The sequence below is a fragment of the Thioclava sp. NG1 genome (assembly GCF_003122275.1).
GTDB lineage: Bacteria > Pseudomonadota > Alphaproteobacteria > Rhodobacterales > Rhodobacteraceae > Thioclava > Thioclava nitratireducens.
The window spans coordinates 276949-333428 of record NZ_QFBB01000006.1 but is presented as its reverse complement, the minus strand read 5'-3'; the positions used below and the strand labels follow the sequence as shown (position 1 = coordinate 333428).

The 56480-nt window shown below is 64.7% G+C and carries 54 protein-coding genes (2 of these 54 only partly in view); 25 read left to right on the top strand and 29 right to left on the bottom strand.

Annotated elements, in window-relative coordinates; translation table 11 throughout:
- The 3 genes from DEM26_RS14020 to DEM26_RS14010 all read left to right on the top strand — a co-directional run.
- Positions 1–304, top strand: the final stretch of a protein-coding gene (locus DEM26_RS14020; protein ID WP_075775756.1) for a bifunctional allantoicase/(S)-ureidoglycine aminohydrolase. 530 nt of this gene lie to the left of the window's left edge; only the last 304 of its 834 coding nucleotides appear in the window; its start codon lies off the left edge, out of view; its stop codon occupies positions 302–304.
- A gap of 76 nt (positions 305–380) precedes the next feature.
- On the top strand, positions 381–869 hold the full coding sequence (locus DEM26_RS14015; RefSeq protein ID WP_075775757.1) for an ureidoglycolate lyase: 489 nt from the start codon (positions 381–383) through the stop codon (positions 867–869).
- Between the two features lie 76 nt (positions 870–945).
- Positions 946–2073 carry a zinc-dependent alcohol dehydrogenase family protein gene (locus DEM26_RS14010; protein WP_109172657.1) on the top strand — a complete coding sequence of 376 codons (1128 nt, stop codon included), beginning with the start codon at positions 946–948 and terminating at the stop codon, positions 2071–2073.
- Here DEM26_RS14010 and DEM26_RS14005 read toward each other — a convergent pair.
- Positions 2070–2957 (bottom strand): LysR substrate-binding domain-containing protein, encoded by an 888-nt coding sequence (locus DEM26_RS14005; protein ID WP_109172656.1) that lies wholly within the window; start codon positions 2955–2957, stop codon positions 2070–2072. The two genes, DEM26_RS14010 and DEM26_RS14005, sit on opposite strands and share 4 nt — an antisense overlap.
- Positions 2958–3090: 133 nt before the next feature.
- Here DEM26_RS14005 and DEM26_RS14000 point away from each other — a divergent pair, with 133 nt between their 5' ends.
- Both DEM26_RS14000 and DEM26_RS13995 read left to right on the top strand, forming a co-directional pair.
- Positions 3091–4311: an acyl-CoA dehydrogenase gene (locus DEM26_RS14000; protein WP_088725547.1), complete on the top strand. Its 1221-nt coding sequence runs from the start codon at positions 3091–3093 to the stop codon at positions 4309–4311.
- Positions 4311–5426 (top strand): CaiB/BaiF CoA transferase family protein, encoded by a 1116-nt coding sequence (locus DEM26_RS13995; RefSeq protein WP_109172655.1) that lies wholly within the window; start codon positions 4311–4313, stop codon positions 5424–5426. Before DEM26_RS14000 ends, DEM26_RS13995 begins: the two co-directional genes overlap by 1 nt.
- A gap of 134 nt (positions 5427–5560) precedes the next feature.
- Here DEM26_RS13995 and DEM26_RS13990 read toward each other — a convergent pair whose 3' ends face one another.
- The 9 genes from DEM26_RS13990 to DEM26_RS13955 all read right to left on the bottom strand — a co-directional run bounded on the left by DEM26_RS13990 (position 5561) and on the right by DEM26_RS13955 (position 17448).
- Positions 5561–6151, bottom strand: a complete 591-nt coding sequence (locus DEM26_RS13990; RefSeq protein WP_158275128.1) for a DUF1007 family protein — start codon at positions 6149–6151, stop codon at positions 5561–5563.
- Entirely contained in the window at positions 6148–6948 is an 801-nt protein-coding gene (locus tag DEM26_RS20395) for a hypothetical protein (RefSeq protein ID WP_158275127.1), read from the bottom strand. Before DEM26_RS20395 ends, DEM26_RS13990 begins: the two co-directional genes overlap by 4 nt.
- Positions 6938–7585 carry a HupE/UreJ family protein gene (locus DEM26_RS13985; protein ID WP_088725550.1) on the bottom strand — a complete coding sequence of 216 codons (648 nt, stop codon included), beginning with the start codon at positions 7583–7585 and terminating at the stop codon, positions 6938–6940. Before DEM26_RS13985 ends, DEM26_RS20395 begins: the two co-directional genes overlap by 11 nt.
- A 114-nt stretch (positions 7586–7699) precedes the next feature.
- Positions 7700–9607: a ferrous iron transporter B gene (gene feoB / locus DEM26_RS13980; protein ID WP_088720466.1), complete on the bottom strand. Its 1908-nt coding sequence runs from the start codon at positions 9605–9607 to the stop codon at positions 7700–7702.
- Complete coding sequence (locus DEM26_RS13975) at positions 9604–9891, bottom strand: FeoA family protein (RefSeq protein WP_075775765.1); 288 nt, start codon at positions 9889–9891, stop codon at positions 9604–9606. Before DEM26_RS13975 ends, feoB begins: the two co-directional genes overlap by 4 nt.
- Positions 9892–10135: 244 nt before the next feature.
- The gene (locus DEM26_RS13970; protein WP_088720465.1) at positions 10136–11488 is read right to left on the bottom strand and encodes an HlyD family type I secretion periplasmic adaptor subunit; all 1353 of its coding nucleotides are present in this window, start codon (positions 11486–11488) and stop codon (positions 10136–10138) included.
- Entirely contained in the window at positions 11485–13560 is a 2076-nt protein-coding gene (locus DEM26_RS13965) for a type I secretion system permease/ATPase (RefSeq protein WP_088720464.1), read from the bottom strand. Before DEM26_RS13965 ends, DEM26_RS13970 begins: the two co-directional genes overlap by 4 nt.
- A 36-nt stretch (positions 13561–13596) precedes the next feature.
- Positions 13597–15897 (bottom strand): hypothetical protein, encoded by a 2301-nt coding sequence (locus DEM26_RS13960; RefSeq protein WP_109172653.1) that lies wholly within the window; start codon positions 15895–15897, stop codon positions 13597–13599.
- Positions 15898–16074: 177 nt separating this feature from the next.
- Positions 16075–17448 carry a hypothetical protein gene (locus DEM26_RS13955; RefSeq protein WP_109172652.1) on the bottom strand — a complete coding sequence of 458 codons (1374 nt, stop codon included), beginning with the start codon at positions 17446–17448 and terminating at the stop codon, positions 16075–16077.
- Positions 17449–18222: 774 nt separating this feature from the next.
- Here DEM26_RS13955 and DEM26_RS20680 point away from each other — a divergent pair.
- Positions 18223–18843: a helix-turn-helix transcriptional regulator gene (locus DEM26_RS20680; protein WP_233243105.1), complete on the top strand. Its 621-nt coding sequence runs from the start codon at positions 18223–18225 to the stop codon at positions 18841–18843.
- Positions 18836–19360: a hypothetical protein gene (locus DEM26_RS13945; RefSeq protein ID WP_233243104.1), complete on the top strand. Its 525-nt coding sequence runs from the start codon at positions 18836–18838 to the stop codon at positions 19358–19360. The genes DEM26_RS20680 and DEM26_RS13945 overlap by 8 nt, the downstream gene beginning before the upstream one ends.
- 38 nt (positions 19361–19398) lie before the next feature.
- On the opposite strand, the gene DEM26_RS13940 is transcribed toward DEM26_RS13945, so the two are convergent.
- From DEM26_RS13940 to DEM26_RS13930, 3 genes are all read right to left on the bottom strand, one after another.
- Complete coding sequence (locus tag DEM26_RS13940; RefSeq protein WP_075775769.1) at positions 19399–19785, bottom strand: hypothetical protein; 387 nt, start codon at positions 19783–19785, stop codon at positions 19399–19401.
- An 8-nt stretch (positions 19786–19793) separates the two neighbouring features.
- Entirely contained in the window at positions 19794–21689 is a 1896-nt protein-coding gene (locus tag DEM26_RS13935; RefSeq protein ID WP_109172651.1) for a PAS domain S-box protein, read from the bottom strand.
- 312 nt (positions 21690–22001) lie between these two features.
- Positions 22002–23066, bottom strand: a complete 1065-nt coding sequence (locus DEM26_RS13930; RefSeq protein ID WP_075775771.1) for a YeeE/YedE family protein — start codon at positions 23064–23066, stop codon at positions 22002–22004.
- 123 nt (positions 23067–23189) lie between these two features.
- Here DEM26_RS13930 and DEM26_RS13925 point away from each other — a divergent pair, with 123 nt between their 5' ends.
- The 4 genes from DEM26_RS13925 (at position 23190) to DEM26_RS13910 (ending at position 26513) form a co-directional block, all read left to right on the top strand.
- Positions 23190–24422, top strand: coding sequence for an MFS transporter (locus DEM26_RS13925; RefSeq protein ID WP_075775772.1), 1233 nt, complete (start codon positions 23190–23192; stop codon positions 24420–24422).
- Between the two features lie 57 nt (positions 24423–24479).
- Positions 24480–25124 carry a peptide-methionine (S)-S-oxide reductase MsrA gene (gene msrA, locus DEM26_RS13920; protein WP_109172650.1) on the top strand — a complete coding sequence of 215 codons (645 nt, stop codon included), beginning with the start codon at positions 24480–24482 and terminating at the stop codon, positions 25122–25124.
- A gap of 80 nt (positions 25125–25204) precedes the next feature.
- On the top strand, positions 25205–26074 hold the full coding sequence (locus DEM26_RS13915) for a 50S ribosomal protein L11 methyltransferase (protein WP_088727846.1): 870 nt from the start codon (positions 25205–25207) through the stop codon (positions 26072–26074).
- 91 nt (positions 26075–26165) lie between these two features.
- Positions 26166–26513 (top strand): hypothetical protein, encoded by a 348-nt coding sequence (locus tag DEM26_RS13910; protein ID WP_075775775.1) that lies wholly within the window; start codon positions 26166–26168, stop codon positions 26511–26513.
- A 78-nt stretch (positions 26514–26591) separates the two neighbouring features.
- On the opposite strand, the gene DEM26_RS13905 is transcribed toward DEM26_RS13910, so the two are convergent.
- Positions 26592–26777 (bottom strand): DUF1127 domain-containing protein, encoded by a 186-nt coding sequence (locus tag DEM26_RS13905; RefSeq protein WP_075775776.1) that lies wholly within the window; start codon positions 26775–26777, stop codon positions 26592–26594.
- 215 nt (positions 26778–26992) lie between these two features.
- Between DEM26_RS13905 and ruvC the strand changes: the two genes are divergently transcribed.
- From ruvC to DEM26_RS13885, 4 genes are all read left to right on the top strand, one after another.
- Positions 26993–27526 carry a crossover junction endodeoxyribonuclease RuvC gene (ruvC, locus tag DEM26_RS13900; RefSeq protein ID WP_088720456.1) on the top strand — a complete coding sequence of 178 codons (534 nt, stop codon included), beginning with the start codon at positions 26993–26995 and terminating at the stop codon, positions 27524–27526.
- A complete protein-coding gene (gene ruvA, locus DEM26_RS13895) occupies positions 27523–28191 on the top strand; it encodes a Holliday junction branch migration protein RuvA (protein ID WP_075775778.1) in 669 nt (222 codons plus the stop codon). Before ruvC ends, ruvA begins: the two co-directional genes overlap by 4 nt.
- An 83-nt stretch (positions 28192–28274) precedes the next feature.
- On the top strand, positions 28275–29309 hold the full coding sequence (gene ruvB / locus DEM26_RS13890; RefSeq protein ID WP_088720487.1) for a Holliday junction branch migration DNA helicase RuvB: 1035 nt from the start codon (positions 28275–28277) through the stop codon (positions 29307–29309).
- Positions 29302–29709, top strand: coding sequence for a group III truncated hemoglobin (locus DEM26_RS13885; RefSeq protein ID WP_109172649.1), 408 nt, complete (start codon positions 29302–29304; stop codon positions 29707–29709). The genes ruvB and DEM26_RS13885 overlap by 8 nt, the downstream gene beginning before the upstream one ends.
- Before the next feature lie 66 nt (positions 29710–29775).
- Here DEM26_RS13885 and DEM26_RS13880 read toward each other — a convergent pair whose 3' ends face one another.
- The 6 genes from DEM26_RS13880 to DEM26_RS13855 form a co-directional block, all read right to left on the bottom strand.
- The gene (locus tag DEM26_RS13880) at positions 29776–30774 is read right to left on the bottom strand and encodes a YcjF family protein (protein ID WP_233243103.1); all 999 of its coding nucleotides are present in this window, start codon (positions 30772–30774) and stop codon (positions 29776–29778) included.
- Entirely contained in the window at positions 30771–32174 is a 1404-nt protein-coding gene (locus DEM26_RS13875; protein ID WP_109172648.1) for a YcjX family protein, read from the bottom strand. The genes DEM26_RS13880 and DEM26_RS13875 overlap by 4 nt, the downstream gene beginning before the upstream one ends.
- A gap of 112 nt (positions 32175–32286) precedes the next feature.
- Positions 32287–33765, bottom strand: a complete 1479-nt coding sequence (locus DEM26_RS13870; RefSeq protein WP_088720453.1) for an NAD-dependent succinate-semialdehyde dehydrogenase — start codon at positions 33763–33765, stop codon at positions 32287–32289.
- Positions 33766–33798: 33 nt separating this feature from the next.
- Positions 33799–34809, bottom strand: coding sequence for a P1 family peptidase (locus tag DEM26_RS13865; protein ID WP_109172647.1), 1011 nt, complete (start codon positions 34807–34809; stop codon positions 33799–33801).
- A 63-nt stretch (positions 34810–34872) separates the two neighbouring features.
- Positions 34873–35613, bottom strand: a complete 741-nt coding sequence (locus tag DEM26_RS13860; RefSeq protein WP_109172646.1) for an SDR family oxidoreductase — start codon at positions 35611–35613, stop codon at positions 34873–34875.
- Positions 35614–35783: 170 nt separating this feature from the next.
- Complete coding sequence (locus DEM26_RS13855; protein WP_109172645.1) at positions 35784–37229, bottom strand: aldehyde dehydrogenase family protein; 1446 nt, start codon at positions 37227–37229, stop codon at positions 35784–35786.
- Between the two features lie 198 nt (positions 37230–37427).
- On the opposite strand from DEM26_RS13855, the gene DEM26_RS13850 reads away from it, so the two are divergent.
- The 3 genes from DEM26_RS13850 to panC all read left to right on the top strand — a co-directional run bounded on the left by DEM26_RS13850 (position 37428) and on the right by panC (position 40215).
- Positions 37428–38360 carry a L,D-transpeptidase gene (locus DEM26_RS13850; protein ID WP_341865719.1) on the top strand — a complete coding sequence of 311 codons (933 nt, stop codon included), beginning with the start codon at positions 37428–37430 and terminating at the stop codon, positions 38358–38360.
- Between the two features lie 194 nt (positions 38361–38554).
- Positions 38555–39379 carry a 3-methyl-2-oxobutanoate hydroxymethyltransferase gene (gene panB, locus DEM26_RS13845; RefSeq protein WP_078602157.1) on the top strand — a complete coding sequence of 275 codons (825 nt, stop codon included), beginning with the start codon at positions 38555–38557 and terminating at the stop codon, positions 39377–39379.
- A complete protein-coding gene (gene panC / locus DEM26_RS13840) occupies positions 39376–40215 on the top strand; it encodes a pantoate--beta-alanine ligase (protein WP_109172644.1) in 840 nt (279 codons plus the stop codon). Before panB ends, panC begins: the two co-directional genes overlap by 4 nt.
- A 138-nt stretch (positions 40216–40353) precedes the next feature.
- Here the strand turns inward: panC and DEM26_RS13835 are convergent, their stop codons facing one another.
- Positions 40354–41634: an acetylornithine deacetylase/succinyl-diaminopimelate desuccinylase family protein gene (locus DEM26_RS13835; protein WP_109172643.1), complete on the bottom strand. Its 1281-nt coding sequence runs from the start codon at positions 41632–41634 to the stop codon at positions 40354–40356.
- Between the two features lie 116 nt (positions 41635–41750).
- Between DEM26_RS13835 and DEM26_RS13830 the strand changes: the two genes are divergently transcribed.
- The 3 genes from DEM26_RS13830 to DEM26_RS13820 all read left to right on the top strand — a co-directional run bounded on the left by DEM26_RS13830 (position 41751) and on the right by DEM26_RS13820 (position 43030).
- On the top strand, positions 41751–42059 hold the full coding sequence (locus tag DEM26_RS13830; protein ID WP_075775788.1) for a hypothetical protein: 309 nt from the start codon (positions 41751–41753) through the stop codon (positions 42057–42059).
- Between the two features lie 61 nt (positions 42060–42120).
- Entirely contained in the window at positions 42121–42399 is a 279-nt protein-coding gene (locus tag DEM26_RS13825) for a hypothetical protein (protein ID WP_088720447.1), read from the top strand.
- A gap of 7 nt (positions 42400–42406) precedes the next feature.
- Positions 42407–43030 (top strand): DUF1523 family protein, encoded by a 624-nt coding sequence (locus DEM26_RS13820; RefSeq protein ID WP_088720446.1) that lies wholly within the window; start codon positions 42407–42409, stop codon positions 43028–43030.
- Between the two features lie 101 nt (positions 43031–43131).
- On the opposite strand, the gene grxD is transcribed toward DEM26_RS13820, so the two are convergent.
- The 7 genes from grxD to DEM26_RS13790 all read right to left on the bottom strand — a co-directional run bounded on the left by grxD (position 43132) and on the right by DEM26_RS13790 (position 49181).
- The gene (gene grxD, locus DEM26_RS13815) at positions 43132–43491 is read right to left on the bottom strand and encodes a Grx4 family monothiol glutaredoxin (RefSeq protein WP_075775790.1); all 360 of its coding nucleotides are present in this window, start codon (positions 43489–43491) and stop codon (positions 43132–43134) included.
- Between the two features lie 42 nt (positions 43492–43533).
- Positions 43534–43776, bottom strand: coding sequence for a BolA/IbaG family iron-sulfur metabolism protein (locus DEM26_RS13810; protein ID WP_075775791.1), 243 nt, complete (start codon positions 43774–43776; stop codon positions 43534–43536).
- An 80-nt stretch (positions 43777–43856) separates the two neighbouring features.
- On the bottom strand, positions 43857–44849 hold the full coding sequence (locus tag DEM26_RS13805; RefSeq protein ID WP_158275126.1) for an FUSC family protein: 993 nt from the start codon (positions 44847–44849) through the stop codon (positions 43857–43859).
- 101 nt (positions 44850–44950) lie between these two features.
- On the bottom strand, positions 44951–47113 hold the full coding sequence (gene purL / locus DEM26_RS13800; RefSeq protein ID WP_109172641.1) for a phosphoribosylformylglycinamidine synthase subunit PurL: 2163 nt from the start codon (positions 47111–47113) through the stop codon (positions 44951–44953).
- A 142-nt stretch (positions 47114–47255) separates the two neighbouring features.
- Positions 47256–47852: a hypothetical protein gene (locus tag DEM26_RS13795; protein WP_109172640.1), complete on the bottom strand. Its 597-nt coding sequence runs from the start codon at positions 47850–47852 to the stop codon at positions 47256–47258.
- A 1-nt stretch (position 47853) separates the two neighbouring features.
- A complete protein-coding gene (locus DEM26_RS20210) occupies positions 47854–48168 on the bottom strand; it encodes a hypothetical protein (RefSeq protein WP_146194464.1) in 315 nt (104 codons plus the stop codon).
- Between the two features lie 110 nt (positions 48169–48278).
- Positions 48279–49181, bottom strand: coding sequence for a LysR family transcriptional regulator (locus tag DEM26_RS13790; RefSeq protein WP_075775795.1), 903 nt, complete (start codon positions 49179–49181; stop codon positions 48279–48281).
- Positions 49182–49338: 157 nt separating this feature from the next.
- Here DEM26_RS13790 and DEM26_RS13785 point away from each other — a divergent pair, with 157 nt between their 5' ends.
- From DEM26_RS13785 to murI, 3 genes are all read left to right on the top strand, one after another.
- Complete coding sequence (locus DEM26_RS13785; RefSeq protein WP_109172639.1) at positions 49339–52749, top strand: indolepyruvate ferredoxin oxidoreductase family protein; 3411 nt, start codon at positions 49339–49341, stop codon at positions 52747–52749.
- 77 nt (positions 52750–52826) lie between these two features.
- Positions 52827–53729, top strand: a complete 903-nt coding sequence (locus DEM26_RS13780; protein WP_109172638.1) for a lysophospholipid acyltransferase family protein — start codon at positions 52827–52829, stop codon at positions 53727–53729.
- A 41-nt stretch (positions 53730–53770) separates the two neighbouring features.
- On the top strand, positions 53771–54583 hold the full coding sequence (murI, locus tag DEM26_RS13775; protein ID WP_075775797.1) for a glutamate racemase: 813 nt from the start codon (positions 53771–53773) through the stop codon (positions 54581–54583).
- A gap of 21 nt (positions 54584–54604) precedes the next feature.
- Here the strand turns inward: murI and DEM26_RS13770 are convergent, their stop codons facing one another.
- A complete protein-coding gene (locus tag DEM26_RS13770) occupies positions 54605–55420 on the bottom strand; it encodes a DUF805 domain-containing protein (protein ID WP_109172637.1) in 816 nt (271 codons plus the stop codon).
- A 103-nt stretch (positions 55421–55523) separates the two neighbouring features.
- On the opposite strand from DEM26_RS13770, the gene argC reads away from it, so the two are divergent.
- On the top strand, positions 55524–56480 hold the 5' portion of the coding sequence (argC, locus tag DEM26_RS13765; protein WP_088725563.1) for an N-acetyl-gamma-glutamyl-phosphate reductase. The gene runs 72 nt beyond the window's last position; 957 of the gene's 1029 nt are visible here — the first part of the coding sequence; the start codon lies at positions 55524–55526; its stop codon lies off the right edge, out of view.

Below are 56480 nucleotides of genomic sequence, written 5' to 3'. Positions count from 1 at the left end.
CTCGCGCTTCGTTGATCCGAACGATCTGCGCCACGACATGCATGTCAATATCGTGACCTTCATGCCGGGCGGCACCATCCCCTTCGCGGAAACCCACGTCATGGAGCACGGCATCTACGTGCTGCAGGGCCGCGGAGTCTACCTGCTGAACCAGGACTGGATCGAGGTCGAGGAGGGCGACTTCATGTGGCTGCGGAGCTTCTGCCCGCAGGCCTGCTACGCCGCCGGTCGCCGTCCGTTCCGCTACCTGCTCTACAAGGACGTGAACCGCCACCCGAAGCTCGGCTCGCCCATCTCGAGCTGACCCTTTCGGCTTGGTCGAAATATCCCGGGGGTGAGGGGGCAGCGCCCCCTTTCTTCCGCCCGAACCCGGAGGCGCCATGCAGATCAAGGCCGAACCGCTGACACCCGAGGCGTTTGCCCCGTTCGGGGATGTGCTCGAGGCGTCCGGCGCGCCCGACAAGATCATCAATGCCGGGCTCTGTGGGCGCTACCATGATCGCGCACAGCTTGATTTCGGGGCGGAGTCCGGCGGGCGCGCCGGACTCTCGATCTTCAAGGCGGAGCCGCGAACGCTGCCCTATCTTTGTGACCTGCTGGAGCGGCACCCCGAAGGCTCGCAGGCCTTCCTCCCGATGAGCGCGGACCCGTTCCTCGTGATCGTGGCACCGGACGCAGGCGGGAAGCCCGGCACGCCGCGTGCTTTCCTGACCGACGGCGCGCAGGGCATCAACCTCCATCGCGGGACGTGGCACGGTGTACTGACGCCGCTCGCAGCGCCCGGTCTCTTCGCCGTGGTGGACCGGATTGGCGAAACCGCGAACCTCGAAGAACATCCGCTGGACGCTCCCTTCACCGTCACCGTGTGACGCATCGTCAAAGAGGCATGGACACTTCCGCCGATCTTTCCCAATCTGCGCCAAATCGATTTGGGGAGGAGCAAGAATGAAAACGCGGATCGCACTTTTGCGGGAGATGGGCAGGGCGCGCCCCTATACCGACAGCCAGCCGCTGGAGATCGTCGAGGCAGAGCTGGACGATCCCGGCCCGGGCGAGTTGCTGATCAAGATGTCCGCGGCGGGCCTGTGCCACTCGGACCTGTCCGTCATCAACGGCGACCGCCCGCGCGACATGCCTGTGGCGCTGGGCCACGAGGCGGCGGGCGTTGTCGAGGCCGTCGGTCCCCATGTCACGCGCTTCGCGCCCGGCGATCACGTCGTCCTCGTCTTCGCGCCGTCCTGTGGCCATTGCGTGCCCTGCGCCGAGGGGCGGCCCGCGCTTTGCGAGCCGGCCGCGGTTGCCGCGGGTAAGGGTAGCCTGATCACCGGATCGAAACGCATCTCGGTCGCGGGCGAGCATGTGAACCACCATATCGGCGTGTCGGCCTTCTCGGATTACGCAGTCGTCTCCGAGGCGTCCTGCGTGAAGATCGACAAATCGATCCCCCTCGACCAAGCCGCGCTGCTGGGCTGCGCGGTGCTGACCGGCGTCGGCGCGGTGCTGAATTCGGGCGGGCTGAAGACCGGGCAAAGCTGCGCGATCATCGGCCTTGGCGGCGTCGGCCTCGCGGGGCTTCTTGGCGCGGTCGCGGCAGGCGCGCGCACACTGGTCGCGGTCGATTTGGCCAAGGACAAACGCGACCTCGCTCTCAAGCTTGGCGCGACTCATGCCATCGACCCGACCGAGGAAGGCGCGGTGCAGAAGCTGCGCGACCTTACCGGCGGCGGCGTCGATCTCGCGGTGGAGCTGGCTGGCGCGGCTCCGGCGCTGCAATTCGCCTATGCCATCACCCGGCGTGGCGGCACGACCGTCACCGCGGGCCTGCCGAACCCGAAGGCGGAGTTCACGATCCCGGCCGTGTCGCTGACGGCGAACGAACATGCGCTGAAGGGGTCCTACATGGGCTCCTGCGTGCCGGTCCGCGACATCCCGCGTTTCGCGCAGATGATGGTGCAAGGGCAACTGCCGATCCCGGACCTGATGACCCATCGCCTAAAGCTCGAAGACATCAACGAAGGTTTCGAGCGGCTCGCCGCGGGAGAGGCGATCCGGCAGGTCATCGTCTTCGACTAAGCGCCGATCTCGGCCCGCAACCAATCGCGGAAGGCGCTGACATGCGGCGCCTCCCGCGCGCGCTCGGGCAGGATCAGCGCGTAATTCTCACCGGTGGCAAACCGGCGCGGCGTCGCCTGCACCAGCCGCCCCGAGGCCAGCGCCCCTTGCGCGATGATCGCGGGCACCAGCCCCAGCCCCATGCCCGCGCTCGCCGCATCGAGGATCATGTCGAAATGATCGAACCGCGCGCCGCGGAGGATATGCCGCGCGTCGCGCCCGCTCTCGCGGAACCAGTCGAGCCAGAGCGTCGGGCGCGTCGACTGCTGCAAGAGGGGCAGCGCCAGCGCGTCTTCCTCCAATTCCGCGCGCCCCGTCATCAGGTGCGGCGCGGCCACGACGATCAATTCCTCCGCAACGAGATTTTCGACCTCGGCCCCCGCCTGTTCATGCCTGGAGCGCATGATTGCCAAGTCGAATGGCTCCCGCGCGAAATCCACCGGCAGCAGTCGCGCGCTGAGATCGAGGCTCACCTCCGGCTGCGCGGCCTCGAACCCGGCCAATCGCGGGATCAGCCACGACCGCGCAAAGCTCGGCAGCACGGCCATGCGCAGCACCGCGCGCGCGCCGCCGAAGGCCATCGCCCCCATCGCGGCCCGGTCGATCTGACCAAGGATTTCTTCTGCCTGCGCAAGGAAAACATGACCTGCCGGCGACAGAGACAGCCGCTTGCGCACCCGGTCGAACAGGGCCACGCCCAGCCGTTCCTCCAATGTCCCGAGCGAGCGCGACACCGCCGATTGCGTCAGGTTCAACTCCGCTGCCGCCCGCGTCGTCGTGCCGAAGCGCGCGCAGGCTGCGAAGGCCTGCAGCTCGTTGATCGTAGGAGTGTAGCTTTTGCGCATGGTCGCGAGAGTGCTCCGCTGTGTCTTGCCGGATCATGCGCAAAACTCATCATCTTCGCAAATTTAATCGTTTGCGCCACGCGGCTCGATGCCTAGAGTTCGACGCAACGCAAGACAGATCTCGAGGACCGCCATGACCGACCGCCCTACGCTCAAAGCCAAGGATGCCCCCGATCTGGGCAAGTTCACCTGGGACGACGCGCTGCGTCTGGAAACCCAGCTGAGCGAAGAGGAGCGGATGCTGCGCGATGCGGCCCGCGCCTATGCGCAGGACAAGCTGCAACCGCGCGTGATCGAGGCCTTCGAGAACGAGACCACCGACCCCGCGATCTTCCGCGAGATGGGTGAGATGGGCCTCTTGGGCGCGACCATCCCCGAGGAATATGGCGGGATCGGCGCGGGCTACGTGTCCTACGGCCTGATCGCGCGCGAGATCGAGCGCGTCGATAGCGGCTACCGCTCGATGATGTCGGTGCAATCGAGCCTCGTGATGTATCCGATCTACGCCTATGGCTCGGAGGAGCAGCGCCAGAAATACCTGCCGAAGCTGGCCTCGGGCGAGTGGATCGGCTGTTTCGGCCTGACCGAACCCGATGCGGGCTCGGACCCGGCGGGCATGAAGACCCGCGCCGAGAAGACCGACGGTGGCTACCGCCTCACCGGCTCGAAAATGTGGATCACCAACTCGCCGATCGCGGATGTCTTCGTCGTCTGGGCGAAGTCCGAAGCCCATGGCGGCAAGATCCGCGGCTTCGTGCTGGAGAAGGGCATGAAGGGGCTGAGCGCGCCGAAGGTCGGGCAGAAACTGTCGCTTCGCGCGTCGATCACCGGCGAGATCGTCATGGACGGCGTCGAGGTCGGGGAAGACGCGCTGCTGCCGCATGTCGAGGGGCTGAAAGGTCCGTTCGGCTGCCTCAACCGTGCGCGCTACGGTATCGCCTGGGGCGTGATGGGCTCGGCCGAGTTCTGCTGGCACGCCGCGCGCCAATACGGCCTCGATCGCAAACAGTTCAACAAGCCTCTCGCGCAGACGCAGCTGTTCCAGAAGAAGCTCGCAGACATGCAGACCGAAATCACGCTGGGCCTGCACGCCGCGCTGCAAGTGGGCCGCCTGATGGACGCAGCCGATGCCGCCCCCGAGATGATCTCGCTCATCAAACGCAACAATTGCGGCAAGGCGCTGGATATCGCGCGGATGGCCCGCGACATGCATGGCGGCAACGGCATTTCGGGCGAGTTTCAGGTGATCCGCCACATGGTCAACCTCGAGACGGTGAACACCTACGAGGGCACCCATGACGTGCACGCGCTGATCCTGGGTCGTGCGCAGACGGGCCTGCAGGCCTTCTTCTGATGGCCCCGCTGGAAGGTGTGAAAGTCGTCGAACTGGCGCGGATTCTGGCCGGTCCCTGGGCCGGTCAGGTGCTGGCCGATCTCGGCGCGGAGGTGATTAAGGTCGAAGCGCCCGAGGGCGACGATACCCGCCGCTGGGGCCCGCCCTTCATCGCGCGCGAAGGCGACGGGCCGGAGGGTCGCTCGGCCGCCTATTTCCACGCCACCAATCGCGGGAAGATTTCGGTCGTCGCCGATTTCCGTACCGAAGAAGGCCAGAAGATCGTGCGCGATCTGGTCAAGGACGCGGATGTGGTGATCGAGAACTTCAAGCTCGGTGGGCTGAAGAAATACGGCCTCGATTACGAGAGCCTTTCCACGATCAATCCGCGTCTCGTCTATTGCTCGATCACCGGTTTCGGGCAGGACGGTCCTTACGCGAGCCGCGCGGGCTATGACTTCCTGATCCAGGGCATGGCTGGCTGGATGGACCTGACCGGCGACCCGCAAGGCCAGCCGCAAAAGGTGGGCGTGGCCTTCGCGGACATCTTCACCGGGCTTTACGCGGTGATCGGCATACAGGCGGCGCTGGCCGCACGGGCGCGCACCGGGCGAGGGCAGTTGGTCGATATGGCGCTTCTGGATTGCGCGGTGGGAGTGCTCGCCAATCAGGGGATGAACTTTCTCGCCACAGGCAATGCGCCGCATCGCTTAGGCAACGCGCATCCAAACATCGCGCCCTACGAGGTCGTCAGTGCCAAGGATGGCGATCTGATCCTCGCAGTCGGCAATGACGGGCAGTTCCGGCGGCTTTGCGAGGTTCTGGCCCTCGACCTCGCAGCCAATCCTGACTTCGCCACGAACGAGGCGCGCGTCGCCAATCGTGAGGCCATGCGCGCGGCCCTCTTCCCTGCGCTTGCGGAATGGCCGCGCGCCGATCTGCTCGCCGCGCTCGAAAAGGCGACGGTCCCCGCGGGCCCGATCAACTCCGTCGATCAGGTCTTCGCTGATCCGCAGGTTGAGGCGCGCGGAATGCGGGTCGAGGCCGAGGGTATCCCCGGCATCCGCACGCCGATCCGTTTTTCGGACACGCCCTTGGCGGAACCAAAACCCGCCCCGAAATTAAAGGGCGACTAGCCTTTTCCTCTTGGTGGAAATATCCCGGGGGGGGGTGAGGCGGGATCCGCGGCCTTCCAGTGGAAGAACACCCCGCCGAACGCCCGAAGCGCAAGCGAAGGGCCGTCAGCGCGGGGGCAGCGCCCCCTCCAAGTTCACCCCTTACAAGCCAGCGTCAGCGCAATCGGGATATTGTCCGGCCCGCCATGCACATCCGGCTGATTGACCGAGACGTTCGGCACGCAGGTCGCGCCGTCGGCCAAGCCGCGGATCACCACCGGGTCCGATTTCACCGGCACCAGTCCAGTCAGGTTCTCGGGGTCGTACATCTCGATGCGCAGGTCGTTCGGGTCTTCGGGCTGGGCCAAGGCGAGCGCGAAGGCCATCGTGACGGCCCCATCCTTCACCGTCGCCTGAAAGCCGTAGATCTGGGGATCGGGCAGTTGCTCGGTCCCTTTCCAGAACCGGGTGTAGAAGAACGAGCCCTCCGAATTCTGCTTTGCCGCGTCTTGCAGCGGCGCCAGCTCGTCTCCGGTGAAGGCCCCGTCGCCATTTTTGTCGAAACTCTGGATCAGCCAGTCGGACACGGTCGGATCGAAGGTCCAACTCTCGCCAATATGGGTGACTTTGCCGCTCTCCATGCCGACAAGCAGACGGATCAGGATTTCGTCTTCCGGGTGGGCCTTCGCGAGCCCCGGCAGCAGCCCGATCAGACCGGCGAGGGTGAGAACAGTGCGGCGGATCATGGTTGGAAATCCGGTTTCTTGCTGCCGGGCGGGGCGGCGGGCGGCGGCGCGCCGAAGCTGGGGAAAGCATCGGCCTGGGGCACTGCGGTTTCTGCCGCGGGCGCGTTCTCCGAGGCGGCGGTCGAAGGATCTGCATTCTTCGGCTTCAGCTTGCCGCCCATCAGTGCGACGCCTCCGTAAAGCAGTCCGATCGCGATCAGCCAGCTGCCGACGATCCGGCCTGCTATCTCGAACCATTGCGCCTTCCAGCTGCGCAGCACCAGATAGACCGCGCCGATCAGCCAGATGCCCAGGCCGATCCCGGCGAGGAAGACCCAAGGCGCACCGCCATAGCTCGGGTCGGACAATTTCACCGAGAGCGCATACATCACCCCCAGAACAAGTCCCGCTGGCACGATCAGCACGGGCCGCGACCAGCGCCCAAGCGCCAGCGTGGCACCGATGGCGATGGCCGAGATCGGCATGGTCAGGAAGTGATGCGTGATCGCGCCGGGGAGTTGTTGCAACGTGGCCATCAGCTCGATGCGGAAGGTGAAGCCGAGCGCGATCCCGACGGCCCAGAGCAGCGCCGCGAACAGTGCAGCGCGCCGCCCGACCAAAGCCAGCGCGATCCCGAAGCCGAATAGCGGGAACAGCCGCTCGATCGCGAGCGCGTCGCGTATCAGCCACGCCCCGGTCTCGCCGCGGTCCGCAGGCGGGATCAGCGCCAGCACGATCAGAGCGGTCAGCCCGGCCAGCACCCAGAGGTGACGCAGCCAGCCGAGGCCGGTACGGTTATGCGATACGTCAATGGCCAAAGAGGCTCAGCCCACCTTGCAGGAACCCGAGCTGAGATTGCAGGTAACCCAGTGCCAGCGCAAGGAAGCCGAGTCCGACCACCGCGATGATCGCGCCCAGCCCGCGCGAGAACTGTCCACCCCGGATCGGGTCGAGGACGAGACCCACGCCGACCCCGATCACGTGGATCATCCCGGTCGCCAGCACGAAGCCGATCGCGAAATCTGCCGGGTCGGCGGCCATCGGCAGCTCTGCCCCATGTGCGTAACCGTGGTAAAGCGCGAAGACCGAGATGATCGCGAGCGCTATCCATTCGTAGGGCTTCCATGCGGTGGCGATGGCGAGGCCGAGAACTACGATAGACAGCGCGATCCCGATCTCGATGCCGGGCAGCGGCAGGCCGAGAATGCCGATCACGCCACCTACGACCATGATCAGCGGGAAGGTCACCGGCAATTGCCAGACCTGACGTCCACCCATCTGCGCGCCCCAGAGGCCCACCGCGAACATCGCGAGGAAATGGTCATAGCCCGAGAGCGGATGCTCGAACCCTGCGGTGAAACCGCCCGAGCCGGTCGCGGTGATGTGGGCGGCGGCCACCTGCGGCAGCATCAGGGCGACGAGGCCCAAGAGGGCGGCAAGGCGGCGATGGATCATGCGGAGGCTCTCTGTCCCGTGACTGTCGAGCGGCATCTTCCGGATCGTCGCGCGAAACTCAAGGCGGCAAAGCGTTCACCGCGTCTCACCATCGATTGAAGGTTGCGCGAGGGCTCAGCCCGCGCCGAGGAGGGCCGAGATCTGGTAGGTTGCGAAAGCCGCGAGATAGGCCAGTGCGAACATGTAGACCACCGCGACCCACATCCACTTCGCCGAACCGGCCTCGCGCCGGATAACCGCCAGCGTGGAGATGCATTGCGGTGCGAAGATATACCATGCGAGCAACGCCAGCGCGGTGCCGAGGCTCCACTGATCGGTAAGCGTGTGGATCAGGCCGTTCTCGCCGCCCACCGCGTAGACCGTGGCTAACCCTGCGACCGCGACTTCGCGGGCGGCCATGCCCGGCACCAGCGCCACGGCGATCTGCCAGTTGAAGCCCAAAGGCGCGAGGATCGGCGCGACGAAGTGGCCGATCATCGCGGCGAAGGAATAGTTGATCGCCGGTTGCGTCGCGCCCTCGGGGGCCATCGGGAAGGTCGACAGGAACCAGATCACCACCATCGCCCAGAAGATCACCGTGCCGGCCCGGCGCAGGAAGACCCGTGCGCGTTGGTAGAGCCCCAGCGCAATATTGCGCAGGATCGGCATCTTGTAGTCGGGCAGGTCGAGCATAAGTGGCGCCGAGCGCTCTTCACGTGCGAAGAGATGTCGCGCGACGAAGGCCACCGTGAGAACCGAGAACACGCCAGCCGCATAAAGACCGAACATGACCAGCCCCTGCAGGCTCAGCCCGCCGAGCACTTTCGTGTTGGGGATGAAGGCGGCGATGATCAGCGTGTAGACGGGAATGCGCGCCGAGCAGGTCATCAGCGGCGCGACGAGGATCGTCGTCAGCCGGTCGCGTTTATTGTCGATCACCCGCGCGGCCATGATGCCGGGGATCGCGCAGGCGAAGCTCGACAGAAGCGGGATGAAAGCGCGCCCGTTCAGCCCGGCGCGGCCCATGATCCGGTCCATCAGGAAGGCCGCCCGCGCCATGTAGCCGAAATCTTCCAGCAGCAGGATGAAGAGGAAGGTGAACAGGATCTGCGGAAGAAAGATGATGACCGAGCCGATGCCCGCGATCAAACCGTCCGAGATGAAGCTTTGCACCAGCCCTTCGGGCATCACTTGCGTCACCAGCGCGCCCAGCGAACTGAACGCCCAGTCGATCGCATCCATGAAGGGCGCGGCCCAGGAAAAGACGGCCTGAAACATCACGAAGAGGATCGCCAGCAGGATGATCGGCCCCGCGATCGGGTTCAGCACCACGCGGTCGATCTTGGCGGAAATCGTGTCCGGCTCGGGCGGGCGGATGACATGGGTCTTCACCAGCCGTTCCGCCTCGCGCATCGAGACCCGCATGTCATGCGTACTCGGAACCGCCCAGCTAGAGGGTTGCGGGTCGTCGAGGCCGGCTTCCAGCATCGGATCCACCTTGGACCACAACTCGTCGAGCCCGCCGCGGCGGACGGCAGTGGCTGGGATCACCGGGATGCCCAGTTCCTCGCTCAGCGCGACATGGTCGATCTGCAAGCCGCGATGGCGCGCGATGTCGATCATGTTGAGGATCATCACGATCGGCAGGCCGATCTTCTTCAGTTCCGAGACCAGACGCAGCGCGCCACGCAGGTTGGTCGCATCGCCCACCGCGAGGATCATGTCGGGGACGCGCTCTCCCGGGCGCTGGCCCAGCAGCACGTCGCGGGTCACTTCCTCGTCCGGAGAACGGGCGCGCAAGCTATGGGTGCCGGGCAGGTCGATCAGCGCGAACTTGCGCCCCGCAGGCGTGGTCGCCACGCCGACTTTGCGCTCCACGGTCACGCCGGAATAATTGCCAACCTTCTGCGTCGCACCGGTCATCGCGTTGAACAGCGCCGTCTTGCCGCAATTCGGCGCACCGACCAGCGCGGCCTCGATCGGCTGGGCGTCGGGATCGGTCTGCGGGGCTTTGGGCTGGTTTATGGCAGGAGCCGACGTCATTCCGCGAGGATGGCCATCGCCTCGGCACGCCGCAGAGCGACGGTGGTGTCGTTCACGCGCACCGCGATAGGATCGCGACCGAACGGACCTTCGTGAAGGATGTGGACCGACGCGCCCTCGATGAAGCCAAGCTCCAGCAGGCGCAGTTCCAGCTCGTCCGCGTCATAGCCGTCCTTCCCGGCCAGCGGGCAGACAGAGACCAGAGTGCCCCGGAACCCGCGACGGCACTGGCCAAGCGGCAGTGCGCATTTGCAGGTTTCGTTCTCGATAGGGCTGGCCTTCATGAGGGCACCTCCGTGATGGGTCGCGAGTCGGTCTTCGCTTCCTATCGTCAGGAGATAGTCTGGAAATTGATCTCTGACAAATGAAGTCTGGTATTTTCCCGCCTTCGTGATCGATTATTTTACTCAGGAATTTAGAAGGAGTCTAAACTGTGGCGTAAGCCCATGAATTCGTTAGGCTGAAGGAGAAAGGCGCCGCGCCCTCGAGAGCGACGCCTTCACGCCGGTTTTCCGTCGGATCGGCCTCTCAATGCTCGCGGAAAGCACGGTTCATCGAATCCACCACTGGTTTCGCGATGTATTGGGCGAAGGTTCGCGACGCGGTTTGGATCATCACTTCCACCGGCATCCCGGGCATCGGCGCGAAGCCCGGTACCCGGCGCAGCTCCGAGGCGGGCAGGCGGATGCGGGCGATATAGACCTCGCGGGGATGTTCGCCCGAGCGCTCCACGATCGCGTCGGCGGAGATGTAATAGACCTCCCCAATCAGGATCGGCGTCGTGCGCTGGTTGAGCGCCGACAGCCGCACCGACGCTTCCTGTCCGACCTTGATCGCGTCGATATCGGTGCGCGCGATCATCGTCTCGATGATGAGCGGGGCTTCCGAGGGCAGGATCTCGGCGATGACCTTGCCCGCCTCGATCACGCCGCCCGCGCCGGAATAGTTCAGCCGCACCACGGTGCCGGAAACCGGGCTTTCGATCACCACGCGCTTCAGGACGGAGGTCGCCTTGCGCTCTTGCTCGCGTACGGAATCGAGTTCCGCCTGCACGGTCTCCAACTCGTCGAGCGCGGCCTGCTTGTGGGTCTCGATCGTCTGCTTGGTCTGCGCCTGGTATTTCGCGCGCATCTCCTCGCTCTCGCCGATCTCCGCCTTGAGGCGGCCGATCTGCCCTTCCGCATCGGCCAGAGCGCGAAGCAGCGCGTTCAGCTCGGTTCGCCGGATCAGCCCGCTCTCGAAGAGTTTCGCCTTGCTCTCATGGTCCTCGGCCAGCAGGTCGCGCTGGGCCTCCGCGGCAATCAACTGCGCGCGGTAGCCTTCCGAACGGCTCTCCATCGCGGCGATGTTGCGCGCCAGCAGGTCCAACTCGCTTTGCACTTTCGCCTTCGTCACGTCAAAGGCGAGGCGTTGGGAATCCATCATCGCGGCGATTTCCACGTCGCGCCGGGCGTCCTGCAGCCATTTCGGGAAGACCAGTTCGCGCCAGCCGTCATATTCGGCCTGTATCCGGGCCTCCATCGATTCCAGTCGCGCGCGGCGCAGGAATAGCGCGCGTTCATTGGCGAGCGCCGAGGTCTCGTCGAGGCGCAGGAGCGGTTGCCCCGCGGTGACGAAATCGCCCTCGGAGACATTGATCTCCTTGATGATCCCGCCTTCGAGGTGCTGGATCATCTTGTTGCGGCCCGTGGCCACGAAAGAGCCCGGCGCCATGACGGCGGCGGCGAGCGGGGCGCTGAAGGCCCAGACGCCGAAGCCGCCAAAGGCCATCGCGAAGATCGTCAGCCCGACGATGACCAGCGTCTTGATGCTGCGCGGGACCTCGGTCGACCAGTCGGGGGTCTCGTGGGAGTTGAGCGGGTTGGTCAGAAGGAGTGTCATGCCGGGGCTCCTTGCATCGGGGCGGTCGCGGCGACGTTCTGCGCCGCTGCGCGTTGTTGCTGCACCTGCTGGGCCTTGGCCTGCTTGCGCCGCTCCAGCTCTGCGAGCATCTGGTCGCGCCAGCCGAACATCGCGATATTGCCGTCGTTGAGCAGCATGATCTTGTCGACCGCGCTGAGCAGCGAGGGTTTCTGCGTGACCACGACCACCGTGATCCCGTTGGCCTTGGCATGACCGAGCGCGCGCACGAGGGCCGCGTCGCCTTGCGTGTCTAGGTTCGAGTTCGGCTCGTCCAGCACCACGAACTTCGGATCGCCGAAGAAGGCGCGCGCCAGACCGATCCGCTGTTTCTGTCCGCCCGATAGCGGCGAGCCGTCGGAGCTGACGACCGTCTCGTAACCCTGCGGCAGCGAGGCGATCATCTCGTGCACATCGGCGAGCGCGGCGGCGCGATGGATCGCGGCGTCGCTCGCATCCTCCCGCATCCGGGCGATGTTCTGCTTGATGGTGCCCGGGAAGAGCTGCACGTCCTGCGGCAGGTAGCCGATGCTTTCGCCGAATTGCCGCGGGTCCCAGTTGCGGATGTCCATCAGGTCGAGCCGCACAGCTCCCGAGGTCGGCAGCACCGATCCCACCAGCATCTTGCCGAGCGTCGTCTTGCCGGCGCCCGAATTGCCGATGATCGCCAGTTGGTCGCCGGGCGCGAGCGAGAAGGTCAGCGCGTTCAGCACGACATGCTTGGTGCCTTGCGGAACATAGAGGAGACGCTCGATATCGAGCCGTCCTTCCACCTTGGGCAGGCGCAGCTTGTCGTTGCGGGTCTTGGCGGAGGCCAGAAGCTGGCCGACCCGATCATAGGCGCCGCGTGCCAGCAGGAAGGAGTTCCATCCCTCGATCGCGCCTTCGATCGGCGCGAGCGCACGGCCCGCGACGATCGAGGCGGCGATCACCATGCCGCCGGTGATCTGCCCATCGAGCGCGAGATAGGCGCCCCAGCCCAGCATCCCGATCTGGGTGAACAGGCGGAACATCCGCGACGCGGAGGCGGTGAAGACGTTGCGATCCTGCGCCTCGGTCTGCGCGCGCAGGGAGGCGGCGGTATCGCGACCCCAGATCGACACGGCTTCGGGGATCATCGCCATCGCGTTGATGATCTGGCTGTTGCGCGACATCGACTCAAGGTGCAGGTTCGCCCGGGTCTGCGCGATATTGGCACGGCTGAAGCCGTCCGAAGTGATCTTCTGGTTGATCCAGGCAAACAGCATAAGGATCAATGCGGTCACGACCACGATCGTGCCGAGATGCGGGTGGATCAGGAAGACCGCAAGCACGAAGATCGGCGCGAAGGGCACGTCCAGGAAGGACAGCAGCGTGCCGGAGACAAGGAAGCTCCGCAGCGCGTTGAGATCGCCCAGAACCTGATATTCGCGCCCGTTGGAATGCAGCGAAGCCTGCGCTGCAGCCGACAGGACCGGTGCGCCGAGCCGCGCGGCCACATCCACCGCCGAGCGCATCAGTACCAGCCGGCGTACCGCGTCGAGCAGCGTCTGCACCACGATCGCCCCGGCAATCACGATGGTCAGCATCACCAGCGTGTCGGTCGAGCGCGAGGTGAAGACCCGATCGGAAATCTGGAACAGATAGATCGGTACCGCGAGGATCAGGATATTCGTGGCGCAGGTCATCAGCACGACGAAGGCCATGTTCACGCGCAGCCGCTTTTTCATGTCATGCAGCGTGCGGGTGAAATCCACCGGGCCGAGGCGCTTGTGAAAGGCTGGGGTGGAGGGTGGCGCCGGTGGGGAGCCGGAGGCATTTTGCGCGGGGACACGACCCGCCTCCTTTCGGGCGTCAGCACCACCCTCCGTCCGGGCGGCGACTGTCTCGACAGTCCCCTCCGCGCCGGTTTCGTCGGCGCGCGCTTTCGCCCCGGGACCGTCGCCCGTTGCGGTTTGCGCCTGCCGTTTGTCTGTCGGATCGGCCTGCGGCGGATCCACGTTCCGAGCCATCGCGTCATGACCATCTTGGCGGGTCGCCTGCCCCCCGGCGGCGTCGTCAGTCCTGTCTTTCATCGAAGTTCCCCTAGTGAATGAAGTTCCGCCCCTCCGTCAGGCCAGAACCGTGTGCAATGCATCGAGCGACCCGCTTCCCCCGTGGGAGCCCGGGTGCACCTGGAATTCGTCATCGTCGTAAGTGGGCGCGTTCTCGATCATCCCGTCCGCGAGGAACGCCACCGCCTCCGAGGCAAGCGCCCCTTCGCTGGGGCTCGTCGGGCCGAGGGGACCGCCGCTGCCATCGTCCATCATCCCCGCCTGCCAGATCACCGCGTCGGAATAGACGCCATCGGCGGCCATGATCGTGCTGTCGACGCCCGCGACAGTCAGCGACGAGACGTTGGCGAGCGTGTTGCCGCCCGCATCGACGTCGAATTCGCCCGGACCGTCGACCGATATCAGGTCGGCATCTTCGAGAATGTTGATCTGGGTGAGGTTGTCGCGAACGATCAGGTCTCCCTCGATATAGAGTACCCGCAGTGCCATCTGGCCGCCCAAAAGCTCGTCGCCCAGCAGCCCTTCGACCGCGTCGTAGGCCGCGCCCGGCGGCATCGAATAGCCTTCGCCCGGGGTCGGATCGAGACCGCTGTAAATCTCCGCCAGCTGGTCGAGGACGTTCTGATATTGCGGGTCCATCTCCAACTGCGTGTCGATGCCCACTTTGGTCAGATGCGCCTCATTCCACAGCAGGTTATCCTCGCTCGAGACATGGCCCACGCCGCCGTGTCCGATGCCGCCCGCGCCGCTCATCACCAGATCGTCGTCGAGCAATACGTTGATCTGCTCGAGCTGAGCGATCTCGTACATGTTGCCGCCGATCATGATCAGGTCGAACTGCGCGCCCGCTTCCAGCAGAAGCTGCAGGTTGACGGTCGAGTTGTCGCCCATCACGATCTCGGCGGAATAGGAGCCGAATTCGAAGCTCACCAGATCCCCATCGGAGACCGCGTTCACCTGCGTCATGTGGTTGTCGACAATCAGGTCACCGCGAATTTCCGTCATCGCGATCAGGGTGCCGCCGGGCGGCATCACCAGGTTAAGGAAGTTCGCGGGATTGGCCTCTTGCGTGTAGACCGCCACGTTGTGGCCTAGCGAGGCGAGCGGGTCGGCGCTGTCACCATTACCCAAGCCTTGCCCGCCCGCGCTGTTGCCTGTGCCGTGGTGGCCGAGACCGGGCTTCATATCCGCGTCGCGCAGCACGTTCACCTGCGAGATCACCGAGAGCGAAGTCACCGATCCGCCGACCGCGATCACCGGCGCATCGAGCCAGTCATGCACCACCTGCGACTGGTTCAGCAGAAGGTTGTTGCCGGTGCTGAGGCTCTGCGCGATTTCCAGTGCCATGTCCGCGGGATCGACGGGCATATCGGGGCCTTGGACCGTTCCGGCCGCCCCTTCGCCATCTCCGCCGATACCGTCGGTCTCCACCTCGATCACACCCGCGTCGAGCGGTGTATCCTCCGACTCGTCGTCCGAGGGGTCGCGTGCTTCCAGCCGAAGTTTCAATGTTTCGGGCAATTCGTCCATGAGCTGCCCGTCGAACACGACCGCGCCCGAAAACGCGGGTGGCAGGAGGGAGGCCGCCGCCTCTTCACCGTCGAGGCTTTCGCTTTGCAGCTCGGTCATGGCCTCCGGGTCGGTTGCGCCCTCCTCGAGACCGTCGTCCTCTTCCGGGTCGGTCGGCGCGGCGAAGATCGTCTCGCTGCGGAACATCGCGGCCGTCACGCCATCGGGCACGGAATCGGGATCGAGCGCGTCGATCTGCGCCATCAGCGCCTCCGCCTGGGCTTCGACGGTCGTGCCGACGGGTGCGGCACTCACCGTCAGCGCATCTGCATATTCGGCCAATGCCATCAGCTTCGACGAGGTGGCCGCCGGGCCGTACTCGTCCATCAGCTCTGCCGGCATCATGAAGGGCTTGTCGTAGAGCACGTCATGATCGCTCAGCGTGTTGATCTGCGAAGTGATGTGGAGCACCGAGGAAGGTGGGGCCATTCCGAGAAACATCTGAAGCGGTACCGGAACAGGCGGAAAATCATAGGGCGGGATTGCGAGCTGGCCGGACGGCAACCCGGGCGGTGCGATATCGCGCAGCTGGTAATCGTCGACGAAGGGAAGCCACGGCGCCTCTGGCGGAGGCACGAGCGGGAGCTTCAGCTGCAGCGACGGATCGAAATCCTCGAGCAGGTAATCCGAATTGACGCTGACATTGACGGAGAGCAGGTCCCCCGGCGTGGGCGCGGAAGCCTGCAGCGCGCGAAAGGCGTCGTATTCCTGTCGGGCGACATTGGTCTCGGTCGTCTGATTGAAGGCACCGATGAAATGGGCGATGATTTCGGTCTGCCGGTCAAGCATCTTCCTTCCCCCCTTCATGACGCTGAAAACCCGCGCTTGGATGCGGGGCGTCAGACTGTCGGTTCATCGCATCCGGCGGGGTGAACTCCGCCGCGGGCAAGGTCCGGGCGTGATGCGATGCGAAACGGCCCGAACGGAATGCGGCGCGCCTCTCGTGGAGGCACGCCGCGTGTTTGCTTACGATGCGTCGTCGTCGCCGATATAGGAGGACGACAGGTTGCCGCCGACCACGGTGGTATCCACGGCATTGCCGAGGATGTTGGCGCCCATCACGATCGACTGGTTGAACGCGGTGGTGTCGATGGCCGCGCTCGCATCGGCATAGGACTGGCCGGTGACGATACCATCGTCGCCATTGCCCGACCCCCAATTGCCGAGGCTGCCGCCATTGCCGCCGCCGCCTGCGGTGACGTCGCCGCCACCGTTACCGCCGCCGGCATAGCCGCCGGTCGCCCAGGAGCCGCCGCCCGAGGCTTGCGAACCGGTCGAAGACCATCCGTAACCGTCGCCGCCGGCGCCGCCGTTTCCGCCGTCACCGGTGCCGGAGCCAGTACCAGTACCGGTCGCCCGTGCATCAGCCATTGCCTGGCCGGAATCGGTCGCGCTTGCATTGCCACCGTCGCCGCCCATCTGCGGATGGTGATGCTTCATCATCGGCATGCCGGCGCCGCCGTCGCCGGCGTTTGCGATTGCGCCGCCTTCGTCCGCTCCAGCACCCGCCATGCCGCCGCCCATGCCGAGGCCCATACCGAAGCCGTCGCCACCGTCGCCGCCATCGTCGCCTTCACCCTCGGTTTCCGAGGCTGCGAGCGAAACGCCGCCGCCCGAGAGGGCGATACCGCCACCCGCGAGCGCCATGCCGCCCGACGAACCGACATCCTCGGCGCCGTTGCCGCCTTCGGAGGATGCGTCGATCCCGTCATCGGAATGCGCCGAATTGTCCTTGATCACGGCGTCGACCTGGAAATTCGCGTCGTTGGAGACTTTGGGATCATTGAGCGTGTCGTTGTCGGTGAGCGTGTTGGCCTGCGTGTTGACCATCATCACGTCATTGCCCATGCCGTTGAGCATGTCGCTGAGGTTGATGTCGTCGCCCGGATCGTAGTCGTAGGTATAGGTCATATCGCCATCGGCAAAGACCATGTCGCCCACGCTCGAGTCGTCGATATCCGCGAAGTCGTTGTCTTCGCCGAAGATGCCCTCATCCGGGAAATCGATCGTGATGTCGTTGCTGTTGACCGCTTTCGAGTTTGACGTCGTGTCGGTATCGACACGGTTGTGGTTCGTGTCGTCGAGGCGGTTGGTGTTGGTCGCGTCGCCGCCTTCACCATAGGCACGCGCCGCCGAGGAAGCATCCGCATCGGCATTCGCACGCGAGTCTGCATCGGCATTCGCACGCGAATCCGAGTCCGAAACCGCTTTCTGATGCTGCTGTTGCTGCTGCGGATCGGGCGCCGAGTGATTATCCGACGAGTCCGAGTCGTGATCGTCGTCGTTCTCCATGTGGTTCTTCCAGTCGCCTTGGACCCAATTGTGCCGATTGTTCGCCATTTCATTTCTCCCAGTTGATCGGTCCGGGATCCGTCACTCTGTCTAAAACGGATATGGTTCGGACCATTGCTATGCAGGGCTTTTGCCCCGATGAATGTCCGCTTCCCCAACCGCTCGGCACCCCGGTCCCGATCCCCGAATCGAGCGATTCGCAGGTGGGTCACCCTTTCCGGGCGGAATGTGGAAACAGACGAGTCACAGCCCCCAGCTGCGACACCAACATCCTGCGCCCCGTGATCCGGTGGACCTAGCTAGCAAATGGGTCTAGCCCGCCGGTGCACCGTTTTAACCAACTGAAAATCAGCCGTTTTCCGATGCGCTCCGCGCTGTGGCCTGCGGAATCCCGGACCATCGGAGAAATTTTCACGAAGTTGTCGCGAATGCCCAAAGCTGGACAAGGTGTAGTGGCGACTCGATCACGACCTACCATTTGTGACGCGTCCCAAGCGGCGTTGAGCGAAAAACCGTGATTCCGGACGCGATTCGCTTAGACTTACGTTGCGTAAGAGATTCCTTACCGTTGGGTAAACACTTCGGGTAACGCTGATCTCACTGGTCCGTGATATGGTGGATGCGGGCGATATGACGTGGGGTTAGTCGCCCGAACATTTGAGTTCAGGGTAGGACGAGGGGGCCACCATGAATGCGTTGCATAAGAGTGAACCTGCGGGGGCGCGCGTGATGCCGTCCTGCCGCAAACAAGACGCAGCGATCTGCTTTCTTGGCGCATCGCATGTTTTTTCCGATACCGTTTTGCGAACCGTAGATGCCGAAGTGACGCCGGCGACGTGCCTGCGTCTGAACGATTTCGAGACGCTGCTCGAGGAATTGCAGTCCGACGGACGGATCGATCATCGCGGCACGCTGTGTTCGCTGATCGTGGACGAGGATCACGCCGATGGTCTGGTCGCGCTCGCGGAACGTCGCGAGCCGTTCCTGTCGCGCGTGAAACTGATCATCGCGATCGAGGACGAGGCGTACGCGCAGGATCTGATGGCGCGCCACGGCTCTGCGATCCTGACGCATCACATCAGTCTGCTGCCGATGAACGTGAATCTGACGACTTGGCTTCTGATCCTGCGGATGATCGTCTCGGGGGGGCACTACATCCCGCCCGCGCTTCTGCACTGCCGTCCGTCAGAGCTGCCGATGCCGATGCTGAACGGCGCCACCGCGACGGAGTCTGCCAATGCAATCTGCCTGTCGGGGCTGACGCCGCGCGAAACCGAGGTTCTGGAGATGCTCGCCTCGGGCCAGCCGAACAAGATCATCGCGGGCAAGCTGAACCTGTCCGAACATACGGTTAAGCTGCACATCCACCGCATCATCGGGAAGCTCGGCGTCACCAACCGCACCGAGGCGGCGATCTGGTATCACCGTATCCGAGGTGCCTAAGGATCCGCCCGCGCCCGCGGAGGTGCGCCCGCCGGATTTCGATCGGTTCCTGATGCTGATCGGACGCATCAATTATGCCTGGACCAATACCGAGAGCCTGTTGATCCATCTGATCGCCGGGCTCGCCGGGACCGACAAGAGCGTCGCGACGATCATCCATCTGACATTGAACACCACGCGTGCGCGGCTCGATCTCGTGGATCGGCTGGCCAAGCGCGACGACTGTCCCTGCGCGCCGCGGGCCTGCGAACGGGTGCTGGCGGTGTCGGCACGGATGAAGAAAGTGTCGGGGCTGCGCAATCACTTCAACCATTGCCTCTACGCTTTCGACGAGGGCGGAGGTCCGGTGCGCGCGATCCAGATGCGTATCGCGGATCGCAAGACCAGTCTGCGGATTGGAGAGGAAAGCGTTCTGGACAGCGCGACGCTTACCGAACTGGAAGCCGCTCTTGCCGAAATGCAAGCAATCAATGCCGAGATCTGGGCGATCGCCAAGGAATACAAAATGCCGCTTTGAGGCGGGCAGGGGAGGTCGGAACTGCGCGACAGCCAACCTCAGTTGCGCAGCTGGCGTCCCAACGCCTCGGCCAGTTCCCACGGGTTCGTCGGCTTCGAGAAGACCGGGATTTCCGGCATGATCGATTGGAAGGCAAGCGGCAGCTGCTCGGCCGTGTTCACCACCAAGGGCACTTCGCGCTTCCACAGCTCGACGATCAGGGCTTCCGCCGATCCGTCCAGCAGGTTCATGTCGAGGATCGCGCCATCTACGGAGACCGAGTCATCCGTAAGCGCCGCACGCGCACGTGCCAGGGTCGCGAACGGTCCCGCAACCTGACCGCCTGCTTCCTCGACCGAGAAGGCGATGTCATAGGCGATGAATAATTCATCTTCGACGACGAGGACATTGCTGCCCTCGAGGCAAGAAATACTGCTCTGTAGCATGGGCTATACTACCCTTTTATCAGGTCCATTGGCACGGTCATGCGAGCTTGGAACCCGTCGGGAACCCATTCGGTTCCATAGGTTCCCCGCAATTGGCCCTGAATCGTCAGGTCTATCAAGCGCGACCCGAAGCCGCTGTTGCTTGGTGGCATCAGTTTCCCGGGGTGGCCGCTTTCCCGCCAATCAAGCTCGAGCTGGCCGGAGATCTCGCGCCACGTCAGCTCCAGACGCCCCGCATCGTGCGAAAGTGCGCCGTATTTCACAGCGTTAGTGGCCAGTTCGTGGATTACCAGCGCGAGGTTGGTGGACCCCGCATGGTTCAGCGCGAGGGCGGGACCGCCGAGGGTCAGCCGTGGATCGTCGAGATTGGTGTAGGGCGAAAGCACGCCCAGCAACAATTCGCGCAGTTCGACCATGCCGCGGAAATCGCGCTCGGGTGTGGCGGTCGGATTGATCAGCTCATGGGCGCGGGCGAGCGCGCCGATCCGTTCGCGCAGGCCCCGCGCCATCTCGTCCGGCGTCGTCGCGTGGCGGGCGGTCATGCCGACCAGCCCCGACATCATCGCGAAGGCGTTCTTGACCCGGTGATTGAGCTCGCGCGTCAGCGTGTCGCGTGCCTGCGCGAGCTGGCGCTCCTCTGTCACGTCGCGCAGATAGGCGAGGATCGCGCCGCTCTCGGGATAGATGCGAGCTTCCAGAATGCGCCCGTCGCGCCCGATCTGATCGGCGACGGTCGGCGTGCCTGTGCGCCGGGCTTCTGCCAGCGCCTCCGCCAGTTTGCTCTCGCGCAGATGCGGCACGGTTTCCCAGAGCGATCGCCCGATCGCCTGCGACTCGGTAGCGGCCCCGACAGCGGCACGGATGCGTGCGCGCATGACAGAATTGGCGAAGCGGATATTGTCGTCGCGGTCGATCTCGATGATCGCGTCGGAGGTGATTTCGTGGAAATTCGCGAGACGCCGGTCAATGTCGGCCGCACGTTCGCGCGCCTCGTTCAGTTCGGAAATGTCGAGCGCGGTTGCCACGGCCACCGGCGGATCGCTCTCGATCGGTTGCGCCGAGATCAGCAGGTTGCTTTCGCTTCCGTCGCGGCGCACGCAGCGCAGCTCCATATGGTTGATCTTTTCGCCGTGGCGTGCGGCGCGCACGATCGGAAATTCGCTGAGGCTGAGCTTGCGGCCTTCCGGCGTATAAGCGTCGAAGGCGAGCTGCTTGCCCACCTCGCCGTTCTTCACGCCGAACATCTCGATCGCGGTCGCGTTCAGATCGAGGAGCCGCCCGGTGCCCAGCTCGGCCACGCCCACGCCGACCGGCATCTGATCGAGAATGGCGCGGTAGCGGTTTTCTTCGCGGTGGGCGACGTTGATCTGGTGGCGTAGCCGGATTTCCGCCTCGACGCCCGCGGCGATGTCGGACAGAGCTTCGTACTCTTCCTCGGTCCATTGCCGCGCCTCGCGGTCGATCAGGCAGAACGCGCCGAGCGGTTGCCCCTCGATCGTGCGCAACGGCACACCGAGATAGGCGATCACGCCCAGATCGCGCACCGCGCCATTCTCGCCCAGCACCGCATCCTCGCGCGCGTCGGACACACGCAGCGGCGCATCGGTTTCCACGACATAGCGGCAAAAGGAATGGGTGAGCGGCGTCTCCGATGGAGAATGGTCGTCGAAGCGATCCAGCCCGCTTTGCGCCACGAAGACCTGACGGTTCTCGTCGACCATCGAAACCAGCGAGATAGGCACGCCGGTCACCCGCGTCGCGAGACGCGTCGCACGCGCGAAGATGTCTGCGGGAGCGCTCTCCAGCAGTCCGGTCTCGCGTAATGCCCGAAGGCGCGCCGGATCGGTGAGTCGGGACCGGGGCGCGGGGTCGGATGAGGGTGAGGGCGGTGCAGTGGTTTTCATGCGCAGGCTTTCATATTCCACCTATGCTCAGATAAATCCGTTGCGCCCAGTGTCATAAGACATGACAGCGATCACGATTTTCCCCGAAAGCGATTTTTTGCAAGGTATTTCGTACGGCAGCTGTGGTGCTTGCTAAATGCAGCGCCGAGAACTGGCGTTTCGCGAGTTCCACGGCGGTTCTTCCCTGAAATATCTAACGCTTTTTTACGGGTGCCGTAAGGTGAGGATTCGCGCAGCTTCGCGCTTCGGCAGGAAGGCGCGTAGGCGCCCCGAGACTCTCGGGACGCGCTATTCGCAAGCGCAAGAGCGCGCTTAGCAGGCTGTGGCAGGTGTCATGCTGCGCTGGTCCAGAAGGAAGTCGGTCACCATCGCACCGATCCACATGCAGAACAGCGCCAGCCACGCGGTGCCCGCGAGAACCGAGGTGCCCGTCACCCCGTTGCCGATGGCGCAACCGCCGGCGAGCATCGCGCCAAAGCCCATGAAGACAGCCCCGATCATCGAGCGCCGCATCACCGGCACCGAGTCGAAGCCCTGCCATGCGAATTGGCGCGAGAGGAGCGAGCTCAGGAACGCCCCGAGCACCACGCCCGGCACGAGGCCGACGTCGAATTCCAGCACCGAATGGCGGTCGAGGAAGAACATCAGCGTATTGGCCGAGGGGCCCGAGAAGGTGACGGAATTGACCGGCACCGGATCGAATGCGACCTGGCTCAGCATGAAGGTCAGCACCCAGCCCACCGCGACCGCGAAGCCGACGCCGGAGGCGAAGATCCACGTCTTCACACCAATCTCGTTGCGCTTGGCCAGATACATGCCTGCGATGGCGAAAACGATGCCGACGGCGAGCCCGGTCCAGTCCGGCAGATGCAGCGCGTCGAGGATATTCACGTTCTGCGCCCCGGTAATCCAGAGGCCGGCGAGTCTATCGCGCAGCGGTGCGAGGATGCCCTTGAGGCTCATCGTGGCGGTTACGGCGAAGATCAGCCCCGAGACGACCGAGCGCAGGTTGCCCGTCGCCGCGAGCACGAGAAGCCGCCCCGAACATCCGCGCGACAGCACCATGCCGACGCCGAAAATGAGGCCGCCGATGATCGCGCCCGACCATGAGCCCGGCACCGACATCATCCGGCTGTCGGCCTGCCGGAACAGGTCGAGCAACTGCGCGCTCTGCACCCAGACCAGCGCGGTCGAGAAGGTCAGAAACCAGACCGCGACCTTGCCGCCCAGCTTGCCCCGCGCGAATTCCACGGTCGCAGCCCGCAGGCAGAAGTTCGATTTCTGCGCGGCCACGCCGAAGATGAGCCCGGTGATGACCCCGAAAAGCGCCGCCGTGGGGCCTTCGCCGATCCGCTCGATGAGTGCGATGATGTCCATAGTCAGATCTCCCGTTCGCGCACGGGTTTTGCCAGAAACCGCAGAAACGCACATTGATCTGAGTCAGGTCGCACCTTTTGCAGACTTGCCGTGGACGCTGCCGTCGCGTCTAAGGAAAGCATGATGAAGTTCCGTTCCGTCCCGCTCGACGAAGCCCACGAGCTGCCCCGCTGGCGCAGACCCGAAGCGCTGCTTTACGTCATGGCCGCTGCCATGCCGATCTCCTTCGCCACCTGGTCGGCGCTCCTGAACAACTTCGTCATCGACGTGGTGAATTTCGACGGCGTCGATATCGGCTGGCTGCAAAGCTTCCGCGAAGTGCCGGGGTTCCTCGCGATCGGGGTGATCGTCGTGCTCTGGGTAATGCGCGAGCAGACGCTGGCCATCCTGTCGCTGCTGCTTCTGGGCGGGGCGACGGCGGTGACCGCCCTTTTCCCGAGCTTCGCCGGGCTCATCATCGTGACGCTGCTCTCGTCGATCGGGTTTCACTATTTCCAGACGGTGAACCAGTCGCTGCAATTGCAGTGGATCGACAAGGCAAAGGCGCCACAGACGCTGGGGCGGATCGTGGCCATCGGCTCAGGCGCGTCGCTCGCCGCCTATGCGGTGCTGGTGCTGACATGGAAGACCTTCAATCTCAGCTACGAGTTCGTCTACGCCACCGCCGGGATCGCGACGATGGTGATGATGGCGGCCGCCGCGCTGATTTATCCGCAGTTCCACACCCGCGAGCCGCAATCGAAGAAATTCGTGCTGCGTCGCCGCTACTGGCTCTATTACGCGATCACGTTCATGGCGGGTGCGCGTCGGCAGATCTTCGTGGTCTTCGCCGCCTTCATGATGGTCGAGCGCTTCGGGCTGCGGGTGGACGAGATCACCGCGCTCTTCCTGATCAATTTCGCGGTCAACATGGCCGCCGCGCCGGCGATGGGCCGCTTCGTGCATCGCTTCGGCGAGCGCCGCGCGCTGATCTTCGAATATGTCGGGCTGACACTGCTGTTTCTTTCTTATGGCGGGATCTACTGGTTCGGCTGGGGCATCTGGCTCGCCTGCGCGCTCTATGTCGTCGATCATCTGCTGTTCGCGTTGGCCTTCGCGCAGAAGACCTATTTTCAGAAGATCTGCGACCCCGAGGATATCGCGCCCACCGCCGCCGTCGCCTTCACGATCAACCATATCGCCGCCGTCTTCCTGCCGGTGACGCTGGGCTATCTCTGGATGGTCTCGCCCGGCGCGGTTTTCGGGCTGGCGGCCTCGATGGCGGTGATCTCGCTGGGACTCGCGCTGCTGGTGCCGCGTCACCCCTCGAAAGGCTACGAGACCGTGCTGCAGGGGCTTGGCCCGGTTCCGGCGTGAACTGGAAATTTCGTCGATCCGCGCCTATCTGAGAGGGGCGCGAAAGGGAGACTCACAATGCTGTTCGGAAAACCCGCCACCATTCCCACCAAGGCCGAGGCCCTGCCGGGCCGCGACGAGGCGATGCCTCTGGCAGAGCCGCATTTCCTCTGGGGGCGCGACCTGCGCTCCCCCGTGCCCGAAGGCATGGAAGAGGCGATGTTCGGCATGGGCTGCTTCTGGGGCGTCGAACGTATCTTCTGGAACACCGACGGCGTCTGGCTGACCATGGTCGGTTACGCGGGCGGGCCGACGCCCAACCCGACCTATCGCGAGGTCTGCACCGGCATGACCGGCCATAACGAGGTGGTCCGCGTGATCTACGATCCGGCCAAGGTCAGTTACGACGATCTGCTCCGCATCTTCTGGGAAAACCACGATCCGACCCAGGGCATGCGTCAGGGCAATGATCGCGGCACCCAGTATCGCTCGGGCATTTACACCTATACCGCCGCGCAGAAAGAGGCGGCCGAAGCCTCGCGCGACGCATATGCAGAGCGCCTGAGTGCGGCGGGCTACGGAACTATCACCACCGAGATCATGGACGCGCCGCCCTTCTACTATGCCGAAGATTATCACCAGCAATATCTGGAGAAGAACCCCGGCGGCTATTGCGGCATCGGGGGGACCGGCGTGACCTGCCCGATCGGGCTGAACGCGTGATCCGATGGGCGCGCGGGCCGCTTGACGGTTCGCGCCCGCGGCCCTAAGCCCGGGCGCAACCATCCCGAGGAGCGCGCCCCATGACCACCTTCACCGCCTTTACCACGCTGGCCGATCGCGAGGCCGCCGAGGCGCTGTCCGAACGTCTCGAAGAGCTCGATCCCGGCCCCTATGGCACGGGCGTGTTCGAAATCGAGGACGGGTCGGGCCGCTATGAGGTCTCGGGCTATTTCCTCGAGGCACCTGACGACGTGGCGCTCGACCTGCTGGCGATCTCGCACGGGGCGCAGCCTTTCGTCGTTTCGGAAATCCCTGAGACCGATTGGGTCGCCCATGTGCGCCGCGAACTGGCCCCGGTCCGCGCGGGCCGTTTCTTCCTCTACGGCAGCCATGACGAGGACAAGATCCCGGCCGATGCGATTGCGCTGCGGATCGACGCGGCGATGGCCTTCGGGACGGGCCATCACGGGACCACCTCGGGCTGCCTGACGGCGCTCGACGATCTGGCGAACGAGGGTCACACCTTCCACAACGTCGCCGATATAGGCTGCGGCACCGCCGTTCTGGCGATGGCAGCGGCGAAGCTCTGGCCCGAACCGGTTCTGGCCTCCGATATCGATCCAGTCGCGGTGGAAACGGCAGCGGCGAATGTCGCGGTGAACGATCTTGAGGGCCGCGTGATCTGCATCGAAGCTGCGGGCTTCGGCGACGCGCGTCTGAAAGAGGCCGCCCCCTTCGATCTGATCTTTGCCAATATCCTGAAAGGCCCGCTCGTCGCGCTTGCCCCCGAAATGGGCCGCAACTGCGCCGAATCGGGCTTTGTGATCCTCAGCGGGATTCTCAACGAACAGGCCGATGAAGTCGTCGCCGCCTATCAGGCGCAGGGCTTTGTTTCCCATTCGCGTAAGGAATTCGGCGAATGGACGACATTGGTCATGCAGCGCGCCTAATCCGCCACAAATCCGCTCTGATTGTCATAAGGATTGCTTTACCCTGTCTTGAGAAATTGCCTTCGGGGCATCGCAGTCAACGGGGTTTGCCATGCGCGATCCACAAATAGAGTCCTTTGAAAAGCGGCTGCATCGGATCGACCAGATTCATCAGGCTGGCGGCGCATTCGAGGCGTCCGGTGCCTTGGGCCGCAGCTATTTCGACTCCATGCGTCCCAAGGTGCGGCGCCATTTTCCGTTGCGCGGTGTGGCGCTGATCTTCGCCGGTATTCTGCTGGTGAAGGGCGCCATGCTCGCCCAGGTTGGGCAGGCTAGCTACGAGGCGCGTGTCGCAAGCCTCGCGGGTGGTTCGCAATTCGAACGGGTGGGGGCCTGGATCATGCATGCCGATCCGATTACCCGCAAAATCGCCGGCTGGCTCGCACCGTTCATCGGCTAGGTACCCAAGCCTGTATCCCAAAAAGAAAGGGCTGCGCCGTTGCCGGGGCAGCCCTTTTCGCATGACCTTTCGGTCGACTTAGCGCAGACGCGCCACGTCGAGCCGGGTCAGGCCGATATCGTCCAGCGCGCGGTCGCTGAGCTTCATCAGAGCCTTGCGGGTGACGCGTGCGTCGTTCCAGTCGTGCAGGGCGGCGATCAGCGAGGTGATGACGCTCGGTCGGGCGCTGCGGCTCATGCGGGTGTTGATATCCATCGAAGCCATGGGGAGGATCCTTCGTTCACAAACTGCTCAAGTTTCGGGCATTCCATCTTCTGAGGCGCAGATAAGACTGGCAGAGCGCGAAAACAATCTCAGTTTTGGCAGCCCCGCCATGCAGGAATCGCATGTGATAGAAGGCCTGTTTCTGCATCGCCTCTGGCCGATGTTCCCTTTTCGTGCTAGTTCTTGCGAAACAACACGAGAACGAGGCAGGGCAGATGCGGGTGATCGGGATCGATCCGGGGTTGCGCAATCTCGGATGGGGCGTGATCGAGATGGACGGATCGCGGCTCAGGCACGTCGCGAACGGTATTCTCCACTCCGAAGGTAAGGATTTGGCAAAGCGCCTGCTGGTGCTGCACGAAGGGCTGAGCGCGGTCATCGCGACTCACGCGCCCGAGGCCGCGGCGGTGGAGCAGACCTTCGTCAACAAGGACGCCGTTGCGACGCTGAAACTGGGGCAGGCGCGCGGCATCGCGCTTCTGGCGCCGGCGCAGGCGGGGCTCGAGGTCGGCGAATACGCCCCGAACGCGATCAAGAAAACCGTCGTCGGCGTCGGTCATGCCGACAAGACGCAGGTGCAGCACATGGTGCGCCACCAACTGCCCGGCGTGCAGTTCGAAGGCCCGGATGCCGCCGATGCGCTCGCCATCGCGATCTGCCACGCCTTCCACCTGCAATCGGCGGCCCGGATGAACGCGGCGCAGCTCTCCCGCGAGGCCCTCGGCACGACGCAACGGAGGCGCGCATGATCGGTCGCATCGCAGGCGTCATCATCCACCGCGCGCTCGACCACGTCATGATCGACGTGCGCGGGGTGGGCTATGTCGTCCATGTCAGCCAGCGCACTGCACAATCTCTGCCGCCCGTAGGCCAGGCCTGCGCGCTCTATACCGACCTTCTGGTGCGCGAAGACCTTTTGCAACTCTTCGGCTTCCCGACGCTGCTGGAGAAGGAATGGCACCGGCTGCTGACCTCGGTACAGGGGATCGGTGCGAAAGCCTCGCTCGCGATCCTCGGCACGCTCGGCGCGGAAGGGCTGGGCCGGGCGATCGCGCTGGGCGACTGGTCAGCGGTGAAATCGGCCCCCGGCGTGGGTCCGAAACTCGCGCAACGTGTGGTGCTGGAACTGAAAGAGAAAGCACCTTCCGTCATGGCAATGGGCGCGGAATTGACCGTCGACGCCTCTCCCGAGGTGATCGAGGATGCGCCCGCGAAAAAGCCCGCGAAGAAAGCCGCGCCCGCCGCCACGCCGAAGGTGAACTTCACCGCCGAGGCGATCTCTGCGCTCACCAATTTGGGCTACGCGCCTTCCGATGCTGCTGGTGCCGTGGCGCAGGCCAATGACGATCCGGAGGTCACCGATACCGCCAAGCTGATCCGCGCGGCGCTTCGGCTCCTGGCCCCGAAGGATTGATCTTCTTCTTGATCTAAATATCCCGGGGTGCGGGGCAGGGCCCCGCTTGCTCCCCTCCGCCAAAGGCGCGACAGTAGATGACGATGAGCGAACCCGATCCCACGTTGCGGCCCGACCGCTTGCCCGAAGACGCCGACCGCGCTCTGCGGCCTCAGGCGCTGGAAGAATTCACCGGTCAGGCCGAGGCCCGCGCCAATCTGCGGGTCTTCATCGAGAGCGCGAAGATGCGCAGCCAGGCGATGGATCACACGCTGTTCCACGGCCCGCCCGGTCTGGGCAAGACGACGCTCGCGCAGATCATGGCGCGCGAGCTGGGCGTGAATTTCAAGATGACCTCGGGGCCGGTTCTGGCCAAGGCGGGTGATCTTGCTGCGATCCTGACCAATCTCGAAGCGCGCGACGTGCTGTTCATCGACGAGATTCACAGGATGAATCCGGCGGTCGAGGAAGTGCTCTATCCCGCGATGGAGGATTTCGAGCTTGACCTCGTGATCGGGGAAGGCCCCGCCGCGCGCACTGTGCGTATCGAATTGCAGCCCTTCACGCTGGTCGGCGCGACGACGCGGCTTGGTTTGCTGACGACGCCGCTGCGCGACCGTTTCGGCATCCCGACCCGACTGCAATTCTACACCGAGGACGAGCTGGACCTGATCGTGACGCGCGGGTCACGGCTTCTGGGTATCCCGTCGGATCCGGAAGGCACCCGCGAGATTGCCAAGCGCGCCCGGGGTACCCCGCGCATCGCCGGCCGCCTGCTGCGCCGAGTCGTCGATTTCGCGCTGGTCGAAGGCGACGGGCGGCTGACCCGCGAAATCGCGGACCGGGCGTTGACGCGGCTGGGCGTCGACAATCTCGGTCTCGACGGCGCGGACCGGCGCTACATGATGCTGATGGCAGATCATTACGGCGGCGGCCCGGTGGGGGTGGAGACGCTCTCGGCCGCGCTCTCGGAAAGTCGCGACGCGATCGAGGAAGTCATCGAACCTTACCTGCTGCAACAGGGCCTGATCAGCCGCACCCCGCGCGGGCGGATGCTGGGCGCGCGGGCGTGGCGGCATCTGGGGCTGGAAGCTCCGAAACCGGCAACCCCGCAGACGGACCTGTTCGGCGATGGCTAATCCCCTGGCACGTTTCGAGATCACCGAGGCCGAGATCGACCGCGTCGTCGGGCGCTTCTACGAGCGCGTCCGGGAACATGCGATGCTGGGCCCGGTCTTTGCGGTGCATGTCACCGACTGGCCGACACATGAGGACAAGGTCGCACGGTTCTGGAAGAACGCGATCCTTCGCAAACCGGTCTATGACGGCTCGCCCATGCAGGTCCACCGGGCGGCGGGCAACGTGCGCCCGGGCATGTTTTCGACCTGGCTTGCAGAATTCGACAAGGTGCTGCGCGAGGAGCTCTCGCCTGAACAGGCGAAAGGTTGGTCAGCGCTCGCCCATCGCATTGGCATGAGCCTGCGTCAGGGCGTGGTCGAACGCGAGACGCTTCCAGGCGGTATTCCGAAACTGAAATGACGGTGGGGGCTCTGCCCCCGCTGGCACCGCCAGCCCCCCGGGATATTTAAGCCAAGAAGAAGAGGATCAGTCCTCTTTTTTCCCGAACACGCCCGTCAGCGACCGCCCGATCAGGTTGGTTACGCGAGGCTTTTGAAGTTTGCGGAAGGGCATCGGGCGGCAGACTTCGAGCGCGGCGATGCCGACTCGGGCGGTGAGCGCGCCGTTGATCACGCCTTCGCCGAAGCGGCGCGAAAGTTTCGAGACCAGATGACCGCCAGTGACGGTCTCGATCAGGTCGTCACCCGCCGCTACCGCGCCGGTCGCGACGAGATGGGTCATCACCGTCCGCGCCAGCCGCACCGAGCCGAGCGTGCCCGAGCGCCCGCCATAGATTTCCGCGATGCGCCGGATCATCCGCAGGTTTGCGGTAAGCGCGGTGAACACATCGGCCAGCGCAAGCGGCACGACGGCGGTCACCGTGGCGACGGTGCGCGACGCGGCCTCGATCTCCAGCCGGGCCGCGGCGTCGAGCGGTCCCATCAGCTCGGTCTCTGCCAGCCCCATCAGCGTGTCGGTGTCGAGCACTTCGCCCGTTTGCTCGGCCAGTCGTTTGCGCGCCCAATCCATTTCGGGCCGCGCGGCATAGAGGCCGGAGACATGGGCCGTCACCTTGCGGGCGCGGCTTAGGTCGTCGGCGCTCAACGCTTCCGAGACTTCCTTGTGGACCTTGTCGAGCCGCGCCAGCCGCGAGAAGGCGGCGATTTCGCGCGCCGTGATCAGCAGCGCGCCAAGCGCGAAGGCCGCTACCAGCGCGGTGCCAATCCAGCCGAGGATCGGATGGGTGGCGAACAGCCCGTCGATGAAGCGCCAGAGCGCGACGGAAATCAGGAAACCGACCAGCGCCACTGTCGCGCGCCAGAAGAACCGCACGATGGGCGAGGCGCGGCGTGCCCCCAGTCGGGTCGCGATCTGCATGGCGCGGCCTTCCAGCCGTTCCTCGGTCGCGCTCGGCATATCCTCGATCGGCGCGGCCTCGGCGGGCGAGGGCGCGTCCTCGATCTCGATCATCACCGGTTTTTTCATAGCTTGTCCCCGATCAGGAAATCGGCCGCGCGGTCGAGCCGGATATGCGGCGGGCCTTCGCCGGGCCTCAGGATCACCGGGGCCGGGGCGAAGTTCATGATCGAATAGTCTTCGTCAAGCCATGCGCTGGCCCCTTGGGCGGCGGGCGAGAGAAGCTGCGCCGGGTCGGCGGGCAATTCGCCGGGATAGAGCGCGACCGATTTACCGCTCTCCAAGCGGCCGCGCACGGCCTGCAACTCCGCCCCGTCATGCGAGAGGGTTTCTTCCGTAGTGCTGCGCAGGGCCGCGATCGACAGGGCCAGCGTCTTAGCGCCCGCGAAATCGGCACGGTCCTTGGCTTCGCGCAGCAGCGCGCCGGTGATCGCGGTCAGGCGGGCGTGTTGGGTGTGATGCAGGTGATCGGCCTTGGTGGCGGCGAAGAGGATTTTCTCCACCCGTTTGCCGCCGATCAGCGAGGTCAGCCAGCTCGCGCGGCCCGGGCGGAAGGCCGCCAGGATATCCGCCATCGCCTGCCGCAGATCGTCGAGCGCGGCGGGCCCTGAATGGATCGCGCCCAGTACGTCGACCAGCACCACTTGGCGGTCGATCTTGGCGAAATGGTCGCGGAAGAAGGGGCGGACCACTTCGCGCTTATAGGCGTCGTAGCGCCGCTCCATCTCTCGCCGGAGCGAGCCGCGTGGGGCGTCGCCCGCGGGCAGCGGCGCGAAGGTCAGCGCGGGCGATCCGGCCATCTCTCCGGGCAGCAGGAAGCGCCCCGGCGTGCAATCGGAGAACCCCGCATCGCGCGCCGCGACCAGATACCGGGTGAAGCCCGCCGCCAGCGCCTTGGCCTGCGGCTCGGTGAACTCCGCCGTGCCATCCGTCGCTTCGGACTGCGCCAGATACTCTGCGCCTTGCGGACGGTTCGGCAGACGCGCCAGCGCCTCGGCCGACCACTCGGCATAGCTCTTTTCCATCAACCCGAGATCGAGCAGCCATTCGCCAGGATAATCCACGATGTCGAGATGCACGACGCGCGGCCCGCGCACCGCGCCCAGCATCCCGCGCGGCTGGATGCGGAAGGACAGGCGCAGCTCCGAGACCGCGCGCGTGCCGTCCGGCCAATGCGGTGACGGGCCGGTCAGCGCGGCAAGGTGGCTCTCGTAGTCGAAGCGCGGCACGGTGTCGTCCGGCTGCGGCTGCAGATAGGCAGCGGTGATGTCGGAGGCGGACCCCAGCGCAGGCATCCGCCCCCGGTCCAGCAGGTTCGCGACCAGCGAAGTGATGAACACGGTCTTGCCCGCGCGCGACAGACCCGTCACGCCGAGCCGGATCACCGGTTCGAACAGCGCTTCCGAGACCGATTGGCCCATGCCTTCGATCCCGCGCGTGATGCCGTCCGCAATGTCGGAAATGCCCAAAGCCTGCCCCTCGTCCTCGTTCACGAACAAGATAAGCAGCGGTGAGTATTAATGAAAGAGAGGGCGGACACGCGGCCCGCCCTCCGAAGATTTCCTCTGCCGCTCGCCGGTCTCAGACCGCGAGGCAGATATATTTCATCTCGAGATAGTCCTCGACGCCGTGATGCGACCCCTCGCGGCCCAGACCGGATTGCTTCACGCCGCCGAAGGGCGCGACTTCGGTCGAGATCAGGCCGGTGTTCACGCCGACGATCCCGTATTCCAGACCCTCCTGCACGCGGGTGATGCGGCCCACGTCGCGGGCGTAGAAATAGCTCGCGAGGCCGAAGATCGTGTCATTGGCCTTGGCGATCGCCTCCTGCTCGGTCTCGAACTTGAAGAGCGGGGCGACCGGGCCGAAGGTTTCCTCATGCGATACCTTGGCCTCCTGCGTGACCCCGGTCAGCACGGTCGGCTGGAAGAAGGTACCGCCCATCTCGTGCCGCGCGCCGCCGGTGACGATCGAGCCGCCGTGGTCGAGCACGTCCTGAATGTGCTCCTGCACCTTCTTGACCGCGTCCTCGTTGATCAGCGGACCGGCCTCTACGCCTTCCTTCAGACCATCGCCCACCTTGAGCTTCTCGACCGCCTTGGCCAGCTTCTCGGCGAAAGCGTCATAGACCCCGGACTGGACGTAGATGCGGTTGGCGCAGACGCAGGTCTGACCGTTGTTGCGGAATTTCGACGCCATCGCGCCTTCGACCGCCGCATCGAGATCTGCGTCGTCGAACACGATGAAGGGCGCGTTGCCGCCCAGCTCCATCGAGCATTTCATCACCTGATCCGCCGCTTGACGCAGCAGGATACGGCCCACCTCGGTCGAGCCGGTGAAGGTCAGCTTGCGCACGGTGTGGTTCTCGCAGAATTCCTTGCCGATATCGGAGGCTTTCGCGGAGGTGATGACCGAGAGGATCCCTTTGGGCAGGCCCGCCCGTTCACCCAGTACCGCCATCGCCAGCGCCGAGAGCGGCGTCTCCGAGGCCGGGCGGCAGACGAAGCCGCAGCCCACGGCAAGCGCCGGGCCCGCCTTGCGCGCGATCATCGCGTTGGGAAAGTTCCACGGCGTGATCGAGGCGGCGACCCCGATCGGCTGCTTGATCACGGTGATCCGCTTGTCGCGCTGATGGCCCGGAATCGTCTCGCCGTAGACGCGCTTGGCCTCTTCGCCGAACCACTCGATGAAGCCTGCGCCATAGGCGATCTCGCCCTTCGCCTCGGCCAGCGGCTTGCCCATCTCGGCGGTCAGGATCGCGCCGAGATCGTCCTGGTTCTCCATCATCAGGTCGTACCATTTGCGCATGATCTGCGCGCGTTCCTTGCCGGTGCGCGCCGCCCAGTCCTTCATCGCCTCGTCGGCGGCAGCGATGGCGCGCGCGGTTTCGGCGCGGCCCAGATCGGGCACGGTGCAGATCACGTCGCCGCGCGCCGGGTTGGTCACCTCGAAGGTGGTGCCGTCATCGGCATCGACCCATTCGCCCGCGACGAGGGCCTTGGTCACCAGAAGCGAGGGATCCTTGAGGATGGATTTGAGGTCGGTCTTGTCGTCGAGCATGATGTCCTCCGAAGGGCTGGATGGGTCGTCCGGTCAATGCGCCGGGGTGTGGGATGTTCCGTAACGGCTGCGCCAGCAGGGCTGCAGATCGCCGGGGTGTTCTTTGGCCTCATAGATGGCGCGGGCGATGGCCCGGGCAAGCACGCAAGACGCCGCATGGCCAAGCTGGAACGGGTCGCGGACCGGGTCGTGCAGGGGCTTCTCGCCGGTCGCGGCGGCGAAGATCAGATCGCCGTCCATCGGCGTGTGCGAGGGCACGATGGCCCGCGCCATGCCGTCATGGGCCGCGGTGGCCATGCGCTGCGCCTGCGCTTGGCTGAGGGCTCCATCGGTCGCGACGATGGCGATGGTGGTGGCCTCGCCCTGGCGTTTCGTCGGTTCGGGCTCGGTGGCGGGATCGTGCCGGGGCGCTGGACCGAGCCCGCCGAATTCGCCCGCGATTTCCCAAGGCGCGGCCCAGAAATGCGGCCCCTCGCCGACGGTCGCCGAGCCGAGCGCATTGACTGCTACGAGTGCCCCCACCGTGAAGCCGCTCTCCAGCACGGCCGAGGCAGAGCCAAGTCCGCCCTTCACCGTGCCGGTCATCGCCCCGAAGCCCGCCCCGGCGCTGCCGATCTCGAACCGCTCAGAAGCCGCCTGGAGCGCCGCGCGCCCGAGCCCGGGATAGGGCGTGTCGACCCAACTCTTGTCGCCACCATTGAGCAGATCGAACAGGATCGCGCCGGGCACGATCGGAACGCGCTGATCGCCCACCGCGAAACCGCGGCCTTGCGCGCGCAGCCCCGCTATCACCCCATCGCAGGCACCAAGCCCGAAGGCCGAACCGCCCGAGAGCACAAGCGCATCGACCTCCTGCACCAGCTTGTCCGGCGCAAGAAGATCGGTCTCCCGCGTCCCGGGGGCGCCGCCCATCACCTGCACCGCCGCCGTGAAGGGGCGCTCGCCGACCAGAACGCTCACACCCGAGCGCAGGCCCGCATCTTCGGCATTGCCCACGCGCAGCCCGGCGATATCGGTGATCAGATTGTTCGGCCCTGCCTTCATCTTCCTCTTGGTCCAAATATCCTGGGGTTTTGGGGGCAACGCCCCCAAGTCAAACCGCTGTTCTCAGATACAGCGCCCGCCATCCACTTCCAGCGCAACGCCGGTGATCATGCTCGCCTCGTCCGAGCACAGGAACAGCGCTGCATTCGCCATATCTTCGGGGGTCGAAAACCGCCCGAGCGGGATGGTGGAGAGAAACTTCGCACGGATCTCCGGTGTGTCCTCACCCATGAAGCTCTTCAGGAGCGGGGTCTCTCCGGCGACCGGGTTGATCGCGTTGACCCGCACGCCGGACGGCGCCAGCTCGACCGCCATCGCGCGGGTGACTGTGATCATCCAGCCCTTCGAGGCGTTGTACCAACTCAGATTGGGCCGCGGACTGACGCCGGCGGTGGAGGCCACGTTCAGGATCGCGCCCGCGCCGCGCGCCTTCATCTCCGGCACGATATGGCGCGCCGTCAGGTAGACCGATTTCGCGTTCACCCTCAGGATGCGATCGAATTCCTCCTCGCTCACGTCCTCCATCGGCTTCGGCAGATGAGTGGTCCCGGCGTTGTTCACCAGAATGTCGATCTGACCGAAGGCCTCGCGTGCGGCCTCCGCCATGGCAGCAACATCCGCATCGCGGCTGACATCCACGGTGCAGGCCACGCCGCCGGTTTCGTCCGCAATGGCCTGTGCGGCCTCCGCGTTGAGATCCGCGACCAGTACACGCGCGCCCTCGGCGGCGAAGCGGCGCGCGATCCCCGCCCCGAAGCCCGAGCCCGCGCCGGTGACGATCGCGCTTTTGCCTTCCAGTCTCATCTCTCCTCCTCCTCGGGGCCTACTGTTGTCGCAGGACACATCGGGTGCAAGGGGGCTCTGCCCCGGTTCCGGCCCTTCGCTTGCGCTTCGGGCGTTCGTCGGGGCGTCCTTCCACCGGAAAGCCGCTGATCCCGCCTCACCCCCGGGGTATTTCCGCCAAGCCGAAACCCTCAGCCATGCCAGGCGGCGACGGTTTTCAGGACGGAGAAGCCATAGAGCGCCTCGAACCCTTTCTCGCGCCCGTGCCCGGATTTACCGATGCCGCCGAAGGGAAGCTCCACCCCGCCGCCCGCGCCGTAATTGTTCAGGAAGACCTGCCCCGCGCGGAGCCGCCGAGCGAGCCGCATCGTCCGCCCGCCATTCTCCGACCAGACCGAGGCGACGAGCCCGTATTCTGTGCCGTTCGCGATGGCGACGGCCTCTTCCTCGTCCTCGAAGGGGATGACGATCTGCGCCGGGCCGAAGATTTCCTCCTGCGCAAGCCGATGTGCGCCGTGGCCGCCACCGATCAGGGTCGGCGCGACGTAATGGCCGCCTGCGGGGACGTCCTCGGCGATCCGGCCTCGGGCCGCGATGGTGAGGTCGGACGCGAGCGCCAGATAACCCTCGACGATCTCTTTCTGCCGCCCTGAGATCAGCGGGCCGAGGTCGTGATCGCCAAGCGCGGGGCCCGCGACGAGGCTTCGATAGCGTGCGGCCATCATTTCCAGAACCTCGTCGTAGCGGCTGCGCTGTACGAGGATGCGCGACGAGGGCGAGCAGGTCTGGCCCGCGTTCTGGATGCCCGCATTCACGAGGAAGGGCAGCGCGCGGTCGAGATCGGCATCGGCGAAGACGAGCTGCGGGGATTTGCCACCGAGCTCCAGCGTGACGGGCACGACATTGGTGGCCGCCGCAGCTTGGATGCGCTGGCCCACCGCGACCGATCCGGTGAAGGAGATGTGGTCGATCCCCGGATGGGCCGAGAGCGCGGCGCCGGCTTCTTCGCCCAGACCGGGCACGATATTGAGCGCCCCGGCTGGCATTCCGGCTTCTTGCGCGATCCGTCCGAAGGCCAGCGCGGTGAGCGAGGCTTCCTCGGCGGGTTTCACGACCGCCGCGTTGCCCATCGCCAGCGCGGCCCCGACCGAGCGGCCGATGATCTGCATCGGGTAGTTCCACGGCACGATATGCGCAGTCACGCCGTGCGGCTCGCGCAGCGTGTAGGCGGTGTAGCCGTTGAGATAGGGGATCGTCTCGCCCATCACCTTGTCGGCGGCGCCGCCGTAGAATTCGAGATAGCGCGCGAGCGCCGCCACATCGGCCCGTGCCTGCGTCAGTGGTTTGCCGACATCGAGCGCCTCGATCACCGCGAGATCCTCGGCATGGGCCAGCACGAGCCCCGACATCTTCAGCAGGAGCCGCCCGCGTTCCGCCGCGCTCAACTGCCCCCATTCGCCCGCAAGCGTGGCCTGCGCGGCCTCGACCGCCGCGTCGATCTCCTCCGAGCCGCCGCGGGCGATCTGCGCGATTTCGCGCCCATCGGACGGGCATTCCACTTGCAGGCGCGCATTGGTCTTGTGCCAGACGCCTCCGATCAGTATCTCCTCGGGATCGAACCAAAGCGGCAAACTCATGCGCGGCACCTCCTCTTGTCACGCGATTTCGCAGCACGCTCCGCTTGCACGCGCGGAAAATCAAGGGGGCAGGAATCTGCCGGAGTCGCCCTGATCACATTCATGTGAGTGTGAGTGGAGGGAACTTTCCCCTATCTAGCCCCTTGAATGACGGAACCGGGCAGAAGGCCCACCGGAAAAGAGACAGGAATATTGCAAGTGACCGCGAGTTATTCGACGCTCAAACGCGCGATCCGACCGGCCATGCTCTTCGGGCTGGCTGGCATCTTGGCTGCCTGCGCGAGTGCGCCGGAACAGCGCTACGCGCAACCGACCCAGTCGACGAAGGCCGTGCCCTCGGAATATCAGGCGCGCGAAGATGACGGGAAAACCATCCCGGCGATCAACCCGAAGTATTTGGTTGAGCGCAACCGCCGTCAGATCGTGCCCTATCACGGGCCCGAGGCCGTCGGGACGATCGTCGTCGATCCTTATGCGCGCTTCCTCTACTACATCACCGAGCCGGGCAAGGCAGAGCGCTACGGCATCGCCGTGGGCCGCGATGGCAAGACTTTCTCGGGCAGCGCCACGATCGAGCGCAAGCAGGAATATCCGAGCTGGACGCCGACCCAGAACATGATCCAGGAAGATCCCGACCTCTACGGGCCGCTGAAGGATGGTCTGCCGGGCGGTTTGGACAACCCGCTGGGGGCGCGCGCGCTTTATCTTTACCAGGGCAACCGCGATACCTATTACCGGATTCACGGCACGATGGACCCGTCCTCGATCGGTCGTGCGACGTCGGCCGGCTGTATCCGCCTCTTCAACCAGGACATCATCGACCTGTTCTCGAAAGTGCCGAAGGGCACGCCGGTGAAGGTTCGCAGCCGCGCCGAAAGCCTCGAGATGGAAGGGCCCGTGGTGCAGCTGCATTCGGGCTACGTGGTCTCCGCCTATAATCAGGTGGCGATCAACGAAGACGAGGCCGCGTGGAAAGCGGGCCGGATTCCCGATCAGAAGAAAGTCGAAGAGGAACAGCATCAGGCTTCGGTCGCGATGGCCCAAGAGGTCGGCGGCTCGGGCGAGAATGCCAACTCCACTGTCGATTGCGGCTATTCCGGCACCGGCACCTGTGTCGATAGCAACAACTGATCGAACCGATCTTGGACAAGAAATTTGCGGCGCGTGGGGCAACCTCGCGCCGTTTTTCATGGGGGCTCGGTCTTTTCGCGAGCGGGGCAAAATCATGCGCGACGCGCCCGATGTCGCAGCGTTTGCGCGTTCACGTCTTTCCTTGCGGGCCGGGTGACGCTAGGACTCGCGCGCAAGCAGATCAGGAGGATGCCATGAGCGTCACCGGAACCACGCGGCAGAAGATGCCCGCAGATATTCTCGCGATGAAGGGCGGCGCGCCGATCGTTTGCCTGACCGCCTACACCACGCCGATTGCGAAGCTGGTCGACAGCCATTGCGATCTCGTGCTGGTCGGCGACTCGGTGGGCATGGTGCTCCACGGACTGCCTTCGACGCTGGGCGTCACCATGGAAATGATGATCCTCCACGGCAAGGCCGTGGCGCGCGGTCTGTCTAACGCGCTGATGGTGATCGACATGCCCTTCGGCTCCTACGAGGAAAGCCCGGCGCAGGCGTTCCGCAACGCGTCGCGGCTGATGGCCGAGACCGGCGCGGGGGCGGTGAAGCTCGAAGGCGGCGCGCATATGGCCGAGACCATCGCTTTCCTGACCGCGCGCGGTATCCCGGTGCAGGCCCATATCGGGCTGACCCCGCAATCGGTGAACACGCTGGGTGGCTACAAGGTGCAGGGCCGCGGCGACAGCCGGGCGCGTCTGGTCAAGGATGCGAAAGCCGTGGCCGAAGCGGGGGCATTCTCGGTGGTGCTGGAAAAAGTGCCGCAGGGGCTGGCCGATGAGATCACCGCGATGGTCGCTATCCCCACCGTCGGCATCGGCGCGGGTGCCGGCTGCGACGGGCAGGTGCTGGTGGTCGATGACATGCTGGGCCTCTTCACCGATTTCAAACCGAAATTCGTCAAGCGTTTCGGCCAGCTCGGTCAGGAAGCCGAAGCCGCCGTCGCCGATTACGCAGCCGAAGTACGTGATCGCAGCTTCCCGGCAGCCGAGCACAGCTTCGCCGATGAGGTGAAAAAATGACGCAGGTGATCCGCAAGGCCGCTGAACTGCGCGACAAGGTGGCGGCGTGGAAACGCTCGGGGATGCTGGTCGGCGTGGTGCCGACGATGGGCGCGCTGCATGACGGCCACCTCAGCCTCGCCCGCGCCGCGCGCAAGCAATCGGACCGCGTGATCGTGACGGTCTTCGTGAACCCGATGCAGTTCAACAATGCCTCGGATCTCGACAAATACCCGCGCGACGAGGCACAGGATCTGGCGCTTCTGGAAACGGAAGGGGTCGACGTGCTCTTCGCGCCCGGTGTGGACGAGGTCTATCCCGACGGGTTCTCTACCACCGTGTCCGTGTCGGGTATCTCCGAGCCGCTCGAGGGCGCCTTCCGGCCGGGCCATTTCGATGGCGTGGCGACGGTCTGCTCGAAGCTCTTCGGCATGACGCAGGCGGGGCGCGCATTCTTCGGCGAGAAGGATTGGCAGCAATTGCAGGTGGTCCAGCAGCTTACCCGCGATCTCAACATGCCGATCCGCATCATCGGCTGCCCGACCATCCGCGAAGAGGACGGTCTGGCAATGTCCTCGCGCAATGTGCGGCTGACCGCTCGGGAGCGAGCACTGGCGCCGCGTCTGCATAAGGTGATGCAGGAGGCGGCCGCGAAGATCCGCGACGGCGTGCCGGTCGAAGGCGCGCTCAACGATGCGAAAGCCGAGTTGAAGGAAGCGGGCTTTGGGGAACTCGATTACCTCGAGCTGCGCACGGTCGACGGGCTGAAGCCCGCGGCGGATCTGTCGCAACCGACGCGGATGCTGGCCGCGATCTGGCTCGGCGATGTGCGTCTGATCGACAATATCGCGGTCTGATATCTCGAGGGGGCGCCGCCCCCGCGACGACGTCGCCCCCCCGGGATACTTGGACAAGCCCGAAGGCCGGGTGATCCTGCTTCGCCTTGGTTGAAATATCCCGGGGTGAGGCGCGGCACGCGCCGAGGGGCAGCGCCCCTACGAACCCAGCAGTTCCGCCAGAACCAGCGCCATGACCTTCGCGCTGTCGGTCATATCCTCGATGCCGACCCATTCGTCGGGCTGATGGGCGAGTTCCAGAAGGCCCGGCCCGTAGGCGATGCAATTCTGCAGCCGGCCGATGCGGTCGATATGTTTCTGGTCATAGGTACCGGGCGAGACGACATACGCCGCCTCGCGGCCCAGCACAGCCTCGATCGCGGCGGCGGTGGAGCGCACGATAGGCGCGCCTTTGTCGGTCATCGTGGGCTGCACTTCGAACAGGTCGCGGATTTCGTATCGGAAGCTCGGGCGCTGCGCCCTCACGCGTTCCATCAGGTCCGCAATCTCGGCCTTTACCTCGGCAAGGTCTTCCTCGATCAGAAAGCGGCGGTCGATTACGATGCGGCAGCGATCGGCGACACAAGGCGCGGGAAGGCCGGTGTAATCGGCCTCCTCTTCCGGCGCGCCGCCATGGATCGAATTGACGTTCAGCGTCGAGGCCCGCGCGCCTTCGGGGATCACGGGCATCTCGGTCTGCTTGCCCAGAAGGAGCGGATAGAGCGTCTCCTCCATCTCGCTCAGAACGGCGCTCATATGGCGGATCGCGCTGTCACCGAGGAAGGGCATCGAGCCATGCGCGATGCGGCCGTGGGTTTCGATTTCGGCCCACCAGACGCCGCGATGGCCGAGGCAGATCTGGTCCTTGTGCAGCGGCTCGGGGATGATGACATGCTGCACGCGGGCGGGATCGAAGCGGCCCTGCTCGGCCAGATAGGCCACGCCGCCATAGCCGCCCGATTCCTCGTCGGCAGTGACGGAAATCTCGATGCTGCCCCTGAAATCGGGGCAGGTGTCGAGGAAGGCCTCTGCAGCGATCACCGAGGCCGCCAGCCCGCCCTTCATGTCGCAGGCGCCGCGCCCGTAGATGCGGTCGCCGTCGATCTCGGCGCCGAACGGATCGCGGGTCCAGCCATGGCCGATCTCGACCACGTCGTGATGTGAATTGAAATGCACGCAGTCGCCGGGGCGCGCGCCCTCGAAGCGGGCGACGAGGTTCCAGCGCGGATAGGGCTCGCTGTCGCCGGGCGCGCCACGGGCGCGGATCATCTCGGTCGCAAACCCGCGTTCGGAGAGACGCTCGGCAAGATATTCGCAGATTTCGCGGTAATTGCGCCCCGGCGGGTTCAGCGTCGGGATACGGATCAAGGCCTGCGTCAGCGCGATCAACGCGTCGCGGCGGGCATCGATGGCGGTCTTGAGGCGAGTGGCAAGGTCCATACCCAAGGCTAGCGCCGCTCGGCGCGGCGGGCCAAGCGAAAACAGCTGGACTGAAAACACGTGGCTTTCGCGGACGGCGCGCGCTATTGCGGGACAAAATCCTACGGAGGGACCGGATGAACCTGTTCTTGGCCTTCGCGCTTGTGCTCTGCATCGCGGTCGGAGGGTGGCTGTCGAAATACGACTGGGCGAAGCTTCTGGCGTTGGTGCCTGTGGCGATGATCGTGCCTGCCTTCTACATGACCGGCACCGCCTGCGGCGCGGGCTTCGTGCTGCATTTCTTCTCTGACACGGCGAGCTGCTCGAACGGCTACGTACCGCGGCAGATGTTCGCCGCGACCTACGTGATGGCGCTGATCCCGGTCGCGGCCTCCGCCATCGTGATCAAGCTGATCCGGATCGGCATGGCGCGCCGCAAAGGCTGATCTGGTCAAGCCCGCCGCTGCGGCCTAGGCTTGCGACAGCGAGGGGCAAGGAGGGCGCGCGATGCTGGCCTTCATCCGACTGGCGATATTCGGCCTGATCCTACTGACGGTCCTGTTCTGGCTGGTGCGTCTCTATGCCCGGTCGGTCCGGCGCGAGGCGCTGGAAGAGGATTGGAACGAGGCCGCAGCCGAGGGTCGGGCCGAGACCACACGCGAGGCTTACGTCGAGGCCGGGATGCGAGACTACGAGAAAAGTCTGCTGCGCAAGCTGATCTGGCTGGTCTATGTCCTGCCGATCGTCGTGGTCGGGCTGATTGTCTATCTGATGAATTACAGGTGAGGGTGCGATGCGTTACGTGAAATGGGGCTTCTGGCTGGTCGTGATCGGCTTCGCCGCCGTGTTCCTGCATTACAACCTGCCACGCCATGACATCGTGCGGATCGTCGGCACCGAGGTGCGCCGGATTGACTTCGGCGAGAACTCGATCTTCTGGGCCGCGCCCGATGTAGGCACTGCGAACGCCACGAGCCGCGATGTGCGCTTCATCAACACGGTGCGCCCGAACGGCAAGACGCTGGTCTTTCGCAACGAGGATACCGGTTGGGGGTGGCCGCCCTATTTCAAGCTCGACAGTTCGGATTTGCAGGCACAGGCCGAGTCGCTGATCTCGACCTCGGCCGATCCGATCTGGGTGTCGGTCACGCGCTATGGCTGGCGCTCGCGCTGGCTGACGATCTTTCCGAATGCGGTCGGGCTGAAGGTCGTGCCCGCTCCCGATACGCGCATTATCCCTTGGGCGAATATCATCATCCTGACGCTGCTCGTCATCATCGTCCTGACGATCCGCGCGATGTGGCGGCAGTTCCGTCAGCGCTCGATCGATCCGCTTTTCGAGGAGGCGGGCGAAGCCTGGGACGATGCCGAGGAAGGTGCGAAGGGTTGGTTCGACCGCTTCATCGGACGCAAGTGAGACGGAGTTTCAGGGCCGCCGGGCGGCACCCAACTCAGACCGATGCTGAAACGCGAAAGCCCCGCCACTGGCGGGGCTTTCGATAGGTATTTGATCCGCGCTCAGGCGTTGGCGGCGCGGATCTGCTCGGCAGCTTCCTTGTTGAAGCTTACGCCCTTGGTCTCGAAGAGCTGATCCAGCTCACCCGAGAGGGTCATCTCGGTGATGATGTCGCAGCCGCCGACGAACTCGCCTTTGACGTAGAGCTGCGGGATGGTCGGCCAGTCCGAATAGTCCTTGATGCCCTGACGGATGTCCTGATCCGCCAGCACGTTGACGTCCTTGTAGGTCACGCCCATGAAGTTGAGCACGCCCGCGACGCGGCTCGAAAACCCGCATTGCGGCATGTCCTTGGTGCCCTTCATGAAGAGAACGACGTCATTCTCGGAGATTTGCTGGGCGATCTGGTCTTGCGCGTTCATCGCTTAATCCTTTCTCCGTCCCGGCTCGGGACGCGTGTGAAATCACTCGGGCGCCTTGGTGGTCAGTGCGAGCGCGTGCAGCACCCCGTTCGGCCCGTCCATCGCCCCTTTGAGCGCGGCATAGACCGCGCGCTGTTGCTGGACTCGGTTCTTGCCGCGGAAGCTCTCGTCAATGACCTCCGCTGCCCAATGATTTCCGTCCCCGGCGAGATCGGTGATCGTGATCTTGGCATCGGGGAATTCGGCCCGGATCAGGGCTTCGATGTCATGGGCTTCCATTGCCATAAATAGGGCTCCTCGTCCTTTGCCGCAAACTTAAGTGGCGCGGCGGCTGGCTGCAAGGGGATGCGCGGGGAGGTGCGAGCTTATGCGGTGGCCGCTGGCGGGTGCAGCCGCGACAGGTAGAACATGAGCGTCGCGATGACGACGCTGCCGGTGAACATCGCGGCGGCTCCGGCGGCGGTCACTTGCAGGGAATGACCCGGCGCGCCGACTTCTCCGGCCAGTAGGAAACACATGTTGATGTCGATCCCCATCAGCGTGGTCCGGGGATGGGCGCGCAGTAGCGCACCGCCCGCGATGAAGGCGAAGGCGAGTATCAGGAACTCGGTCTGATCGCCGCCCGACAGGTGGGTCAGCCCGCGATAGGCTATGGCGGCGAGGACGCCAAGCGCGACGCCGGGCACCAGGAAGCGCACGGCGGGGCGCGGATTCGGCATGGAGCCCAGCACCGAGGAGAAGACGATCACCGACAATGCAGCTGCCGTCGCGGCGGGGTGGGTGAAATGGGCGTCGATCAGCGTGGCCGCGCCCGTGAGCGCCGCCACCGCCGCCATGCGCAGCCAAAGCTGCTGGATAAAATGCGGGTTCGGGCGCGGCGGCATCGGCGCGCGACGGGCGGGCGTGAAGAGCCAGTTCACCGCCGTCACCGAGATGACGCCCAGAAGCGTGCAGGCGACCCGGTCGAGTGCGAGCGGGATTGCCTCCGCCCCCATGCCGAGCGCGGGCATCACCACAACGCCGACCGTGATCGCCATCAGCGTGAAGCCATAGGCCCAATGCGTCCCGATCCGGTAGGCGATCCCCACGCCCACGGCCGCCGTCAGCGCCACGGTCAGCGCAATTCCCGGCACTGGCAGCCAGCGAAGCGCGGCGATCCCGATTGCTGCCCCGACCAAGGTGCCCACAACCCGCAGCACCGCGCGCAGCGCCATGTCTTCGCGATGGGGCTGGATTACCACCCAGACCGGCATCGCCGCCCAGTAGACATTGGTCAGCCCGAGCAACCGCGCAACGGTCAGGGCGAGCGTCGCGGCGAGGAACAGCCGGGCGGCATAGGCAAGGGTGGAGCTGGTCAAAGCGGGAACCTGAAATCGGTGTGTCGCGGCGATACTAGTTTGTGCGCAGGCGGCAAGAAACCGCCCGGCGTGCATGTCCGCTCTGCGTCAGATCACAGAACTCAGGCGTCGATCGCCGCTTTGAACGCGCTGCGATAGAGGGTCGACAGCTCCTCCAGCGGGGCGCTCTCCGAGTCGAAGCTAACCGTGTCCCCGCCGAAACGACCCACGGTGTAAAGCGGCACCTCGGCGCGGCGGGCGGCGACCATCAGCGCCTCGGCCTGATCGAAGGAGCAGGCCACGAGGTAACGCCCCTGATCCTCGCCGAAGAGCGTCGCGATGTCGCCAGCCTCAAGCGTGACACCCAGACCGGCTTCCTCCGCCATCTCGAAAGCCGCGAGCGCGAGGCCTCCGTCCGAGAGATCGCTTGCGCCTTTGACCAGCGCGCGGTTCTCGCGGAGGAACTCGCCATTGCGTTTCTCGACGTCGAGGTCGACTGCCGGCGCGTCACCCGACTCGATCCCGAAGGCTTCGAAGGCGAGCGCGGATTGATCGAGATGGCCCTTGGTTTCGCCGATCACCATCGCCACGTCGCCCGCCGTCGGTAGGCCCGCGATCAACTCGTCGAGCGAGCTCAGCAGACCGACCGCGCCGATGGTCGGGGTTGGCAGGATGCCGGTGCCGTCGGTCTCGTTGTAAAGCGAGACGTTGCCCGACACGATCGGCATGTCGAGTGCGCGCACGGCGGCGTCGATGCCTTTGATCGCACCCACGAACTGGCCCATGATCTCGGGCTTCTCCGGGTTGCCGAAGTTCAGGTTGTCGGTCGAGGCGAGGGGTTTCGCGCCCACGGCCGTCAGGTTGCGGTAGGCTTCGGCCACCGCCTGCTTGCCGCCCTCGAACGGGTTCGCCTTTACGTAGCGCGGGGTAACGTCGGCGGTGAAGGCCAGCGCCTTGTCGGTGCCGTGCACGCGCACGACGCCTGCGCCGAGACCCGGGCGGCGCACCGTGTCGCCCATCACCTGCGTGTCGTATTGCTCGTAGACCCAGGACTTGTGCGCGTAGTTCGGCGAGCCGATCAGTTTCTTGAGCGCATCGATAGCACCGATCTCGGGCAGCGCTTCGCCCGCGGTCGCGACGGGCGTCTCGACCCAGGGACGATCGTATTCGGGCGATTCCGAGGACAGTTTCGACAGCGGCACGTCGGCTTTCACCTCGTTGCCATGCACGATCAGGAACCGGTCTTCCGCGATGGTCTCGCCGACGATGGCGAAATCGAGATCCCACTTCTCGAAGATCTCGCGGGCGATGTCTTCCTTCTCGGGGTTGAGGACCATGAGCATCCGCTCCTGGCTCTCCGACAGCATCATCTCGTAGGCGGTCATCGCGGCTTCGCGCTGCGGCACCGCGTCGAGGTTGAGCTGTACACCGAGGCCGCCCTTGTCGCCCATCTCGACCGCAGAACAGGTCAGGCCCGCGGCCCCCATGTCCTGAATCGAGATCACCGCGCCGGTCTGCATCAGCTCGAGGCAGGCCTCCAGCAGGCATTTCTCGGTGAAGGGGTCGCCGACCTGAACGGTGGGGCGCTTTTCCTCGATCGTGTCGTCGAACTCGGCCGAGGCCATCGTCGCGCCGCCGACGCCGTCGCGACCCGTCTTCGCGCCGAGGTAGACGACCGGCATGCCGATGCCGGACGCGGCGGAGTAGAAGATCTTGTCAGCATCGGCCAAGCCCGCCGCGAAGGCGTTCACGAGGCAGTTGCCGTTATAGGAGGGATGGAAACGCACTTCGCCGCCCACATTCGGAACGCCGAAGCAGTTACCGTAGCTGCCCACGCCCTCGACCACGCCTTTGACGACATGGGAGGTTTTCGGGTGGTCGGGCATACCGAAGCTCAGGCTGTCCATTGCGGCCACCGGACGCGCGCCCATGGTGAACACATCGCGCAGGATGCCGCCGACGCCTGTCGCGGCGCCCTGGTGCGGTTCGATGTAGGAGGGGTGGTTGTGGCTCTCCATTTTGAAGACCACGGCCTGCCCGTCGCCAATATCGACGACACCCGCATTCTCGCCCGGACCACAGATGACCTGATCGCCCTTGGTGTGCAGCGTGCGCAGCCATTTCTTCGACGACTTGTAGGAGCAATGCTCGTTCCACATCGCCGAGAAGATCCCGAGTTCGGTGAAAGTCGGCTCGCGTCCGATGATCTCGAGGATCCGGTCGTACTCGTCGGGTTTCAGGCCATGGGCTGCGATGAGATCAGGCGTGATCTGCGGCTCGTTCATGAGGATCCTCCGGCATCGGCTTCGCCGCCCCTATTAGGCCAATATGTGCAGGGGGAAAAGAGAGGCCGGACGTTGCGGAAAGAAAAAACGCGAGGCCCGAAGGCCCCGCGTCGTGAAAGCGTCTTGTCGTGGTACGTCCGGCTTACGAGCGCATGTCCACTTGCGTCTCGAGGTTGGTCAGCAGTTCCGAGACGGTCCAGCCGAGCTTGACCTCGCCGTTCGCAGCGGCGTCCTTCGGCACGTTGACCTTGAAGAGCGACACGGTGGTGTCGAGCTTCGGCGAGGTGCGGACATAGATGGTGTCGTAGCCGTCATGCGACTCGACCTTCTCGATCATGCCGATCACGTTACCATCGGCGCTCATCGCCTTGTCCTCCGCGTTGGCCGCGGTCTTCAGGCCGGTGATGCCGGCTTGAGCGGTCAGCTGGCGCTGCGCGGGAATCATGTCCGACCCCATCGAGGTGTTCGCGAACTCGGCGGTGCCGGTCTTCACGTCGGTGATGCCGTATTGATCAGTCGATGCGTAGGTGTTCGACGAGGTGACGGCGGGCGGGGTGCCCATCGACGAAGTCTCTCCCGGAACGGTGCCGGTGCGATAATCGGCGATACCGTAATACTGGCCGTCGTTGTTGTTGGTGGACGGGATCTTCGTCAGGTCGAGGGCCGAAGCCGAGCCTGCGATGGTCATCGCACCCAGAAGAGCGGTCGAAGCGGCAAAGATGTTTTTCGTCGTGGTCATATCAGTATCCTTTCAACTGGTTACCAAATCCTGCGCCGTTGTCGGCGTCGGGGAGGAAACGGGGTGGAATCGTCGAAAGTTCACTGAAATAATTGTGAGTGACATCGCGGATTTTTAAATGAACCGAAGGGGATAGCTGTGCGTAGCGCGGGGCTTGCGCGGTCGCGTCAGCGTGAAATTTCGTGAGACCGAGGCTGATGTCGGGGGCTCTCGCGCCGTGCGTGAAAACCGCATCCGGGCGTCGGACAAAAAAAAGGCCGAGCAAAGCTCGGCCAAAGTCCAACAGGGAGGTAGAAGGTGCTGCGCCTTTCGGCACGGCCAACCCTTCTGAGCCTCATTTATGGGCAGTTTGTTAACGCATCAAGGGAAAACATGCTGCGAATGCATCATGGCCGGTATGCGTTGCGGTAAAGTCGCGCTGCAACCCTAGGCTGAATCGCCTGCCTGGAAGCGCCGATAGTTGGTGATCTCTTCCTGAATGAAGTCGCGGAACGCAGTCACGCGGCGCGAGGAGCGCAGCTCTTCCGGGTAGGCGAGGAAGATCGGAATCTCGACCGATTCCAGATCAGGCAGCACGCGCTGCAGATCGTTGAAATCTGCGGTCAGGTAGTCGGGGAGGATGCCGATGCCGATATGGTTCAGCACGGCCTGCAATACGCCGAAGTAGTTGTTCACCGTCAGCGTCGAGCTTTGATCGAAGGCCAGCACCTGCCGCGCAAGCTGGGCACCGGCCTGTACCTGCGGTGTGCGGGGGGTCTGGCAGATCAGGCGATGCTTGCGAAGATCTTCGATCTTCTCGGGGGCACCCCATTTCGCGAGATACTCGGAGGTCGCGTAAAGCCGCATGCGGATGTTCAGCAGGCGCTTGCGGATCAGGTCGGCCTGCGCGGGCTCTTTCATGCGAACGGCGACGTCGGCCTCGCGCATCGGCAGGTCGAGCACCCGCTCCTCCAGCATGAGGTCGATCTTCAGATCGGGATATTTCTCGTAAAGCTTCGTCAGGCGCGGCGCGAGCCAGAGCGTGCCGAAGCCCGTCGTGGTCGTCACGCGCAGCTCGCCGAAGACTTCTTCTTCGCTGTCACGGATGCGTGCGGAGGCGCTGTCGAGCTTTTTCGCCATCGAGGAGGTGGCCTCGAACAGCAACTCCCCCTGCTCGGTGAGAATCAGTCCGCGGGCGTGACGGTGAAACAGAGTCGTTCCAAGCGCCTCTTCGAGCGCCCGGATCTGTCTGCTCACGGCAGATTGAGACAGGTGCAGCGCATCGCCGGCATGAGTCAAAGACCCCGCATCGGCCACTGCGTGGAAGATTCTGAGCTTGTCCCAATCCATCAAGGTCACTTTCGCTGTATCATCTGCTGTTCCGCGCAAGTTTCTTTACATTAATCTCGAGGATTTACGAAACCGCTAAGTAACAATTTTCCGCTTTCTAGGTCAGATATTATGACCTACCATGTCTTCATGCCCAGTTAGCAAGGGGAGGTGCTTAATGGGAAGGCAAGAAATATCCCTAGCGGATCGGTTCGACCTAACGAAATCTCCGGTTTTGCTGAACGGGACGCAGGCTTTGGTGCGTCTGGTTCTGGCTCAGGCCGCACGCGACAAGGCGGCGGGGCTGCATACGGCCGGCTATGTGACAGGCTATCGCGGCTCGCCGCTGGGCGCTGTCGATTTGCAGATGGCGCGCGCCAAGACCGTGCTCGAAGAGAGCGACGTTCGCTTCCAGCCGGGCCTGAACGAAGACCTCGCGGCCACCGCGCTGTGGGGCTCGCAGCAGGCGGAATTGCGTGGCGAAGGCAAGTATGACGGCGTTTTCGGCCTCTGGTACGGCAAAGGTCCGGGCGTAGATCGCTCGGGCGACGTGATGCGTCACGCCAATATGGCGGGCACGTCGAAACACGGCGGCGTCCTCATGGCGATGGGCGACGACCATACCGGTGAGTCCTCGACCGTGCTGCATCAGTCCGACTGGGCGATGGTCGATGCCTACATGCCGGTGCTGTCGCCCGCGGGCGTGCAGGAGATCCTCGATTTCGGGCTCTATGGCTATGCATTGAGCCGTTTTGCCGGGGTCTGGGTCGGTCTGAAAACGATGAAGGATACGGTCGAGGCGACTGCAGTCGTCGATGGCGATCCCTTCCGTCAACACTTCGTGATCCCCGAGTTCAAGATGCCCGAAGGCGGGCTGAACATTCGCTTGGGCGACACTCCGGTGGCTCAGGAAGCGCGGATGATCGACTTCAAGCGCTACGCGGCAGAGGCTTTCGCGCGCGCGAACCGCATCGACAACCGCGTCTGGGGCAAGCCCGGCGCGAAGATCGGTCTGGTCGCTGCGGGCAAGAATTGGCTCGACCTGACCCATGCGCTCTCGCTGCTGGGGATCGACGAGGCAGAGGCCGAACGGCTCGGCATTACCACCTACAAGATCGGCCAGACCTTCCCGCTCGATATGGAGAGCTTCCACGAATGGGCCGAGGGGCTGGAGCTGATCATCGTCGTCGAGGAAAAGCGCAAGCTGATCGAGGTGCAGGTCAAGGAAGCGATCTTCGACGACCGTCGTGGCCGTCGCGTCTATGGCTGGCACAAGGGCGACACATGGAAGAACGGCCGCCAGGTGGAGCTGTTCCCGACGCGCTACGCGCTCGATCCGGTGATGATCGCGCGCAAGCTGGGCGATATCTTCATCGAGGAAGGCCGCGGGACCGACGCGATCAAGGCGGGTATCGCCAAGATCGAAGCCGCCCAACGCGCCGACAACGCCCCTGAGATCGCGACCCGTACGCCATGGTATTGCTCGGGCTGCCCGCATAACAGTTCGACCAAGGTGCCCGAGGGCGAGCGCGCCTATGCCGGGATCGGCTGTCACTACATGGTGCAGTGGATGGGCAGGAACACGGAAGGTTTCACCCATATGGGCGGCGAGGGCGTGAACTGGGTCGGCGAGGCCCCGTTCTCGACGCGTGAGCATATGTTCCAGAACCTTGGCGACGGCACCTACAACCACTCGGGCGCGCAGGCGATCCGGGCGGCTTTGGCAGCCGGCACCAACATCACCTACAAGATCCTGTTCAACGATGCGGTCGCGATGACCGGGGGGCAGGAGAACGAGGGCGACCTGACCTCGCAGCAGATCGCGGCGGAAATCGTGGCGATGGGCGTGAAGCCGGTCGTGGTGGTCTATGACGAGAAGGAAGAGCTGGACCTGTCCACCTTCCCCGCTGGCGTCGAGAAGGTCGAACGGGCCGAGCTGATGAACGTGCAGAAGCGGCTGGCGAAGACGAAAGGCGTCTCGGCGCTGATCTATGTCCAGACCTGCGCCGCCGAGAAACGCCGCCGCCGCAAGCGCGGCAAGTTCCCGGATCCGGACAAGCGCGTCTTCATCAACACCGACGTCTGCGAAGGCTGCGGCGATTGCGGGGTGCAGTCGAACTGCGTCTCCATCGTGCCGGAAGAGACCGAACTGGGCACCAAACGCGCGATCGACCAGTCGTCCTGCAACAAGGACTTCCGCTGCCTCGACGGGTTCTGCCCGAGCTTCGTGACGCTGCACGGTGCGAAGGTGAAGAAGGCGGAAGCGCAGGCGCTCGACCTGCCGGACCTGCCGGAGCCCACGCTGCCCGCGATCGACGGCACCCATAACGTGGTGATCACCGGCGTCGGCGGCACGGGCGTCGTGACCATCGGCGCGGTGCTGGCGATGGCCGCCCATATCGACGGCAAGGGCGCAGGCATGATGGAGATGGCCGGTCTCGCCCAGAAGGGCGGGGCAGTGCATATCCACCTGCGCATCGCGAACAAGCCCGAGGATATCTCGGCGATCCGCGTCGCGGTGGGCGAGGCCGATTGCGTGATCGGGGGCGATCTGGTGGTCTCCGCCGGTGCCAAGACGCTGGGGCTCATGACGACGGGCCGCACCGGCGCCGTGATCAACAGCCACGAGATCGTCACCGGCGAGTTCACCCGCAACCGCGACTTCCGCCTGCCGGGCGAACAGCTTCGGCTGAGCCTCGAGGCGCGGCTGAAGGACCGGGTGGCCTTTGCCGACACGTCGGAACTCGCGCAGCATATGCTGGGCGACTCGATCTATTCGAACATGGTCGTGCTGGGTGCTGCGTGGCAGCAAGGCTACGTGCCGCTGACCCTCGAGGCGATCTTCCGGGCGATCGAGTTGAACGGCGCAAAGCCCGAGGAGAACAAGCGCGCCTTCAATCTGGGGCGCTGGGCGATGGCCTATCCGGAGGAGGCTGCGAAGGCGATGGCGGCGGAGGTCGTGCAGGCCCCGGTCGATCCGGTCGAGTTCCGGGCCAACCATCTCGTCGACTACCAGAACAAGCGGCTCGCCAAGCGTTTCCGCAAGCTGGTGGACGAGGCGCCGTCGGAGCTGCGTGAAGCCGTCGCGAAGGGCTATCACAAGCTCCTGGCCTACAAGGACGAATACGAGGTCGCGCGTCTGCATCTGTCCACGGCAGAAAAGGCGCGGGCCGAGTTCGAGGGCGATTTCGAGATGCATTTCCATCTCGCCCCGCCGATCCTGTCCAAGGAAGGCCCGGACGGACGTCCGAAGAAGCGTGAATTCGGCCCCGGCATGGAGCGTGGCTTCCGTCTTCTGGCGAAGCTGAAAGGGCTGCGCGGTACGCCGTTCGATCCTTTCGGCTATGCCGAGGAGCGCAAGATGGAGCGGGCGCTGATCAAGCAATACGAGGCCGACATGGCCGAAGTGCTACCCAAGGTCACGCCAGACACGATGGAGATCGCGCGCGAACTGGCCGAATTGCCGCTGACGATCCGCGGCTTCGGCCCGGTCAAGGCGCAGGCCGAGCAAATGGCGGCGAAGCGGCGCGAGGAACTGCTCGCCGCTTTCCGCGCAGGTGGCGCTCCGCAGAAAATGGCCGCCGAGTGAGGGCTGTCATCTGAGTGTCGTACCTTCGTGACATGGCGCTGGCAGAGTGAAGCCAGCCCATGTTGCGGAGGTACGAGATGACCGCCACCCCGATGGCCCCCCGGATGCCTGTCCGCCACGCCACACAGGAAATCTCATATGCTTGGTCCGCGCGCTCGAAAGGCGCGCGGGTGCTGATCCGCGCGATGGAGAACGCGACCGGGCGGATCGGGTTGATCCGGCGAGCACGCGGCTACGAGCATGACATCGCGCAAGGTGCGGATTTCTGGCAGGTGATGGCCGAGCGCTACGGGCTGCAGATCGAGGTGACCCGCGGCGCGCTCGCCAATATCCCGCAGACCGGGCCGTTGGTGCTGATCGCGAACCACCCTTACGGCATTCTCGACGGGCTGATCATGGGCCTGCTGCTGTCGCGCATTCGCGGCGATTTCCGTATCCTCGCCCATAACGTCTTCAAGCGTGCCGAAGAGATCGACCGGGTCATCCTGCCGGTGGATTTCTCCGAAACCAAAGAGGCCGCGAGGGCCAACCTGCGCACCCGCGCCGAGGCGCTGCGCTACCTCGGCGAAGGTGGTGCGATCGGTGTGTTTCCGGGCGGCACGGTCTCGACCGCCGCTAAGCCCTTCGGGGCGCCGATGGATCCGGGCTGGCGCAATTTCACCGCCAAGATGATCGCGAAATCCGATGCTACCGTGGTGCCGGTCTTCTTCGAGGGCCATAACAGTCGCCTGTTCCAGCTGGCGAGCCATCTGCATTACAGCCTGCGCATGGGGCTGATGATCCGCGAGTTCAAACGTCATGCCAATCGTCCGGTGCGGCTCTGCGTGGGTGAGCCGATCCCGCAGGCCGATCTCGCACCGCTGCGTGAGCGTCCGAAACAGATGATGGATTTCCTGCGCCGTGCGACGTATGACTTGTCGCCGACTCCCTTGAAGTCCTACGGCTATGGCTTCGAGTTCGAGGCGAAATACAGAAACTGACCGGTGTCCGTGTGCGGCCCGGACGGGCAAGGGGCGCGAGCATGGCGGTAGGCGTTTTCGATTCAGGTCTGGGCGGACTGACGGTCTATGATGCCTGCGCCAGGCGGCTGCCGGATATGGCCTTTTGCTATTACGGCGATAACGCCCATGCGCCTTACGGCGTGCGCGATGCCGATGACATCTTCAACCTGACCTGCGCGGGCGTGGAGCGTTTGTGGGAAGAGGGCTGCGATCTGGTGATCCTCGCCTGTAACACGGCTTCGGCCGCCGCGCTCAAGCGGATGCAGGAAACCTGGATCCCCGAGGGCAAGCGCGTGCTGGGCGTCTTCGTGCCGATGATCGAAGCGTTGACCGAACGCAAATGGGGCGACAACTCCCCGCCGCGCGAAGTTGCGGTGAAGCACGTGGCGCTGTTCGCGACGCCCGCGACGGTGGCCTCGCGCGCTTTCCAGCGCGAACTGGCCTTCCGCGCGATCGGCGTGGATGTCGAGGCGCAGCCCTGCGGCGGCGTGGTCGATGCGATCGAGACTGGCGACGAAATCCTCGCCGAGGCGCTGGTGAAATCCCATGTCGAAGCGCTCAAGCGCCGGATGCCGAAACCCGAGGCGGCAATCCTCGGCTGCACCCATTACCCGCTGATGCAAAAGACCTTCCAGGAAGCACTGGGGCCGAACGTCGACGTCTACAGCCAGGCCAACCTCGTGGCCGAGAGCCTCGCGGATTATCTGGAGCGTCGACCCGAGTTCAAAGGTGCGGGGACGGAATCGAAATTCCTGACCACCGGCGATCCGGCCTCGGTCTCGAGCCACGCGACACAATTCCTGCGCTACGCGATCCGCTTCGAGGCCGCCTGAGGCGCCTGATCGTCGTGGCCCTCAGCCGAACCGGTTCGGCCCGCGCGTACCGCGCTGGACCATGAACACGAAGAGCGCGATGCCCCAGACCAGCATCACGATCCCCCAGATCGCGAGAAGCGCTGCGGACATGCCCGCCATGGCTGCCGGGTCCTGCACGCCGTAGGACATGACCGTCAGCCCGATCACGATGCCGCCGAACACGCTCGCGAGAAGGTAGCCGCCGACCCACCAGCCCGAGCGGTCGGTGTCATGCAGGCGTCGAACCTGCGCCGAGATCGATGGAAGGAACGTCGCGATGGAAATCACTGCGCTGATCGCCGTGCCGTCCTCGCCCATCGAGCCTTCGGCCATGGCGCCGATGATGCTCGCCAGCATGACGAAGAGCGCGAACCACCAGTATTCCGAACGGCTCGCCCGACCCTTGAAGGTTGCGTATTTCCGGAAACAGACCTTGATCGCCTCGACGAAGCTGCGCGAGGGGGCCCCGTCGTAAAGCCCGTCCGAGCCGATCCCGCGCTGTGTCCGGTCGCGTTCGATCGAGGCCTCGGCATAGGCACGCGGATCGGCGGAGGAAGGCTTGCCCTCCTGCTGATGGCGCTGTGCGATGCGGGCGGCGTAATTCGTCGCGCCGCTATGCGGATCGGTGCCGGTTGCCGAGGTGTCGGGCGGCCGCCGGAAGAAGTGATCGCCCGCAGGCTCCCATCCCTCCATTCCGTCTTGCCAAACCATCGTTTCGGGCTTGATACGACCTCCCCGCACCATATCCATCATATGTTCCGGGGGGAACGGGCCGACGGGATCCTTCCCATCGGCGTAATACCACTGCTCTGCCACGGCCTGCCTCGTTCACTGTCGGTCGTCGACCCGTCTCACACGGAGTTTATTTGAGTGTGAGCTTAGGGTAAGGGAGAGCCGAGCGACAAGCGCGGAGGACCAAATGACCAAGAAAATCGCGATTCTGGGCGCGTCGGGCTATACCGGCGCCGAACTCGTCCGGCTGATCGCCACCCATCCGAACATGGACATCGTGGCCCTCTCGGGCGAGCGTAAGGCGGGCATGGCAATGGGTGACGTGTTCCCGCATCTGCGCCATCTGGGCCTGCCGGATCTGGTGAAAATCGAAGAGATCGACTTCTCGAATGTCGATCTGGCCTTCTGCGCGCTGCCGCATGCGACTTCGCAGGCAGTCATCAAGGAGCTGCCGCGCGATCTGAAGATCGTCGACCTCTCGGCCGATTTCCGGCTGCGCGATCCTGCGGAATACGAGAAGTGGTACGGCAAGCCTCATGCTGCGGTCGAGCTGCAGAAAGAGGCGGTCTACGGGCTGACCGAGTTCTACCGCGATGCGATTCGCGAAGCGCGACTGGTGGCGGGCACGGGCTGCAATGCCGCTGCGGGCCAATTTGCGATCCGTCCGCTGATCGAAGCTGGCGTGATTGATCTCGACGACATCATCCTCGATCTGAAGAACGGTGTCTCCGGCGCGGGCCGGTCGCTGAAGGAAAACCTGCTGCACGCAGAGCTGTCGGGCGGTGTCGCGCCCTATTCGCAGGGCGGCAAGCACCGTCACTTGGGTGAATTCGATCAGGAATTCAGCGCCTTGGCGGGCCGCCCCGTGTTGGTGCAGTTCACCCCGCATCTGGCGCCGTTCAATCGCGGCATCCTTGCCTCCGCCTATGTGAAGGGCGAGCCCGAGGCCGTCTACAAGGCGCTGGCCGACCGCTATGCGGAAGAAACCTTCATCGAAATGCTACCTTTCGGCGCAGTTCCGTCCACCAGGTCTGTAACTGGCTCCAATTATGCCCATATTGGTGTATCAGGAGACAGAATTCCCGGGCGCGCGCTCGTGGTCGTCGCGATCGACAACCTCTGCAAGGGGTCGTCGGGACAGGCG

Excerpts from the sequence above, each read along its gene's own strand:
- DEM26_RS13905 (WP_075775776.1), bottom strand. The coding sequence starts at position 26,777 with ATGGCTTCGATGGATATCAACACCCGCATGAGCCGCAGCGCCCGACCG.
- DEM26_RS13830 (WP_075775788.1), top strand. The coding sequence starts at position 41,751 with ATGAACCTGTTCTTGGCCTTCGCGCTTGTGCTCTGCATCGCGGTCGGA.
- DEM26_RS13935 (WP_109172651.1), bottom strand. The coding sequence starts at position 21,689 with ATGAAAACCACTGCACCGCCCTCACCCTCATCCGACCCCGCGCCCCGG.
- DEM26_RS13985 (WP_088725550.1), bottom strand. The coding sequence starts at position 7,585 with ATGATCCATCGCCGCCTTGCCGCCCTCTTGGGCCTCGTCGCCCTGATG.
- panB (WP_078602157.1), top strand. The coding sequence starts at position 38,555 with ATGAGCGTCACCGGAACCACGCGGCAGAAGATGCCCGCAGATATTCTC.
- ruvA (WP_075775778.1), top strand. The coding sequence starts at position 27,523 with ATGATCGGTCGCATCGCAGGCGTCATCATCCACCGCGCGCTCGACCAC.
- purL (WP_109172641.1), bottom strand. The coding sequence starts at position 47,113 with ATGAACGAGCCGCAGATCACGCCTGATCTCATCGCAGCCCATGGCCTG.
- grxD (WP_075775790.1), bottom strand. The coding sequence starts at position 43,491 with ATGAACGCGCAAGACCAGATCGCCCAGCAAATCTCCGAGAATGACGTC.
- ruvB (WP_088720487.1), top strand. The coding sequence starts at position 28,275 with ATGAGCGAACCCGATCCCACGTTGCGGCCCGACCGCTTGCCCGAAGAC.
- ruvC (WP_088720456.1), top strand. The coding sequence starts at position 26,993 with ATGCGGGTGATCGGGATCGATCCGGGGTTGCGCAATCTCGGATGGGGC.
- DEM26_RS13835 (WP_109172643.1), bottom strand. The coding sequence starts at position 41,634 with ATGGACCTTGCCACTCGCCTCAAGACCGCCATCGATGCCCGCCGCGAC.
- murI (WP_075775797.1), top strand. The coding sequence starts at position 53,771 with ATGGCGGTAGGCGTTTTCGATTCAGGTCTGGGCGGACTGACGGTCTAT.
- DEM26_RS13925 (WP_075775772.1), top strand. The coding sequence starts at position 23,190 with ATGAAGTTCCGTTCCGTCCCGCTCGACGAAGCCCACGAGCTGCCCCGC.
- DEM26_RS13970 (WP_088720465.1), bottom strand. The coding sequence starts at position 11,488 with ATGACACTCCTTCTGACCAACCCGCTCAACTCCCACGAGACCCCCGAC.
- DEM26_RS13930 (WP_075775771.1), bottom strand. The coding sequence starts at position 23,066 with ATGGACATCATCGCACTCATCGAGCGGATCGGCGAAGGCCCCACGGCG.
- DEM26_RS13825 (WP_088720447.1), top strand. The coding sequence starts at position 42,121 with ATGCTGGCCTTCATCCGACTGGCGATATTCGGCCTGATCCTACTGACG.
- DEM26_RS13995 (WP_109172655.1), top strand. The coding sequence starts at position 4,311 with ATGGCCCCGCTGGAAGGTGTGAAAGTCGTCGAACTGGCGCGGATTCTG.
- DEM26_RS14005 (WP_109172656.1), bottom strand. The coding sequence starts at position 2,957 with ATGCGCAAAAGCTACACTCCTACGATCAACGAGCTGCAGGCCTTCGCA.
- DEM26_RS13870 (WP_088720453.1), bottom strand. The coding sequence starts at position 33,765 with ATGCTCGACGACAAGACCGACCTCAAATCCATCCTCAAGGATCCCTCG.
- DEM26_RS14010 (WP_109172657.1), top strand. The coding sequence starts at position 946 with ATGAAAACGCGGATCGCACTTTTGCGGGAGATGGGCAGGGCGCGCCCC.
- msrA (WP_109172650.1), top strand. The coding sequence starts at position 24,480 with ATGCTGTTCGGAAAACCCGCCACCATTCCCACCAAGGCCGAGGCCCTG.
- DEM26_RS13975 (WP_075775765.1), bottom strand. The coding sequence starts at position 9,891 with ATGAAGGCCAGCCCTATCGAGAACGAAACCTGCAAATGCGCACTGCCG.
- DEM26_RS13860 (WP_109172646.1), bottom strand. The coding sequence starts at position 35,613 with ATGAGACTGGAAGGCAAAAGCGCGATCGTCACCGGCGCGGGCTCGGGC.
- DEM26_RS13795 (WP_109172640.1), bottom strand. The coding sequence starts at position 47,852 with ATGACCACGACGAAAAACATCTTTGCCGCTTCGACCGCTCTTCTGGGT.
- DEM26_RS14015 (WP_075775757.1), top strand. The coding sequence starts at position 381 with ATGCAGATCAAGGCCGAACCGCTGACACCCGAGGCGTTTGCCCCGTTC.
- DEM26_RS13780 (WP_109172638.1), top strand. The coding sequence starts at position 52,827 with ATGACCGCCACCCCGATGGCCCCCCGGATGCCTGTCCGCCACGCCACA.
- DEM26_RS13965 (WP_088720464.1), bottom strand. The coding sequence starts at position 13,560 with ATGAAAGACAGGACTGACGACGCCGCCGGGGGGCAGGCGACCCGCCAA.
- DEM26_RS13955 (WP_109172652.1), bottom strand. The coding sequence starts at position 17,448 with ATGGCGAACAATCGGCACAATTGGGTCCAAGGCGACTGGAAGAACCAC.
- DEM26_RS13910 (WP_075775775.1), top strand. The coding sequence starts at position 26,166 with ATGCGCGATCCACAAATAGAGTCCTTTGAAAAGCGGCTGCATCGGATC.
- DEM26_RS13785 (WP_109172639.1), top strand. The coding sequence starts at position 49,339 with ATGGGAAGGCAAGAAATATCCCTAGCGGATCGGTTCGACCTAACGAAA.
- DEM26_RS13865 (WP_109172647.1), bottom strand. The coding sequence starts at position 34,809 with ATGAAGGCAGGGCCGAACAATCTGATCACCGATATCGCCGGGCTGCGC.
- DEM26_RS13940 (WP_075775769.1), bottom strand. The coding sequence starts at position 19,785 with ATGCTACAGAGCAGTATTTCTTGCCTCGAGGGCAGCAATGTCCTCGTC.
- DEM26_RS13880 (WP_233243103.1), bottom strand. The coding sequence starts at position 30,774 with ATGAAAAAACCGGTGATGATCGAGATCGAGGACGCGCCCTCGCCCGCC.
- DEM26_RS13960 (WP_109172653.1), bottom strand. The coding sequence starts at position 15,897 with ATGCTTGACCGGCAGACCGAAATCATCGCCCATTTCATCGGTGCCTTC.
- DEM26_RS13810 (WP_075775791.1), bottom strand. The coding sequence starts at position 43,776 with ATGGCAATGGAAGCCCATGACATCGAAGCCCTGATCCGGGCCGAATTC.
- DEM26_RS13990 (WP_158275128.1), bottom strand. The coding sequence starts at position 6,151 with ATGATCCGCCGCACTGTTCTCACCCTCGCCGGTCTGATCGGGCTGCTG.
- feoB (WP_088720466.1), bottom strand. The coding sequence starts at position 9,607 with ATGACGTCGGCTCCTGCCATAAACCAGCCCAAAGCCCCGCAGACCGAT.
- DEM26_RS13855 (WP_109172645.1), bottom strand. The coding sequence starts at position 37,229 with ATGAGTTTGCCGCTTTGGTTCGATCCCGAGGAGATACTGATCGGAGGC.
- panC (WP_109172644.1), top strand. The coding sequence starts at position 39,376 with ATGACGCAGGTGATCCGCAAGGCCGCTGAACTGCGCGACAAGGTGGCG.
- DEM26_RS14000 (WP_088725547.1), top strand. The coding sequence starts at position 3,091 with ATGACCGACCGCCCTACGCTCAAAGCCAAGGATGCCCCCGATCTGGGC.
- DEM26_RS13885 (WP_109172649.1), top strand. The coding sequence starts at position 29,302 with ATGGCTAATCCCCTGGCACGTTTCGAGATCACCGAGGCCGAGATCGAC.
- DEM26_RS13915 (WP_088727846.1), top strand. The coding sequence starts at position 25,205 with ATGACCACCTTCACCGCCTTTACCACGCTGGCCGATCGCGAGGCCGCC.
- DEM26_RS13820 (WP_088720446.1), top strand. The coding sequence starts at position 42,407 with ATGCGTTACGTGAAATGGGGCTTCTGGCTGGTCGTGATCGGCTTCGCC.
- DEM26_RS13790 (WP_075775795.1), bottom strand. The coding sequence starts at position 49,181 with ATGGATTGGGACAAGCTCAGAATCTTCCACGCAGTGGCCGATGCGGGG.